The sequence below is a fragment of the Telluria sp. AZSoR62 genome (genome assembly GCF_058111565.1).
Map to the genome: position 1 here is coordinate 284,638 of NZ_JBYTST010000001.1, position 57,162 is coordinate 341,799.

At 66.7% G+C, this 57,162-nt stretch carries 48 protein-coding genes (2 of these 48 cut by a window edge); 28 read left to right on the plus strand and 20 right to left on the minus strand.

Going from position 1 to position 57,162, the window contains the following annotated elements; genetic code table 11:
* Positions 1-29 carry the final stretch of a glycosyltransferase family 2 protein gene (locus AC3XQU_RS01235; protein WP_489872305.1) on the plus strand. The gene continues 844 nt to the left of window position 1, outside the view, so 29 of the gene's 873 nt are visible here — the last part of the coding sequence; its start codon lies beyond the left edge, outside the window; the stop codon is at positions 27-29.
* On the opposite strand, the gene AC3XQU_RS01240 is transcribed toward AC3XQU_RS01235, so the two are convergent.
* Positions 26-598 (minus strand): DUF7010 family protein, encoded by a 573-nt coding sequence (locus tag AC3XQU_RS01240; protein WP_489872306.1) that lies wholly within the window; start codon positions 596-598, stop codon positions 26-28. The two genes, AC3XQU_RS01235 and AC3XQU_RS01240, sit on opposite strands and share 4 nt — an antisense overlap.
* 70 nt (positions 599-668) lie before the next feature.
* On the opposite strand from AC3XQU_RS01240, the gene AC3XQU_RS01245 reads away from it, so the two are divergent.
* Positions 669-1,412 (plus strand): PepSY domain-containing protein, encoded by a 744-nt coding sequence (locus AC3XQU_RS01245; RefSeq protein ID WP_489872307.1) that lies wholly within the window; start codon positions 669-671, stop codon positions 1,410-1,412.
* On the plus strand, positions 1,373-2,098 hold the full coding sequence (locus tag AC3XQU_RS01250) for a PepSY domain-containing protein (protein WP_489872308.1): 726 nt from the start codon (positions 1,373-1,375) through the stop codon (positions 2,096-2,098). Before AC3XQU_RS01245 ends, AC3XQU_RS01250 begins: the two co-directional genes overlap by 40 nt.
* A gap of 140 nt (positions 2,099-2,238) precedes the next feature.
* Here AC3XQU_RS01250 and dnaE read toward each other — a convergent pair whose 3' ends face one another.
* On the minus strand, positions 2,239-5,736 hold the full coding sequence (gene dnaE, locus AC3XQU_RS01255; RefSeq protein ID WP_489872309.1) for a DNA polymerase III subunit alpha: 3,498 nt from the start codon (positions 5,734-5,736) through the stop codon (positions 2,239-2,241).
* Between the two features lie 193 nt (positions 5,737-5,929).
* The gene (locus AC3XQU_RS01260; RefSeq protein ID WP_489872310.1) at positions 5,930-7,048 is read right to left on the minus strand and encodes an acyltransferase family protein; all 1,119 of its coding nucleotides are present in this window, start codon (positions 7,046-7,048) and stop codon (positions 5,930-5,932) included.
* Between the two features lie 138 nt (positions 7,049-7,186).
* Here AC3XQU_RS01260 and AC3XQU_RS01265 point away from each other — a divergent pair, with 138 nt between their 5' ends.
* Positions 7,187-8,077 (plus strand): sulfurtransferase, encoded by an 891-nt coding sequence (locus AC3XQU_RS01265; RefSeq protein WP_489872311.1) that lies wholly within the window; start codon positions 7,187-7,189, stop codon positions 8,075-8,077.
* A gap of 73 nt (positions 8,078-8,150) precedes the next feature.
* Here the strand turns inward: AC3XQU_RS01265 and AC3XQU_RS01270 are convergent, their stop codons facing one another.
* The 6 genes from AC3XQU_RS01270 to AC3XQU_RS01295 form a co-directional block, all read right to left on the minus strand.
* Positions 8,151-8,729 carry a DUF4214 domain-containing protein gene (locus AC3XQU_RS01270; protein WP_489872312.1) on the minus strand — a complete coding sequence of 193 codons (579 nt, stop codon included), beginning with the start codon at positions 8,727-8,729 and terminating at the stop codon, positions 8,151-8,153.
* Between the two features lie 171 nt (positions 8,730-8,900).
* Positions 8,901-10,256, minus strand: coding sequence for a TolC family outer membrane protein (locus AC3XQU_RS01275; protein WP_489872313.1), 1,356 nt, complete (start codon positions 10,254-10,256; stop codon positions 8,901-8,903).
* Between the two features lies 1 nt (position 10,257).
* Positions 10,258-11,619 carry an HlyD family type I secretion periplasmic adaptor subunit gene (locus AC3XQU_RS01280; protein WP_489872314.1) on the minus strand — a complete coding sequence of 454 codons (1,362 nt, stop codon included), beginning with the start codon at positions 11,617-11,619 and terminating at the stop codon, positions 10,258-10,260.
* The gene (locus AC3XQU_RS01285; protein WP_489872315.1) at positions 11,619-13,433 is read right to left on the minus strand and encodes a type I secretion system permease/ATPase; all 1,815 of its coding nucleotides are present in this window, start codon (positions 13,431-13,433) and stop codon (positions 11,619-11,621) included. The genes AC3XQU_RS01280 and AC3XQU_RS01285 overlap by 1 nt, the downstream gene beginning before the upstream one ends.
* A gap of 246 nt (positions 13,434-13,679) precedes the next feature.
* Complete coding sequence (locus AC3XQU_RS01290) at positions 13,680-15,641, minus strand: DUF4214 domain-containing protein (protein WP_489872316.1); 1,962 nt, start codon at positions 15,639-15,641, stop codon at positions 13,680-13,682.
* 384 nt (positions 15,642-16,025) lie between these two features.
* Entirely contained in the window at positions 16,026-17,372 is a 1,347-nt protein-coding gene (locus AC3XQU_RS01295; RefSeq protein WP_489872317.1) for a FecR family protein, read from the minus strand.
* A 341-nt stretch (positions 17,373-17,713) separates the two neighbouring features.
* On the opposite strand from AC3XQU_RS01295, the gene AC3XQU_RS01300 reads away from it, so the two are divergent.
* From AC3XQU_RS01300 to AC3XQU_RS01315, 4 genes are all read left to right on the plus strand, one after another.
* Positions 17,714-19,519, plus strand: coding sequence for a CHASE2 domain-containing protein (locus AC3XQU_RS01300; RefSeq protein ID WP_489872318.1), 1,806 nt, complete (start codon positions 17,714-17,716; stop codon positions 19,517-19,519).
* The gene (locus AC3XQU_RS01305) at positions 19,516-20,781 is read left to right on the plus strand and encodes a tetratricopeptide repeat protein (RefSeq protein WP_489872319.1); all 1,266 of its coding nucleotides are present in this window, start codon (positions 19,516-19,518) and stop codon (positions 20,779-20,781) included. Before AC3XQU_RS01300 ends, AC3XQU_RS01305 begins: the two co-directional genes overlap by 4 nt.
* Before the next feature lie 64 nt (positions 20,782-20,845).
* The gene (locus AC3XQU_RS01310; RefSeq protein ID WP_489872320.1) at positions 20,846-21,154 is read left to right on the plus strand and encodes a VanZ family protein; all 309 of its coding nucleotides are present in this window, start codon (positions 20,846-20,848) and stop codon (positions 21,152-21,154) included.
* A gap of 17 nt (positions 21,155-21,171) precedes the next feature.
* Entirely contained in the window at positions 21,172-21,924 is a 753-nt protein-coding gene (locus AC3XQU_RS01315; RefSeq protein WP_489872321.1) for a Crp/Fnr family transcriptional regulator, read from the plus strand.
* Here AC3XQU_RS01315 and AC3XQU_RS01320 read toward each other — a convergent pair.
* Positions 21,878-23,128, minus strand: coding sequence for an MFS transporter (locus AC3XQU_RS01320; RefSeq protein WP_489872322.1), 1,251 nt, complete (start codon positions 23,126-23,128; stop codon positions 21,878-21,880). The genes AC3XQU_RS01315 and AC3XQU_RS01320 overlap by 47 nt on opposite strands.
* A gap of 107 nt (positions 23,129-23,235) precedes the next feature.
* On the opposite strand from AC3XQU_RS01320, the gene AC3XQU_RS01325 reads away from it, so the two are divergent.
* The gene (locus tag AC3XQU_RS01325) at positions 23,236-24,144 is read left to right on the plus strand and encodes a LysR family transcriptional regulator (protein WP_489872323.1); all 909 of its coding nucleotides are present in this window, start codon (positions 23,236-23,238) and stop codon (positions 24,142-24,144) included.
* Positions 24,145-24,234: 90 nt separating this feature from the next.
* Here the strand turns inward: AC3XQU_RS01325 and AC3XQU_RS01330 are convergent, their stop codons facing one another.
* The gene (locus tag AC3XQU_RS01330; protein ID WP_489872324.1) at positions 24,235-24,780 is read right to left on the minus strand and encodes a PEP-CTERM sorting domain-containing protein; all 546 of its coding nucleotides are present in this window, start codon (positions 24,778-24,780) and stop codon (positions 24,235-24,237) included.
* A 224-nt stretch (positions 24,781-25,004) separates the two neighbouring features.
* Here AC3XQU_RS01330 and AC3XQU_RS01335 point away from each other — a divergent pair, with 224 nt between their 5' ends.
* The 13 genes from AC3XQU_RS01335 to AC3XQU_RS01395 all read left to right on the plus strand — a co-directional run bounded on the left by AC3XQU_RS01335 (position 25,005) and on the right by AC3XQU_RS01395 (position 41,771).
* Entirely contained in the window at positions 25,005-25,322 is a 318-nt protein-coding gene (locus AC3XQU_RS01335; protein WP_489872325.1) for a hypothetical protein, read from the plus strand.
* A gap of 274 nt (positions 25,323-25,596) precedes the next feature.
* Positions 25,597-26,397, plus strand: a complete 801-nt coding sequence (locus tag AC3XQU_RS01340) for an ABC transporter permease (protein WP_489872326.1) — start codon at positions 25,597-25,599, stop codon at positions 26,395-26,397.
* Positions 26,397-27,620 carry an ABC transporter ATP-binding protein gene (locus AC3XQU_RS01345; protein WP_489872327.1) on the plus strand — a complete coding sequence of 408 codons (1,224 nt, stop codon included), beginning with the start codon at positions 26,397-26,399 and terminating at the stop codon, positions 27,618-27,620. The genes AC3XQU_RS01340 and AC3XQU_RS01345 overlap by 1 nt, the downstream gene beginning before the upstream one ends.
* Positions 27,617-28,909, plus strand: coding sequence for an FkbM family methyltransferase (locus AC3XQU_RS01350; RefSeq protein ID WP_489872328.1), 1,293 nt, complete (start codon positions 27,617-27,619; stop codon positions 28,907-28,909). The genes AC3XQU_RS01345 and AC3XQU_RS01350 overlap by 4 nt, the downstream gene beginning before the upstream one ends.
* Positions 28,910-28,914: 5 nt before the next feature.
* Positions 28,915-31,836 (plus strand): glycosyltransferase, encoded by a 2,922-nt coding sequence (locus AC3XQU_RS01355; protein WP_489872329.1) that lies wholly within the window; start codon positions 28,915-28,917, stop codon positions 31,834-31,836.
* Positions 31,829-33,262 carry a UbiA family prenyltransferase gene (locus tag AC3XQU_RS01360; protein ID WP_489872330.1) on the plus strand — a complete coding sequence of 478 codons (1,434 nt, stop codon included), beginning with the start codon at positions 31,829-31,831 and terminating at the stop codon, positions 33,260-33,262. Before AC3XQU_RS01355 ends, AC3XQU_RS01360 begins: the two co-directional genes overlap by 8 nt.
* A gap of 8 nt (positions 33,263-33,270) precedes the next feature.
* On the plus strand, positions 33,271-34,821 hold the full coding sequence (locus tag AC3XQU_RS01365) for a hypothetical protein (RefSeq protein WP_489872331.1): 1,551 nt from the start codon (positions 33,271-33,273) through the stop codon (positions 34,819-34,821).
* The gene (locus AC3XQU_RS01370; RefSeq protein ID WP_489872332.1) at positions 34,818-35,843 is read left to right on the plus strand and encodes a glycosyltransferase family 2 protein; all 1,026 of its coding nucleotides are present in this window, start codon (positions 34,818-34,820) and stop codon (positions 35,841-35,843) included. Before AC3XQU_RS01365 ends, AC3XQU_RS01370 begins: the two co-directional genes overlap by 4 nt.
* A 2-nt stretch (positions 35,844-35,845) precedes the next feature.
* Complete coding sequence (locus AC3XQU_RS01375) at positions 35,846-36,229, plus strand: GtrA family protein (RefSeq protein ID WP_489872333.1); 384 nt, start codon at positions 35,846-35,848, stop codon at positions 36,227-36,229.
* Entirely contained in the window at positions 36,229-37,089 is an 861-nt protein-coding gene (locus AC3XQU_RS01380) for a GNAT family N-acetyltransferase (protein ID WP_489872334.1), read from the plus strand. The genes AC3XQU_RS01375 and AC3XQU_RS01380 overlap by 1 nt, the downstream gene beginning before the upstream one ends.
* A complete protein-coding gene (locus AC3XQU_RS01385; protein ID WP_489872335.1) occupies positions 37,079-37,867 on the plus strand; it encodes a PIG-L deacetylase family protein in 789 nt (262 codons plus the stop codon). The genes AC3XQU_RS01380 and AC3XQU_RS01385 overlap by 11 nt, the downstream gene beginning before the upstream one ends.
* Positions 37,868-37,869: 2 nt before the next feature.
* Positions 37,870-39,966 carry a DUF7024 domain-containing protein gene (locus AC3XQU_RS01390; RefSeq protein ID WP_489872336.1) on the plus strand — a complete coding sequence of 699 codons (2,097 nt, stop codon included), beginning with the start codon at positions 37,870-37,872 and terminating at the stop codon, positions 39,964-39,966.
* A 137-nt stretch (positions 39,967-40,103) separates the two neighbouring features.
* Positions 40,104-41,771, plus strand: a complete 1,668-nt coding sequence (locus tag AC3XQU_RS01395) for a response regulator (RefSeq protein WP_489872337.1) — start codon at positions 40,104-40,106, stop codon at positions 41,769-41,771.
* Between the two features lie 156 nt (positions 41,772-41,927).
* On the opposite strand, the gene AC3XQU_RS01400 is transcribed toward AC3XQU_RS01395, so the two are convergent.
* The 4 genes from AC3XQU_RS01400 to AC3XQU_RS01415 all read right to left on the minus strand — a co-directional run bounded on the left by AC3XQU_RS01400 (position 41,928) and on the right by AC3XQU_RS01415 (position 46,043).
* Entirely contained in the window at positions 41,928-43,616 is a 1,689-nt protein-coding gene (locus AC3XQU_RS01400; protein ID WP_489872338.1) for a DEAD/DEAH box helicase, read from the minus strand.
* A gap of 243 nt (positions 43,617-43,859) precedes the next feature.
* Complete coding sequence (locus AC3XQU_RS01405) at positions 43,860-44,627, minus strand: anti-sigma factor family protein (RefSeq protein WP_489872339.1); 768 nt, start codon at positions 44,625-44,627, stop codon at positions 43,860-43,862.
* Between the two features lie 21 nt (positions 44,628-44,648).
* Positions 44,649-45,269 (minus strand): LON peptidase substrate-binding domain-containing protein, encoded by a 621-nt coding sequence (locus AC3XQU_RS01410; RefSeq protein ID WP_489872340.1) that lies wholly within the window; start codon positions 45,267-45,269, stop codon positions 44,649-44,651.
* Positions 45,270-45,611: 342 nt separating this feature from the next.
* Positions 45,612-46,043 carry a hypothetical protein gene (locus AC3XQU_RS01415; protein ID WP_489872341.1) on the minus strand — a complete coding sequence of 144 codons (432 nt, stop codon included), beginning with the start codon at positions 46,041-46,043 and terminating at the stop codon, positions 45,612-45,614.
* A 197-nt stretch (positions 46,044-46,240) separates the two neighbouring features.
* Between AC3XQU_RS01415 and AC3XQU_RS01420 the strand changes: the two genes are divergently transcribed.
* Positions 46,241-48,517, plus strand: a complete 2,277-nt coding sequence (locus AC3XQU_RS01420) for a CHASE domain-containing protein (protein WP_489872342.1) — start codon at positions 46,241-46,243, stop codon at positions 48,515-48,517.
* 134 nt (positions 48,518-48,651) lie between these two features.
* Positions 48,652-49,941 (plus strand): cytochrome P450, encoded by a 1,290-nt coding sequence (locus AC3XQU_RS01425; protein WP_489872343.1) that lies wholly within the window; start codon positions 48,652-48,654, stop codon positions 49,939-49,941.
* 13 nt (positions 49,942-49,954) lie between these two features.
* On the opposite strand, the gene AC3XQU_RS01430 is transcribed toward AC3XQU_RS01425, so the two are convergent.
* Positions 49,955-51,859, minus strand: a complete 1,905-nt coding sequence (locus AC3XQU_RS01430; protein WP_489872344.1) for a bifunctional diguanylate cyclase/phosphodiesterase — start codon at positions 51,857-51,859, stop codon at positions 49,955-49,957.
* Positions 51,860-52,126: 267 nt separating this feature from the next.
* Between AC3XQU_RS01430 and AC3XQU_RS01435 the strand changes: the two genes are divergently transcribed.
* On the plus strand, positions 52,127-52,585 hold the full coding sequence (locus AC3XQU_RS01435; protein ID WP_489872345.1) for a YbaN family protein: 459 nt from the start codon (positions 52,127-52,129) through the stop codon (positions 52,583-52,585).
* Here the strand turns inward: AC3XQU_RS01435 and AC3XQU_RS01440 are convergent.
* Positions 52,582-52,980, minus strand: a complete 399-nt coding sequence (locus AC3XQU_RS01440) for a hypothetical protein (RefSeq protein WP_489872346.1) — start codon at positions 52,978-52,980, stop codon at positions 52,582-52,584. The two genes, AC3XQU_RS01435 and AC3XQU_RS01440, sit on opposite strands and share 4 nt — an antisense overlap.
* Positions 52,981-53,199: 219 nt before the next feature.
* On the opposite strand from AC3XQU_RS01440, the gene AC3XQU_RS01445 reads away from it, so the two are divergent.
* On the plus strand, positions 53,200-54,162 hold the full coding sequence (locus AC3XQU_RS01445; protein WP_489872347.1) for a ribonuclease Z: 963 nt from the start codon (positions 53,200-53,202) through the stop codon (positions 54,160-54,162).
* Between the two features lie 20 nt (positions 54,163-54,182).
* Complete coding sequence (locus tag AC3XQU_RS01450; protein WP_489872348.1) at positions 54,183-54,530, plus strand: hypothetical protein; 348 nt, start codon at positions 54,183-54,185, stop codon at positions 54,528-54,530.
* Here the strand turns inward: AC3XQU_RS01450 and AC3XQU_RS01455 are convergent.
* Positions 54,527-55,531: a glycoside hydrolase family 43 protein gene (locus tag AC3XQU_RS01455; RefSeq protein ID WP_489872349.1), complete on the minus strand. Its 1,005-nt coding sequence runs from the start codon at positions 55,529-55,531 to the stop codon at positions 54,527-54,529. The two genes, AC3XQU_RS01450 and AC3XQU_RS01455, sit on opposite strands and share 4 nt — an antisense overlap.
* Positions 55,532-55,663: a hypothetical protein gene (locus AC3XQU_RS01460; RefSeq protein ID WP_489872350.1), complete on the minus strand. Its 132-nt coding sequence runs from the start codon at positions 55,661-55,663 to the stop codon at positions 55,532-55,534.
* Positions 55,664-55,994: 331 nt separating this feature from the next.
* Between AC3XQU_RS01460 and AC3XQU_RS01465 the strand changes: the two genes are divergently transcribed.
* Positions 55,995-57,053, plus strand: a complete 1,059-nt coding sequence (locus AC3XQU_RS01465) for a UDP-glucose--hexose-1-phosphate uridylyltransferase (RefSeq protein ID WP_489872351.1) — start codon at positions 55,995-55,997, stop codon at positions 57,051-57,053.
* A 59-nt stretch (positions 57,054-57,112) separates the two neighbouring features.
* Here the strand turns inward: AC3XQU_RS01465 and AC3XQU_RS01470 are convergent, their stop codons facing one another.
* Positions 57,113-57,162, minus strand: the 3' end of a protein-coding gene (locus tag AC3XQU_RS01470; RefSeq protein ID WP_489872352.1) for an SDR family NAD(P)-dependent oxidoreductase. It continues 772 nt past the right edge of the window; the window shows 50 of its 822 coding nt (coding positions 773-822); the start codon falls outside the window, past its right edge; the stop codon is at positions 57,113-57,115.

A 57,162-nucleotide genomic window follows, 5' to 3' on the forward strand; every position in this document is an offset into this window, starting at 1 on the left:
TCGCGCAGCCAGCGACCCCGAACGGCTAGCCGCCGGCGCTGCCGGATCGGACGGCGCCCAGCGCCATGCGACCGAGGCGGCCGCGCATTTCCAGCAGCGTGAACGCGTAGGCGAGTACCACCACGAGCGCCGATGCGGTCACGAGATGGCCCGGGAAAACAAACCAGACGGCGGCCAGGCCGGCGGTGCGCAGGATTGCATGGCGCACGCCCAGTGGATGCGCGATGATCCAGGAATACACGATCCAATGCAGTCCCAGCGCGACGCCCAGGCTCAGCGGTACGAACTGAGGCGCCGACATGAGCAGCGGAATGTGAAGTGCCCATAGCAGGTTGACCATCAGGACGCTGGCGCCCATGAGCTTGGCGAGCGCATTATCATTCTCCAGCAATTGCTCGCCGCGCAGCCTGGCGATGGCCAGCGCCAGCGGGAAGATGGCGCCGGTGCCGAAGGCAAGCGCCAGGGTAGCGCTCTTCGAAGGCAGCAGCATGCCTAGCACGCCGATCACTGCCCACACAGCAAGTCCGGCCAGCGGCATCGACAAGGCGCATTTGGAGCGCTCGTCGAAATCTGCCCGCAGTTGAGAAAGCGTGGTCATCTACATCCCCTTTATTGTGTTGTAATTACAAAAAATGTACCACGGCATCAATGCCGAATAAAGAAAAACGATGCTCACTTCGCTGCCTCACTCAGGCGCCACTACTGCGCACGCAACTGGCGCCGCACGCTTGCGCCGCGGGGTGCGCAGCACCCACAAGTGGATCTCGCTGGCGGTCGGCCTGCAGGCGCTGCTGTGGATGGTAGGCGGCCTGTACATGGTGGCGGTGCCGATTGGCGTGGTCCATGGAGACCAGCTGGCGCGCACCGAGCGCCTTCCGCTACGGGCCGCCAGCCCGCGCCTGGCGCCGGACACGCTGCTGGCACAGAATCCCGGAGCGGCCGGGTTCAGGCTCAAGCGCCTGGGCGAGCGCGAAGTCTATGAGATCGCACAGGGCAAGACGCCGGTCCTATTTGATGCGGCAAGCGGCGCGCGCCTGAGTCCCCTGCCGCGCGATGCGGTGGGCGCACTTGCGGCGCAGGCCTACCTGGGCACAGGCAGCATCGCGACCATCGACTTGCTCGACAGCGCGCCGCGGGAAGCGGGCAATCGCCCTGCCCCGCTCTGGGCCGTGCGCTTCGATGACCTGGCAAGCACCACGCTCTACTACTCCCCCCACAGCGGCGAGCTGCTGGCGCGCCGGCACGCGCTGTGGCGCTGGTTCGACCTGTTCTGGATGCTGCACATCATGGATTACACGGCGCGCGAGGACGTCAACAATCCGCTGCTGCGCGGCGCCTCGATCGCCGGCATGGGCGCGGCGCTCAGCGGTGTATGGCTGCTGGTGTACTGGCTGCGCAGGCGCATCCGATGACGCGCTGGATGCGGCGGCTGCACGTGTGGATCGGCCTGGTCGCGGGGCTGCAGTTCCTGCTGTGGATGGGCAGCGGACTGCTCATGTCGCTGCTCGATGCGGAAGCGGTGCACGGGGCGGCGACGCGTGCGGCGGCCGCCCCGGCGCGGCCATGGACGGCCGCTGTGCTGGCGCCCGGGCTGGTGCTGGCAGCGCAGCGCGGCGCGGTCGATACCCTGGCCACGGGCTGGCTGGATGGGCGTCCGGTGTATCGGCTGGCGCAGGGCAAGACCGTGTGGCTGGTGGACGCGCGCGATGGGCGGCCCGTGTCGGTCGATGCGGGGCTGGCGGCGCGGCTGGCGCAGGCCTCATACCGCGGCGACTGGCGGGCCGGGCCTGCGCGCCTGCTGGAACGCAGCGACGAAGTGCGCGACCACGCGGGGCCGGTGTGGCGGGTGGACGTGGAGGATGCGCAGGACACGACGGTGTATGTGTCGGCGGCCACGGGCGATATCCTGGCGCACCGCAACCGCAGCTGGCGGGTGTTCGACGTGGCGTGGATGCTGCACATCATGGATTACAGCGGGCGGAAGGATTTCAATCATCCGCTGGTGATCGTGAGCGCTATTTTAGGCGTGCTGCTGGTGCTGGGTGGGGTGTGGCTGCTGGCCGTCGGCCTGCTGCCCCGGCGCCGTGTTGGCCCGTAGGGGGGTAATCCGTAATTCAGGGCATTGCCCTGAATTACCTTGCCCACGCGTTCAACCTGCTGCAGAGTATTCGAACGGCGTGCTTTAGTTGAACGCGTGGGCAGAATCTGCCCACCCTACGAATCGCGGCTGGGCCAGCGTCAGTATTCGACCGCCACGTCCTTCGCCCCCACCACCAGCTCCAGCTGCTGCTTGAGCGTATCCGACGGCGCCACGCGCCACTCGTCGCCCAGCTGCAGGATCGCCTCGATCCCCTGCGGCTTGATGCGCAGGCTCACCGGCATGCCGTCCTGCTGGCGGTGCGGCTGCAGGACCTCCGCCAGCTTGGCCGGGTTCAGGTTGGTATCGACTTCCATCTCCAGCTTGAAGCCATACTGGATGCGGGCCGCGGCGATGTCGTAGGCCTTTTCGGCGGTGATGCGCAGGCCGCCGTTGAAGCGGTCTTCGGACACCTTGCCCACCACCAGCAGGAACTCGTCTTCCTTGAAGATGTTCTTGTTCTGCTCCAGCAGCTCGCTGTAGACGGTGACTTCGACCACGCCGGTCTTGTCGTCGAGCGAGACGATCAGCAGCTTGCCGCGCTGGGTCATCTGGGTGCGCACGCCGGTGATCACGCCGCACAGCATGCGCGGGTCGCGCGAAGGCTCCAGGTCTTTCAGCTTGGTCTTGGCGAAGCGCCGCACCTCCGCCGCGTACGAATCGAACATGTGGCCCGACAGGTAGTAGCCGAGCGCGGTCTTTTCCTCGGCCAGCTTCTGGCGGTCGGTCCAGGGGGTGGCTTTCACGTATTCGGGTGGGGCGACCAGGTCGGAGTCAATGCCGCCGAACAGGCTGACCTGGTTGGCGGCGGCTGCGGCCTGGCCGGCCGCTTCCATGGCAAAGCCCACGGAGGCCAGCAGGATGGCGCGGTCGACGCCGAAGCAGTCCATGGCGCCGGCGCGAATCAAGGACTCGATGGTGCGGCGGTTGATCTGCTTGCGGTCCACGCGCAGGCAGAAGTCGAACAGGTCCTTGAATTTGCCGCCCTCGGTGCGCGCGGCGATGATTGCCTCGATCGCGCCCTGCCCCGCGCCCTTCACGCCGCCCAGGCCGTAGCGGATATTCGAAACCTGCTTGCCGGTGACGGATTTCGGCTGGCCTTCCGGCGTGAAGCGGAACTGCGATTCGTTGACGTCCGGCGGCAGCAGCGTAAGCTTGCACACGTCCAGCGCGTCCTCGACCAGGATCTTGATCTTGTCCGTGTCTTCCATGGCCAGCGACATGTTGGCTGCCATGAAGGCGGCGGTGTGGTGCACCTTCAGGTAGGCCGTGTGATAGGACAGCAGCGCATACGCGGCCGCGTGCGACTTGTTGAAGCCGTAGCCCGCGAACTTCTCCATCAGGTCGAAGATCTCGTCGGCCTTGGCGGTGCTCAAGCCATCCTTGGCGGCGCCGGCGCGGAAGATCTCGCGGTGCTCGGCCATCTCTTCGGCCTTCTTCTTGCCCATCGCGCGGCGCAGCATGTCGGCGCCGCCCAGCGAATAGCCGCCGACGATCTGCGCCATCTGCATGACCTGCTCCTGGTAGACCATGATGCCGTAGGTCTCGGACAGGATGGACTCGGTGCGCGGATCGGGATAGTCGAACTTCTCGCCATGCTTGCGCTTGCAGAAGTCAGGAATCAGGTCCATCGGGCCCGGGCGGTACAGCGCGACCAGCGCAATGATGTCCTCGAAGCGGTCGGGACGCGCGTCTTTCAGCATGCCCTGCATGCCGCGCGACTCCAGCTGGAAGATCGCGACGGTCTTTGCATCCGACAGCAGCTTGTACGAGGGCCGGTCGTTCAGCGGCAGGGTCTCGAGGTTGAAGCCGGCGTCGGCGGGATCGAGCGCGCGGATGTAGTTCACCGCGCGGTCCAGGATGGTAAGCGTGGTGAGACCCAAAAAGTCGAACTTGACCAGGCCCACGGCCTCCACGTCGTCCTTGTCGTACTGCGAGACCACGCCGGTGTCGCCGCTTTGCGAATACAGCGGGCAGAAATCGGTGAGCTTGCCCGGCGCGATCAGCACGCCGCCGGCGTGCATGCCGATGTTGCGGGTGATGCCTTCGACCTGCTGCGCCAGGTCCAGCAGCTGCTTGACCTCTTCTTCGTTTTCCAGGCGTTCTTTCAGCAGCGGTTCTTCTTCGATCGCCTCGGCGATCGAGACCTGCTTGCCTGGCTTGAACGGAATGAGCTTGGAGATGCCGTCGCAGAAGTTGTAGCCGAAGTCCAGGACGCGGCCGACGTCGCGGATCGCGCCTTTCGCGGCCATGGTGCCGAAGGTGGCGATCTGCGAGACCGCGTCGCGGCCATACAAATCCTTGACGTGCTGGATGACCAGTTCGCGCTTTTCCTGGCAAAAGTCGATGTCGAAGTCGGGCATCGAGACGCGCTCGGGATTCAGGAAGCGCTCGAACAGCAGGTTGTATTTCAGCGGATCGAGGTCGGTGATCTTGAGCGCATACGCCACCAGCGAGCCCGCACCCGAGCCGCGGCCCGGGCCGATCGGCACGCCGTTGTTCTTGCCCCACTGGATGAACTCCGCCACGATCAGGAAGTAGCCCGGGAACTTCATGTTGATGATGGTGTTGTTCTCGAACTCCAGGCGCGCCTCGTAGCGCGCGCGCTCGGCCTCGCGCTTGGCCGGATCCGGATACAGCTGCACCAGGCGCTCTTCCAGGCCTTTTTTCGTTTCGGCGATGAGGAAGTCGCCGATGCTCATGCCGTCGGGCGTCGGGAAGTCCGGCAGCTGGGGCTTGCCCAGCGTGAGGGTGACGTTGCAGCGCTTGGCGATTTCCACCGAGTTGGCCAGCGCCCCGGGCAGGTCGGCGAACAGCTGCGCCATCTCCTCCTGCGACTTGAAGCACATCTCTTCGTTGAAGCGGCGCACGCGCTTGGCGTTGGCCAGCATCTCGCCTTCGGCGATACAGGTGCGCGCCTCGTGGGCGATGAATTCGTCCTTGCTGATGAACTGCACCGGATGGGTGGCGACGACCGGCAGGCCCAGGCGGGACGCCAGCGCCACCGAATGGCGCACCTGCTGTTCCTGGTTGGGCTGGCCGGCGCGCTGGATCTCGATGTAGAAGTGGCCCGGGAACATCGCGGCCCAGCGCTCGGCGGCGCGTTCGGCGCGATTGACGTCGCCCTGGTCGATGGCCTGGCCAATGTCGCCGAAACCCGCGCCCGACAGCACGATCAGGGCATTGTCCTGGGGTGCGTCCGGTTCCAGGGTCGAGGTGCTGGTAGCCAGGGCGGCGAGCCACTCGGTGCGGATCTCGGCGCGGCCCTTCCACTGGTTGGTGAGCCAGGCTTTCGAGAGCAGGTCGCACAGTTGCAGGTAGCCGGTGTGGTTCTTGGCCAGGATGAGCAGGCGCGACGGCTTGTCGCGGTTGTCGTCGTTGGTGATCCAGGCATCGACGCCGACGATCGGCTTGATCCCCTTCCCGCGCGCCGCCTTGTAGAAGCGCACCAGGCAGAACATGTTGGCCAGGTCGGTCACGGCCAGCGCCGGCTGCTTGTCCTTGGCGGCCGCCCCGACCAGGTCGTCAATACGGACCAGGCCGTCGACGATGGAGTATTCGGAGTGGATGCGCAGGTGGGTGAAAGTCGGGGAAGTCATGCCGACATTTTACCTCGGCCGGGCGGTCGGCTGGAGTTGCAGGATTGCCTATTCGTTGCACTTAAGCACTGGACAAAACGAGCATAGGCTGGGCAATGGAAACCCGGGGTCAGGTCTGACATTCGGACACGGCCTCAACTGTGGCAAGGCTGTGCTCGTGTCCGAATGTCAGACCTGACCCCGAAGTTGGTTGTTATGAAACGCGGGACTTGGCGGGTGCGGTGGCGTCGTGCCCTAGCCCATAGCTGCGCCGCATGCGCAGGAAAGGCTCCTCGACGATGTGGTAGCACAGCGTCGACAGCATCCAGGTCGCGCCATATGCCACCGCCAGCATGATGGCGGCGTCGAGCCAGGGCGTGCCGGTCGGGCTGACGAGGCCGATGCGCTGGGCCAGGATGTGCAGCAGCGCCATGTGCAGCAGGTAAAACGAGAAGCTGACCTTGCCGCCCTGGCTGAGCGCGCGCTCGACAATGCCCGGCAGGCGCGGCCCGAACGAGATCCAGGCCAGGATCAGCGCGGCCCAGCCGGCGCTCTCGAGCATCGACCAGAATACCCAGAATCCGGATTTCGGGGTGGCGCCGAAAGGGGCGACGCGGTGCATCCAGGCGGTGTCCCACATCACCAGGGCGATGGCGCCCACCAGCAGCAGCGGCGCAAAGCGCGCGAGCGGCGCGCGCCAGCGTGCGTATAGCATGGCCGCCGCCATGCCGATCAGGAACTGGTCGAAGCGGCCGACCCAGGTGGAGAAATACATCAGCGTGCTGTTGGGATTGACCGTGTAGGCGGCGACCTTGAAGAAGGCCAGCAGCACCAGCCAGCCGCCGAGATACACGATGCCGCGCTCCATGGTGAAGCGCGCCAAAAACGGAAATACCATATAGAACAGGAATTCCAGCGAGATGGTCCATGCCGCGCCGGTGATCACGGTGCCGGAGGTGGGCGCCAGGCCCAGGTTCGAGGCGAACAGGTAGAGCAGGTCTTGCGGCGCGAACTTGTCGCGGCCGATCGAGGTCGCCAGCAGGAAGATCACGAGGTAGAGCGGGACGATGCGCAGCAGGCGGTTGCGCAGGAAATCGCGGTAGACGATTTGCCCCTGGTGCAGTGCGATCTGCATGAACAGGAAACCCGACAGGGTGAAGAACAGGCCGACGCCGGTATGCCCTTCCGTGATGAGCGCCCACCATCCACCGGTGAGCCCGGGCGCGCCCAGGCCGCGGTATTCGAGGTGGAAATGGAACAGGAAAACCAGGGTCGCGGCAAGCCAGCGCAGCTGGTCGATGCGCGGGTTGTACTGGATGTTCAGCGAATGCATGGGGTGCCTGGCCGGGCGTGGACGCCCTGTTGTACAAAACCACGTATTGTAATGCCACCCAGCGCCTTCCCCGGGGGAATTGCCGTGAAAGGCCGCGGCTGGCTTATAATATCGGCCTGTCTTGTCTAGCCTCATGCCATGTCTTCCGCAGCCCAATTCGTCAATATCGCCGCCTACAAGTTCATCACCCTTGAAGACCTCGAGGACCTGCGCCCGCAATACCAGGCGCTGTGCAACGAGCTGGCTCTCAAGGGTACTGTCCTGCTGACGCCGGAAGGCATCAACATGTTCCTGTCGGGCACGCGCGAGCATATCGACCAGTACCTGGCCTGGGTGCGCCGCGATGCGCGCCTGGCGGACCTGGAAGTGAAGGAAAGCCTGTCGAGCGAGCAGTCGCACAAGCGCATGCTGGTGAAGATCAAGAAGGAGATCATCACGATGCGCATGCCGCTCATCAAGCCGGAACTCGGCCGCGCGCCAAGCGTCGAGCCCAAGACGCTCAAGCGCTGGCTAGACCAAGGCTACGACGACGACGGCGTGCCGGTGGTGATGATGGAAACCCGCAATGCCTTCGAGGTCGATGTCGGCACCTTCAACAACACGCTCGACTACCGCATCGACAAGTTCACGGAATTCCCGGAAGTCGCGGCCAAGCACAAGGACGAGCTGGCCGGGAAAACGGTCGTGACCTTCTGCACCGGCGGCATCCGCTGCGAAAAGGCGGCGATCCACATGAAGGAAATCGGCTACGAGCGCGTGTTCCAGCTCGATGGCGGCATCCTGAAGTATTTCGAGGAAGTCGGCGGCGAGCACTATACCGGCGACTGTTTCGTCTTCGACTACCGCACTGCCCTCAACCCGAAGCTCGAGCCGACCGAAACGGTGCAGTGCTTTGCTTGCCGCGCGGTGGTTACACCGCGCCAGCAATTGTCGCCAGACTATGTCTACGGCGAATCGTGCCCGCACTGCGCCCCGGCGCTTCGTTCCGCGAACGACGCCGGCAACGCAGGCTCGGCACAGCCAACCTGAAATTTTCTTTCAACGCGACGCTGCGTTTGAAATAATATTTCAGTGCGCGCGGACGCCAGGTCCGCGCATGTTCTCAGACAAAGAAACCTGCGTCGTCCACGCCCGACGGCCCACTTCCCACGATCTTTGCGATCACGCCATCGACGACAAACACGTCCTGGGCCATGGCGCCGCTCTGCAAGTCCTTGATGGTGGCGATCCAGTCCGCCGCAATCTTGTTCGCCGCGGCACCCGAGTACGCTGTCCGCTCAGCCGGCAGGTCCAGACGCGCGGTGAATACGTCGGCCGCCGCCACCTTGCCATTGAACGCCACCCGGTCGTTGCCCTGGGCCCCGGCCGAGATCTGGGTCACCATGTTGTCGATGGTGATCTGGTTGGTGTTGAGCAGGTTAGCCCAGTAATCGACGCCGGCCGTTTCCGCCGCCCGGCTGAACAGGTTGTCGTAGACCTCGGCGACCTTGGCACGGTTGTCCAGGTTGGCATAAGTCGTCCGGTATTCCTGCGAAATCGAGAACTGGCGCGACATTTCCTGCACGGCATTCGGATTGGTGGCCAGGGCCCCTGTCCAGTAGGCGAGGCCCGCGGCGTCAGCCGGCCGGCTAAAATAGGAAATGTAGAGTTTTTGTACCGCGGTGGTGTTAGCGTCTGCCATGTCGACCTCCATGTGGTTGGAAAGTCAATCCTACAACAGGCGAAAAAAATGTGACGCGAATGGCTGAACAGTGCGCAGTTACTTGCTTTTAGGAGATATTTCCCGAAAGATAAAGCACGTTAACCGACGATGACGATCAGCAAGTATCGACAGGGCGATACTTGCTGATGTTTAACGGAAGTAGGCCGCGATTTCGCGAATCGAGTCCGACTGCAGCGTGCCGGCGGCGGCGCGCAGGCGCATCAATCCCACGAGGTAGGAGTAGCGAGCCTGGGCCAGGTCGCGCTGGCTGGTGAACAGCTGTTGCTGGGCATTGAGCAGGTCGAGGTTGATGCGGACACCGCCCTTGATAGATTGCTCTGTGGCTTTCATCAGGAGCTTGCCCGAGTCCACCGCTTTGATCAGTGCATCTATCTTGCGGGAACTACTCGCCACTAGGCTGTGGGCTTTTCGCAACTCGACCATAACCTGATTGGTGCGCGCATCGAGCTCGGCCTGGGCACGCCCGTAGCCTGCAGCGGCCTGGCGCGTGGACGCGTTCACCGCCCCGCCCTGGTAGATCGGGACGTTGAGCTGGAGGCCAAGCTGGCGGTTGGTGTTTTGCTGGTTCAGGTTGGTCAGCGATTCGCTGTCGCTTTTGCTATAGGCGCCCACGAAATCCACCCGCGGATAATGCCCGGCCCGGTTGCGGCTGATGTCCAGGCGCGCGTTCTCGGCTGCCAGGCGGGCTGCGGCCAGCGTGTTATTGCGCGCGAGCGCCAGCTGGCGCCAGTCCTCGAACGAGGCCGGATTGAGCTCGGGCGGACGGAAATTGTCGCCCAAGCTGTCCAGCTCGCCCGGATCCATGCCGATCACCCCTTCCAGGGTGTTGCGGGCGGCCAGCAGGTTGTCCTGCGACTCGATCAATACTGCCTCAGCAAGGTCGAGCCTGGCCTGGGTTTCCAGCATGTCGGTCTTGGTGCCCTCGCCTTTTTCGAACAGGCGCTGGTTGACCTTCTGGCTCTCGATGTTGGCGTCGCGCTGGACCCGTGCCAGCGCCAGCTGGTCCTGGGCGAACAGCACGTCCAGGTAGGCGCTGACCACGCGCACCGACACCTCGTCGATACCCGCCTCGTAGGCTTCTTCAGCCTGCGCCGTCTGCGCCTTGCCCTGGCGGTAGCGGGCGATGGCTTCCATGTTGAACAGCGGCTGGCGCAGCTGGACGACGGCGGAACGGCTGGTGTAGCGCGGATGCTGGGTGCTCAGCTGCCCGAACAGGTTTGGCGCCGTCTGGTCGGCCACGTTCTGGCCGTACGAGTAGCTGCCCGACACCTGCGGCAGCAGCAGCGAGCGGCCCAGGATACGGTTTTCCTTGCCGGATTCGTTCTCGTAGAAGCGCATGCGGAAGGTCGGGTCGTTCCGGATCGCCGCGTCATAGGCCTGCTGCAGGCTGACCGCACCGGCGCCGCCGGCACTGGCCAGCAGCACGCCCATGACGGCCGCGCGCAGGATCGTTCCGCTCTTGCGGGCATTCATGGCTAAGCGCATATCAATCCTCGCTCATCGACGACTGGGCACGGTCCACCAGCGGCTTGAGCAGGTAGTTCATCATCGTGCGCTCGCCGGTCTTGACGAACAGGTCCACCGGCATGCCAGGACGGATGTCCATCTTGTTCTCGGCAATCTTCTTGGCGCCAGCCTGGGTCACTTTCACGTGCGTGACGTAGTACGGCATGCCCGTGCGCTCATCGACGCTTCGGTCGGCCGCCACGCTTACCACTTCGCCTTCGATATGCGGCGTCTTGTTGGCGTTGAATGCCGAGAACATCAGCTCGACCTTCAGGCCGGCATGCACCTTGTCGACCAGGTTGGTCGGCAGGTGGCCTTCGACCACCAGCGGGTCGTCGGTCGGCACGATGTCCATCATCTTGAAGCCCGGGGCAACGACGCCGCCATTGGTGAAGACCGCCAGGTTCAGCACGGTACCGGCGGCCGGCGCCTTGACTTCGACATTCGACAGCTCGAACTTCAGGGCCTGCAGGCGCGCGCCCTGCCCTTGCGCCTCACGCTGCACTTCCGACAGCTGGGTGCGCACTTCCTTCTGGTATTCCTGCATGCGCTGCGACTTGCGCAGGGTCAGTTCGGTCACCTGGCGCTGGGCGCGGCCGATATTGCCGATGTCTTCCGAGATCGCCCCGCCCAGCTGGGCATAGGTGCGCTCCAGGTCGAGCAGGCGGTTGCGGGCGACATAGCCTTCCTTGGCCAGGTCGCGCATGCCGCCCAGCTGCTCCTTCAGGAAGTTGATCTGTTCTTTCTTGCTGTTTCGCGACTCTTCGAGCCCGCGGATCTGCAGCTTCAGGCCGGCGATATTCTCGTCCAGCGCGCCCATCTCGCTTTGCAGCGAAGCCTGGCGCGACAGCAACAGCGAGTTCTGCAGGTTGATCAGGTCGGCCACGAGCGGCTCGTTGCGGCGCTGTTCCATCTCGGCCGGGAAGGCAATCTTCTTGAGGCCATCGCGCTCGGCGGCAAGGCGCGCTTCGCTGGCGATGGCCGACAGGTACTGGCTCTCGGTCGCCTGCACACCCGACTGGGCAATCACCGAGTTCATGCGCACCAGCACCTGGCCTTCCTTGACCACGTCGCCATTGCGCACCAGCAGCGCTTGCACGGTGCCGCCGGTCTGGTGCTGCACCGCCTGGCGGTTCGATTCCTTGGCCACGGTGCCGCTCAGCGGCACGCCCTTGTCCAGTGGGGCCAGCAGCGCCCACAGCAGGAAGCCGCCGAAGCCGACCAGCACGATCAGCCAGCCGATCCGGCTGTAGGCGCGCGCATCGGTATTGACTTCGAGCGGCGTCGCATCGTGGGCCACGACTTCGGCCGGGCCCTGGGTAGCATCTTTGAGCAGCTTCATTATTTTCCTTCTTCAGTCGTGGTCGCGGCCGGCGCGTCGGCGCCAGGGGCGCGCGCGGCGCCGCCCTGGGCAGCCTGCGCGGCCTGCAGCGCCTGCTGCTGCGCAGCCTGGGCAGCCTCCACCGCTTTCTTGTTGGCTTCCTGCAGTGCGGCGAGCACCTGAGGGGTCGGACCGAACATGTGGACGGCGCCGTCGCGCATCAAGAGCAGCTTGGTGGTGACACTGATGGCGGCCGGACGGTGCGTGATCAGGATGATGGTCTTGCCGCGCTGGCGTAGGTCGGTGATCGCACCGACCAGAGCCGCTTCGCCCATGTCGTCCAGATTCGAGTTCGGCTCGTCCAGCACGATCAGCGCCGGGTCGCCGTACATGGCGCGGGCCAGCGCAATGCGCTGCTTCTGGCCGCCGGACAGGCCAGCGCCGCCGTCGCCCAGCTGGGTGTCATAGCCTTCCGGGAAATGCAGGATCATGTCGTGCACACCGGCGCGTTTGGCGGCCAGCACCACTTTCTCCGCATCGATCTCCCCGAAGCGGGCAATGTTCTCGCTGACCGTACCGCCGAACAGCTCGATGTCCTGCGGCAGGTAGCCGATATGCGGGCCGAGCTCGGCCTTGTTCCACTGGTAGATGTCGGCGCCGTCGAGGCGCACGTTGCCCATCATGGTCGGCCACACGCCGACCAGCAGGCGCGCCAGCGTCGACTTGCCCGAGCCGCTCGGCCCCAGCACGCCCAGCACGTCGCCCGGGACGATGCCGAACGAGACATTGCGCACGATCGGGGTCTTCACGCCCGGAGGCGCGGCGGAGACCCCTTCCAGAGCCAGGGCGCCTTGCGGCTTGGGCAGGGCCATGCCGGCCGCGCGCTTCGGATTGACTTCCAGCAGCGCGCTCAGGCGCTCGTACGAGCTGCGGGTGCTGCTCCAGCTCTTCCACACCGAGATCACCTGCTGCACCGGGGCCAGGGTACGGCCGACCAGGATCGAGGCGGCGATCATCATGCCTGGGGTGATCTTGTTTTCCAGGACCAGCAGCGCACCGAAACCCAGCACCAGCGACTGCAGCGCCGTCTGCACGAACTTGGTGACCGCGCCGATGGTGCCGGCTTTCTGGCTGGCGTCCGCCTGCAGGCTCAGGAACTTGCCATGGCGCTTGAACCAGCGGCCCATCAGATGCGGCAGCATGCCCATCGATTCGATGACTTCGGCATTGCGCAGGTTGTTGGTGGCCAGGGTGCTGGCCGAGATGGCCATGGTGTTGGCTTCGGCCAGCGGGGCCTTGGTGACGCGCTCGTTCACATAGGCGAGCACCATCAGGATGATGGTGCCGACCAGGGCGAACACGCCCAGCGAAGGCTCGAAGAAGAAAATGACGATCAGGTAGACCGGGAACCACGGCGCATCGAAGAAGGCGAACAAGGCGTTACCGGTCAGGAACTGGCGCAGCGTGGTCAGGTCGTTCAGCGCCTGGCCGGCATTGCCGCCGGCCTGCTTCAGGTTCTGCTCGAAGGCGGCGGTGTAGATGCGCTTGTTCATCATCATGTCGAAGCGGGCGCCAACGCGCACCAGCACGAAGGACCGGATCACTTCCAGTCCCGACATGAACATATAGGCGCCCAGCATCAGCACGGTCAGCATCACCAGCGTGATCTCGTTGCGGCTGGCCAGCACGCGGTCGTAGACCTGCAGCATGTAGATTGACGGCACCAGCATGAGCAGGTTGATGATCGCGCTGAACACGCCCACCGTGTAGAACGTGCTCTTGAAGGTCAGCAGGGCCTGTTCGATCTCGTTCTTTTTATCCAAAAGTTTTTTCATATGCGCTTTGCTTGACTAGGAGGCCAACGAGGATTCGTAGCACCGCGTCCCGACTCATCTGTTAAAAGAAAATTGATCCGCAAACACATTATCTAACAAAATGCTCGAAATATGTGATGCACGTCACATTTTTTGAGCAAGTGTGCGACAAATAGTAGCAACAAACAATTCTGACAATGAAAAAAACCCCGCCACCTTGCGGTGGCGGGGTTTCTAGAGCTGAACTACTTGCTCAGTTACCGCTGATTAGCCGGTGACGATGCCGTTCGACAGAGCGACGTCGGTGACGGTCACGCCGGTCAGGGTGATGGTCACGACTTCTGGAGTCGTGGCGCTCGAACCGAAGGCCGACTTCTCGAGGATGACCACGGTGTCAGCGCCGTCCTGGAAGATGAACGCTTCCAGCACTGCGTCGTTACCGCCGGTGACCTTGTTGGTCGCTGCAGCGTAGGTTGCGGTCGTGTTCAGGGTGTACTGGGTACCGATGAACAGCGAGTCGTTGCCTTGCAGACCGAACAGAGCGATCGAGGTGTCGGTGGTGCCAGCGACATAGATGTCCGAACCGGCGCTAGCGATCGGGGTACCACCTGCCAGGGTCAGCGGCAGCGACAGGTTGTTGTCGATGAACGCTTGGCCGGCTGCGGTGATCGCGCCGTTGACTGCTGCCAGCTGGGCTGCCTGGGCATTAGCTGCGTCCAGAGCGGCGGTTGCCTTGGTCAGGTCGGTGATGGCCTTCGAAGCGGCGGTCACTTTAGCCTGGTCGGCGGTCAGCTCGGCAACCAGCAGGTTCTCGGCGTAGACGTCGGTGTAAGCCTTGACGGTAGCCTTGAAGTTGGCAGCAGCGGTAGCCAGGGCTGGGTCAGCGCCAGGAGCGGCAGCCTTAGCGTCCAGGATAGCCTGTTCGGTCGAGATCTGCTCCAGGGTTGGCATGGCGCCAGCAGCAACGGTGACGTTGGTCATCGCGGCCTTGACAGCTGCCAGGTTGGTGGCTTCGGTGCTGCCAGCCTTGACGTCCAGGTAGTTGACCGATGCGGTTGCCGAAGCTTCTACAGTGGTAGCCGAAGCCAGGGTCTTTTCAGCAGCTTCGTTGGCGATCGATGCAGCCAGCAGGGCGGTGATGCCTGGGTTGGCGGTTTCGGTCACGGCCGAGCTGTCCAGAACCAACTTGCCCGAAGCGTCCAGCTTGATCAGGCCAGCGACGGTGCCGTCAGCCAGCACGGTGATGGCGGCGCCGCCATTCAGCGACTCATATGCAGCTTCACGTGCAGCCAGCTCAGCCTTGGTGGTGGTGAAGGCGGTGTTGGCAGCGGTGGTAGCGGCTTTAGCCGAGGTCTGGGCAGCGACAGCAGCCGACAGGCCAGCGACTTCCGAGATAGCGACCTGGTCAGCAGCGACTTCGATCTGTGCGTTAGCCAGGGTGGTGGCGTTGGCAGCGACCTTGTCAGCGACCAGAGCAGCGCGCACGCCTGCCGAGGTGGTAGCCGAGAAGGTTGGGATGAAGGCGTCGATGGCGACAGCAGCGTCGCTCACCTTGGTGCCGATCGAAGCTTCGGTCACCAGGACCTTGTCGACCTTGCCGTCAGCTGCGTCCAGGAACGCGGTCTTGGCAGCTTGTGCCGACTGCAGCGAGTTCAGGCCCGATTGCAGGGTGAACGGGGTGCCGGCGATGACGACTTTCGACACGGTGGCGTTCAGGGTTGCTGGTGCGGTAGCGACGGTCAGCGAAGCATCGGTGGTGATGCTGGTGATGAAGGTCTTGGCCAGTGCGTTAGCAGCGGCGCCGCGGTAGCCGTTTTGCTCAGCGACGGTGTCCAGTGCGTTGGTGAAGGCGGTTGCGCCGGTCACTTTGTTGGCGTAGGCGGTTGCATCGGTGGTCAGTGCTGCTTTAGCGATCTCAGCGACGACTTTGTCGATGGTGATAGCTTTCTTGTCCAGCAGGTCAGCCCAGTAAGCTTGACCAGCGGCTTCTGCAGGACGGCCGAACAGGTTCAGGTAGACCTTGTTGACGACCTGGGCATTGGTCATGCCGGTGTATTCGGTCTTGTATTCGGCTTCGGCAGCGAAGGCAGCCGACACCAGAGCGGTCGAGCCCTTTTGTGCTGCAACAACGTTGGTCCAGTAGTCGAGACCAGCGGTGTCAGCAGGACGGTTGAAGTAAGCGACGTACAGTTGTTGAACAGCTGCGACGTGTGCGGTGACGATTGCCATGTAGTGCTCCAAAAAAAGAAGATCGTTAGATCGAAAGTTGAATCAGTTATTGCAAGAGTGCTGATGCACACCTGTAAGCCCAACGAGCCGCATCATGACAGATGCCCGAGGATGGCAGATGTGATGGCCATCACAAAATCTATAAAGTTTTCCGGAAATCGACAAAATTTATACAAATCTGGCGAGGATTACGTGGGATGAATAGATTTTGTTAAAACCTTTACAAAACTTATCGTGTGCAGATGCTGCCTACCAGATTACATTTTGTTACAGCGTATGTATTAAAAGCTAATTGCATATTAGATCTGGTTCTAAAGAAAATTGATCCGCAATTAAAAAACCCCGGGCGGGCCGGGGTTAATCTTCATGTGGATCAAAGCGCAATCACCGCCAGCCAGTGCCGCCGTTCACCGTTCGCTTGTCGTCCAGCCTGCCATCGAAGATGTAGGCAGCGGCACCGCCGCGCTCATTGGTAAGCAGGCCCTGCACGTTGATCACGCCATGGCGACCATCGGCCGCGTTGCCGAGCAGGCGCCCGGCGTCCGTAACCGCGCCTTCGCCGCCAATCCGCACGACATCGGTCGAGGTCGTCAAATCCATACCGGTCTTGAATGTCCGGTCGCCGAAATTGACGGTCAGGCTGCCATTCGATAATGCGGCAGGTGCGACCACGGTATAACCATAGCCATATTCCGTTGTCACCAATGCTTCACTTTCGCGCAATGCAAAGCCGACCGTGCCGTTATTCGGCGCGACATAATCTTTTCCTGGCGAGCGGAACAGCGAGAAATAACCGGACAGGGCCAGCAATTCATTCTTTTCGCGCTCGGCGGCCAGGTCGATGCTGGCATAGCGGTCCAACACCGGCTGCCAGCGTCCCCAGACCGCCACCCGCTCGGGCAGGGCTGGTACGTCGATCACTGGGGGCGGCATGGTCACCACCGGCGGAGGCGTCTCGGGCAGCGGCGGCGCCGGGACCGGGGGCGCCGTCACCAGCCTTTCGATGACCTGATTCAGCCCAGCATTTTTCTTCGCCTCCACGCCGACATTGGCCTGGGTCGAACCCGCCCCACCACTCTTGGCCAGCGGCTCATCGCCACGCGGCGGCGACACCTGGTCCGGCGACAGCGGGCTGCTCTGCAAGAGCTGGGCAGCCTGGCCGCGCTGGACCTGCACCAGCTGGCCGCGCTGGGCGGCACTCAGCTCGCGGCTGGCCTCGCCTTCGCAGGGGCCGGCGCCGTCCGGACGGCAGCCGCCCGAGAAGCCGCTGACCACCACGCCGCCGGAAATCACGGCCACGCGCGACGTGTCGTCATTGGTGAAGACGGTAAAATCGGTGCCGCGCACGCCGATCGCCGCCACCGGGGTATTGAAACGGAAGTTCTGGCGCGCCAGCTTCACCGCCTCGCCCGACTTGCTGCGCGCGACACCGCTGAGCAGCTCGAGCTTGATGCGGGTATTGGCCGGGTTCTTCTGGTCGATGTGATAGGTGACGATCCGCGCCTTCGTGTTCGGGCGCAGGATGAACAGGCCGTTGTCGACCGTCTTCACATAGATGAAGCCGTCGGCGCCGGTGCTGAGCATCTGGCCTTCGGCCACCGCCGCGCCTTCGCGCGCCGCGGCTTCGCCTGCCTTGGCATTGCCGGCAACGAAGATGATCTTGCCCGCATCGGCTGCCTGGGCAGCATGCGCCGCGCAGACCAGCAGCGCAGTAAGTAATAGTTTTTGCAAGATGATTCCCCTTTTCCTTCCAATGTACCGTGTGGGCGGCAGGCGGTTCTGTGATGACTGTCACATTTTATCGGAAAGGCTGGGCTTGTCTCCAAGTATTACATTTCGTAGTATTTCAATTAAAACAATGCGCAGCAGCAACTACGCGCGTTATACTGCCCTATTCGTTTAACTGAAAGTACGCCTGTACACTGCTGCGCGTGGCTGAACCGAGATCACAAGCCCGACCCCGTGGACGCTGGGTCATTGCTACGCTGGCCTTCCTGGTGACCCTGTGGTCGCAATACGGAAACCTGGCGCAACTGTCGTTGCGTGGCAACGGGACGCCCGGCGCCGGGCGCATGCACGCCGATCTGTTGTTTCTGCCCAACGAGCGCCTGCGCGACGCCTTCGTGCGCCTGCAGGCCAGCAGCGCGCCCGATCCGCGCATCCTCGTGGTGGACATCGACGAAGCCTCGCTGACCGAACTCGGTCCCTGGCCGTGGCCGCGCGAACGCCTGGCCCACCTGGCGGAAATCCTGCTCACCGAATACAGCGCGCGCGGCGTGGCCCTCGACATCGTGCTGCCCTCGCCCAGCGGCACGCCGGGGGACATGCGCCTGGCCCTGCTGGCCCGGCATGGCCCGGTGGTGCCGGCCCAGGCCTTCGACTTCGACATGGCGGGCAACCGGCCGCAGCAACTGCGCGACGGCCACCTGGGCGGCGCCACCACACTATATAAAGGCGGCGTGCCGGCCACCGGCTATGTCGGCAACTACCCTGCCCTGGCGGAAGCGCCGCAGATCGGCGCCATCGGCTTCATCCCCGACCCGGACGGCGCCCTGCGCCGCGTGCCGCTCGTTACCCGCTTCGAAGGCCGCCACTATCCGGCGCTGGCGTTGGCGCTGGTGAACTGCTGCGCCGGCAAGGGGCCCTTGTTGCTTGACGACGCCGGCCAGATGCGCGTGCCTTACCGGCGCGACTGGTCGGCCTATACCGTGGTGAGCGCGGCGGACATCCTGGCCCAGCGCATCGTCCCGTCCAGCGCGGCCAAGCGCCTGGCGATCGTCGGCTCGTCCTCGCTGGGCATGGCCGACCGGGTCGAAACGCCGTTCGCGGCCAGCCGCCCGGGCCTGGGCGTGCAGGCGACGATTCTCTCCGCCCTGCTCGACCGCCAGGAAGGCAAGCTGCCTGCGCCCTGGCCCGGGCGCCTGATCGCCTGCCTGTTTGCGCTGGTGTCGGTGGTGGCCTGCATGCTGATGTTCCCGCGCCTGTCGGCAGCCGCCAGCGTCGGGCTGCTCGCGGCCGGGTCAGGCGTATGGCTGGCGCTGGCCTATGTGGTGAGCCGCCACGACCCGGATTTTGCCCCGGTGGGGCCGCTGGCCACCAATCTGTTCCTGCTGGCGGTGGCGGTGCCCTACCAGTGGCAGGTGTCCCAGGGCCGCTCGCGCCACCTGCTGCAGACCTTGCGCCAGTACGTGGCCCCGGCCGTGGTCGAGGAATTGCTGCGCAGCGAAGAAGAAGACCCGCTGCGCCCGCGCTCGCGCGACGTGACCACCCTGGTGGCCGACATGGAAGGCTATACCGGCCAGGTCGAGACGCTGCCGGTGGCCGAGGCGGCGCAGCTCACGCGCGACTTCCTCGATTGCCTGACCGGGCCCGTGATCGACCACCAGGGCACGCTCGACAAGTACACCGGCGACGGCATGATGGCCTTCTGGGGCGCGCCGCTGCCGATGGAGCAGCATGCCGACCTGGCGCTGGACGCCGCCCAAGCCATCACGCGCCGGGTGGCGAGCCTGAGCCGGCGGCGCGAGCGGGCCGGTTTCAAGCCGCTGCGTGTGCGGATCGGCATCGAAAGCGGGGTCGCGATGGCCGGCGACTTTGGCACCAGCTTCAGAAGCATCTATACTGCGGTTGGCGACAGCGTCAACACGGCGGCCCGGCTCGAGCAGGTCGCCCGCGATTTCCCCCATAACGTCATCATCGGCCCCGGCGCCGTCGAACGTGCGCGCCGGCACCGTTTCCTCGCCCTGGGCGAGCGCCTGCTGCGCGGTAAAGAAAAACCAACGCCTTTGTATACCTTCGACTCCAGCATGAACCATCCGGCCACGCATAGTGCGGCCACGCAGGCGGCGGCCGCCGCCGAACCGGGGCCGCTCGCATGATGGCGCGGCTCGCCCTTCATTTCCTTGCCGGCCTGCTGGCCTGGGCGCCGGCCTGTGCGCCGGCCCAGGACATCGCCGCCGACACGCCTCCCGGGAACGCCATCGACGCCCGGCAGGACGCGCTGTACCAGAATGCGCTGCAGTCGCTGGCCGAAGGCCGCAAGACCGATGCCTCGGAAGCCCTGGCGCGCCTGATCGAGCAGGCGCCCCAGCACGCCGGCGCCCTGATCGACCTGGCGCTGATCCAGTGCAGCCTGGGCAACGCGGAAGCGGCCGAGCGCCTGTTCGCCACCATCGAGACGCGTTTTTCGCCGACCCGCGAGATCCTCGAACTGATCGGCGAGGCGCGCGACAGCGGCTGCAAGCCGGCCGCCCCTGCCAGTTCGTCCGGCATCACGTTCGGGCGCGGCATCGACGACAACGTCAACCAGGGCGCCAGCAATTCGACCCTCATCGTCACCGGCCCCGACGGCGACATCGAACTGCCGCTGCTGGAAGACTTCCTGCCCAAGCGCGACGGCTATACCTCGCTGGGCGCCGACTACGTGCGCTCGCTCGGCAGCAACGGCAGCCTCGGTTTCCTGCAATTCCAGCAGCGCCGCTACGACAGCATGCGCGCCTACGACACCGGCGCGCTGTATGGCGGCATCGAATCGCCCTGGCGCTTCGGCGCCTGGACCCTGCGCACCACCGGTTCGCTGGGCGTGACGACCATGGGCGGCCGGCTCTACCAGAAGCAGGCCCAGGCGCAGATACGGGTGGCCCCGCCGCTGCCGCTGCCCTCGCATACCCAGCTCTACCTGACCGGCAGCGCCACCCATACCGAATACCAGACCCTGCGCAGCTTCGACTCCGACGTGCTGGAAGCGCGCGCGCTGCTGGCCTACCAGGCCGGCACGCTTGCCACCAGCGCGACCTTCGGCGTGCTGAGCGACCGCGCGCGCAGCGACCGCCCGGGCGGCAACCGTCACGGCAACTACCTGACGCTGTCGGCGCGCCGGCCGCTCGGCTGGGACACCAGTGGCGAGCTGTCCTGGACGCGCCAGCAATGGGACAGCGCCTCGCCCTACTCGCCCGAGCTGCTGATCGACCAGGTGCGCGCCCAGCGTACCCAGGTGCTGCGCGCGGCCCTGACCTACCAGCTCGCCAAGAACCAGACTGTTGCGCTGGAGGGACGGATCGTCCGCAACCGGGAAAACATCAGCATCTTTCAGTACAATAACCGGCAGCTACAGCTGAGCTGGCAATGGCAATATCCTTGATTCCAGCCTTGTCCTCGCTGGTTTCCATGAAAGGGAAGCGTTGCCGATAGCGCCGGATGTGATCGTGTTTGCCTGCGCCGCGGCCGGGCTCGGGGCCGGCTGCCTGGTCCCCAACCGCTGGCTGCCGCCGCTGCCCAACGACAAGCTGCTGCATTTCGCCGCCTTTGCCCTGCTCACCGTGCTGGCCCTGCGGATCGCCCAGGGACGCGTCGAGACCGCCTGGTGGCTGGCCGGCCTGCTGCTGGGGGGCTGGCTGGTCGAATGCCTGCAAGGCCTGGTGCCCGACCGGCGCTTTTGCTGGCGCGACCTGGCCGCCAACGCAGCCGGCATCGCCTGTGTCGCTCTCCCCGCCTTCGCCACCGGGCATTTTTGACGAAACCTGAGCCATCGATGAGTTCCTCCGCCAAACTTCCCCAGCAACGAGACCAGCCCGAGCCGCTTGCACCGCAAGAGGTGCAGGAACGCCAGGTCCAGATCCACCTGCGCAAGATCCCGCTGCTGGCCGACCTCACGGATGAGGAAATCCTCCAGGTCCGCGGCGAATTGCGCTTCCGCCATTACCCGAAACGCTCGGTGGTGCTGCACAAGGGCGGCAGCGGCGACGGCCTGCTGTTCCTGCTGTCGGGCCACCTGCAGGTGGTCGACGTCACCGAAGACGGCCGCTCGGTCGGCCTGCGCATGCTGTCGGCCGGCGACTTCTTTGGCGAGATCGCGCTGATCAACGATTCGACCCGTTCGGCCTCGGTGGTGGCGACCACCGAAGTGCTGGTGGCCTTCCTGCCGGCCACGGTCGCGCTGCACCTGTTCTCGCACTCGCCTTCGGTGGCGCGCAAGATGCTGGGCCACCTGGCCCAGAAGATCCAGCGCGATTCCGAATTCCGCGCCCTGCTCAGCATTAACAACACGACGCGCCGCATCTTCACCTATATCGCGCTGATGCAGCAGACCCCGGGGCCGGACGGCACCCGCGTGGTCGAGAATTTGCCGACCCACCAGGACATCGCGAACATGATCAATACCAGCCGCGAGACGGTGACGCGCGCGTTGCTCACGCTGGTGCAGCAGGGGGTGGTGCAGAAGGATGCGCACCGCCTGATCATTCTCGATCCGGATGCGTTGCAGAGGCTGGTGCAAGGCGGCTAGCGCCCGCCCGCGGACACCGGCGCAGCTCACCGAACCAGTACAGCAACGCCATCGCCGGCAAGGCCATTCCGGCAACAAATGCCGCCTGCCAGCCCAGGCGCGCATACACCCAGGTCCCCGCGGCCGACCCAACTGCCCCACCGGCAAAGAACAGCGCAAAGTACAGCCCATTGAGGCGGCTGCGGATCTCCGCGCCCAGGGTAAAGATGGCGCGCTGGCCCAGCACCAGGTTGGCCGCCACGCTCATGTCCAGCACAATCGACGCGATCACCAGCAGCGCCAGCGCCACATCGCGCTGCGCCGGCGCGAACAAGGGCAAGGCGAAGCCGGCAACTCCCAGCAATAACGAGGCGCCGGTGGCCGCCAGGGTGTGGCCGCGGTCGGCCAGGCGCCCCGCCACCGGTGAAGCCACCGCGCCGGCCATGCCCACCAGGGCGAAAATCGCAATCCCGGTCTGCGACATCCCGAACAGGGGGCTGGCAAGCATCAGGGGTACGACGGTCCAGAACAGGCTGAAGGCGCCGAACAACCCGGCGTGGTAGGCAGCGCGCCGGCGCAACAGCGGCGTACTGGCGAACAGGGTCCACAGGGAGCCGATGAGCTGGCGGTAAGGCAGGCTGGACGCTGGACGACGTTGCGGCAGCTTGCTGCGCAAGATGAAGGCCAGGGCGGCGATCGCTACGGAGGCGGCGCCGAAGACGACCTGCCAGCTCGCGTGGTCGGCAACCAGGCTGGCTGCCGGGCGCGCCAGCATGATACCGAGCAGCAGGCCGCTGACGACCTTGCCGACTGTTTGTCCGCGCGTTTCCTCGCGTGAGAGGTGGGCGGCAAAGGGCACCAGCACCTGGGCCGCGACCGAACCCAGCCCGATGCCGACCGAGGCGGCCAGGAACATCCAGGCAGTCGATCCCAGCGCGGCGGCAGCCAGCGCCAACGCCGTGCACAGCAGGGCGACGAAGACGAGCTTGCGGTTTTCCAGCAGGTCTCCCAAGGGCACGATGAACAGCAGGCCCAGGGCGTAGCCCATCTGCGTCAGCGTCACGACCAGGCCCGCCGCCCCGGTCGACAAGCCGGTCGCCGCACTGATCGGGCCGAGCAGGGTTTGGGCGTAGTACAGGTTGGCGACGATCAGGCCGGCGGACACCGCCAGCAGGCGCACCATGCCGGGTGAAATATCGCTGTGTGTCGTGGAAACTGGATGCATGGCGTTCTCCTTGAATGATGGCCTTCATTCTAGGAAATCCCGGCCAGGAGATCAGGAGCCCGGCAGGCGCTATACAATTCATAAAATATGAACAATCGGAAGGCGCCATGGACCGCATGAAAGCCATGCTGACATTCGTCCGCATCGTCGAAGCGAAAAGCTTTTCTCGCGCGGCCGAAACCCTCGACCTGCCACGCGCCTCCTTGACGGCCACGATCCAGAACCTGGAAGCCTACCTGGGCCGCAAGCTGCTGCAGAGGACGACACGCAGCGTGTCGCTTACCTCTGACGGTGCGCAATACTACGCGCGCTGCGTCGCCATCCTCGCGGCCGTCGACGAAGCCGAAGCGGCGCTGCGCGGCGACCAGGAAGCGCCCACGGGCCGGCTGCGGGTTGCACTGCCGGCCACCCTGGGGCGCAACCTGGTGATTCCCCAGCTGGCGCGGTTCCATGCGCTGTACCCCGGGATCGAACTGGTGATCGGCATGAGCGACCGCCTGGTCGACCTGGCGGGCGAAGGCATCGACTGCGCCCTGCGCGTGGGCAGCCTGCCGGACTCCAGCATGGTGGCGCGCAGGATCGGCAACATGCGCTTCGTGACCTGTGCGGCGCCGGCTTACCTGGAGCGGCATGGCAGGCCGGAGACGCTGGAGGACCTGGCGCAGCACCGGGTCATCCTGCATTTCTCGGGGCGCACCGGGCGCCCCTTCGACTGGGAGTTCCTGATCGATGGCAAGCTGGTGCGGGTCGATGTCGGCGGGCCGGTATCGGTCAACGATGCCGACGCCAACCTGGACCTGGGTGTGCAGGGACTGGGCATCATGCAGGCCGCGACCTACCAGGTGGCAGGGTACGTACAGGAAGGGCGGCTGGTCGAGCTGCTGCCCGACTACCCGCTGCCCTCGATGCCGGTTTCGCTGGTGTACGCGCAAGGGCACAGCGCCTCTCCGAAGGTCAGGGCATTCGCGCAGTGGCTGGCGTCGCTGTTGGAAGGGCACCCGGAGCTGCGGCCCTAGCGGTGAGGAAGCAGCAGGAGAAAAACGAACGGCGGGCAGTCCCGCCGACAAGCCACCCCGGCAGTGCCGGGATGGCTCGGCCTTTGGCTATCAGGCCTTCTTGCGGCGGCTGGCGCCGATTGCCGCGACGCCCAGCAGGGTCAGGGCGATCGTGGCTGGCTCCGGAACGTCCGCCTGGCGGGTGAAGACGTAGTTGTTCGAGGTAGCGGCATTGCCGACGTGGTCGCGGATGTAGGCGGACCAGTCGCCCTGTCCTTCGCCAGCATAGTTGTAGCCGTTGCCGCCGATGTCTTCGTTGATGTCCTCGGCCAGGCCGACGTTGCCGCCGCCATTGTTCAGGTGGTTGACCTGGCCATAGCCGTCGTACCACGCCAGGTGGTTGACGAAATTGTCGACGGTGCTCAGGGCATAGGCGCTGCCTGGAGCAACCGCGCCGAACACCAGCGTTGCCGCTTCGATGCCGTTATAGGTCACGCCATTGGTTTGCCAGTTCGGGCCGGCAGCGACATTGAACATGCCGATGTATTTCCACGACTGGTTCTTCGCGTCGAGGTAGGTGTTGCCGACGACTGGTGCAGCGGTAGCGCCGGCGCTGACGGTGAGGGCCAGGACTGCGGTAGCAAGAAAACGTTTCATTTTATCCCTTTTAGTTGTTTATACCAGTGCTGTAAGCACACACCATGCCAGCGACATAAGTTGCTGATTTTAAACAATGTTCAAATTCAACTTATTTTTCCTGTAAAGAATATCGACAGGGATACTTACCTACTGCCGCAGTAGCGGCGCCCGGCAACGCGTGATACATTTGTGGCATGCCCGGCACCCGCTGGATTCCTCGCCTTCCACCCTCGGAGACCACCATGAGCACCCTGACCGGCAACAGCCTCGACACGAAGCGCAGCCTCGGCAAAAGCATTTCCCATGTCGCCATGGCGACGGCTGCCGTGCTGGCGATTCCGCTGGTGGCGATGCAGTTCACGCAGGAAGTGAACTGGACGGCGTCGGATTTTCTCGTCATGGGCGTGCTGTTGATGGTGACGGGCCTGGCTTTCGTGTTCGCCTCGCGCAAGGTCAAGACCACGAAGCAGCGCATCGTCGTCGGTGGCCTGATCGCGCTGGCCTTCGTGTATGTGTGGGCAGAGCTGGCGGTGGGCATCTTTACCAACTTGGGAAGCTGAGACGCTTGTCGCGTTTCGATGACGCGACGGTGCGTTGACCGCGTGGGCAAGGAGCTTGCCCACCCTACCTATAGACAAGCGCTGCCGGCGCGTAAGCTTGCTACCGCACTACACCTCCGTGACAATTCCTTGTTGACTTAAGACAAGGTGTTACATCTGTAACAACGGAGCGGCTGTTGGATGAAGTATAATTTCGGGCTCATCCGGCTCAGCCATTCCACATGACCACAACCCTGACGCACCCGACCGGGGCGCTGCCAGCACGGGCCGCCTCATGATCTCGCCCCTGATGCTGCGAGGCCTGTGGGCCTACCGCGGTTTCGTGCTGGGCAGCGTCAAACGCGAATTCCAGTCGAAATACGTGAACGCAATGCTCGGCGCCGTCTGGTCGGTGCTGAGTCCGCTCGCAATGATCCTCGTCTACACCGTGATCTTTTCCGAGGTCATGCGCGCCAAGCTGCCCGGCAACGATTCCGGCGCGGCCTACTCGATCTACCTGTGCGCCGGCATCCTGACTTGGGGCCTGTTCGCCGAGATCGTCGCCCGTGGCCAGAACATGTTTCTCGAGCAGGCCAACCTGATCAAGAAGATCAGCTTCCCGCGCATCTGCCTGCCCTTGATCGTGGTGCTCAACGCCCTGGTCAATTTCGGCATTATCTTCGGGCTGTTCGTCGTCTTCCTGCTTGCCACCGGCAACTTCCCGGGCCTGGTGTTCTTCGCCATCGTCCCGGTGCTGCTGCTGCAGGTGCTGCTGGCCATCGGCTTAGGGATGGTCAGCGGCATCCTGAACGTGTTCTTCCGCGACGTCGGCCAGTTCGTGACGATCGCCATGCAATTCTGGTTCTGGCTCACGCCCATCGTCTACCCGGCCAGCATCCTGCCGCAAGAGGTGCGGCCGGTGCTGGTCTACAACCCGATGGCCGCCGTCGTGCAGGCGCACCAGCAGATCCTGGTCGAAGGCCGGCTGCCCGACTGGAATTCGCTGATTCCGGCCGCCCTGATGGCGCTGCTGCTGTGCATCCTCGGCATGCGTTTGTTCCGCAAGCGCTCGGGCGAGATGGTGGACGAACTCTGATGGGCACGATCGTCGTCTCCAACCTGGGCAAGGCCTACAAGCAGTACCCGACGCGCTGGTCGCGCCTGGGCGAATGGCTGCTGCCGCTGCGCGGCCCGCGCCACAAGCTCAAATGGGTGCTGACCGACGTCAGCTTCCAGGTCGCGCCGGGCGAAGCCGTGGGCCTGATCGGCATCAACGGCGCGGGCAAGAGCACGCTGCTCAAACTCATCACCGGCACCACCCAGCCGACCACCGGCGCGGTCCACATGCAGGGCCGCGTGGCGGCGCTGCTGGAATTGGGCATGGGCTTCCACCCCGACTTCACCGGCCGCCAGAACGTGTACATGGCCGGCCAGCTGCTGGGCATGACGGTGCCCGAGATCGCGCAGCTCATGCCGCAGATCGAAGACTTCGCCGGCATCGGCGAGTACATGGACCAGCCGGTGCGCGTGTATTCGAGCGGCATGCAGATGCGGGTGGCCTTCTCGGTGGCCACCGCGCGCCGCCCGGACATCCTGATCGTGGACGAAGCGCTGTCGGTGGGCGACGCCTATTTCCAGCACAAGAGTTTCGACCGCATCCGCCAGTTCCGCAAGGAAGGCACCACCCTGCTGCTGGTCTCGCACGACAAGCAGGCGATCCAGTCGGTGTGCGACCGCGCCATCCTGCTCGACGGCGGGCGCCTGGCCAAGGAAGGCAAGCCGGAAGAAATCATGGACTACTACAACGCCATGATCGCCGAGCGCGAAAACGAGACCGTGCGCCTGAACGGCACCGTCGGCGGCAAGGTGCAGACCATTTCCGGCACCGGCGAAGCCACCGTTTCGGACATCGCCCTGATCGACGAGAGCGGCGCGCGGGTCGAAGTGGTCGACGTCGGCGCGGCCGTGACGCTGGAAGTGCGGGTGCAGGCAAAAGCCGCGATCCCGCGCATGGTGCTCGGCTACATGATCAAGGACCGCCTCGGCCAACCGATGTACGGCACCAATACCCACCTCAAGGGCCTGCCGCTGGACGGCATCAACGCGGGCGAGGAAGTGGTCTACCGCTTCGCCTTCCCGATGAACCTCGGCCCCGGCACCTATTCGGTCGCCACCGCGATCGTCAGTACCGAGACTCACCTGGTGAACAACTACGAGTGGCGCGACCTGGCCCTGGTATTCACCGTGATGAACATGCGCCGCCCGCACTTCGAGGGTTCGGCCTGGCTCGACCCGGCCATCGACATCCAACGCACATGACATTCATTTCCTACGCCCAGAACCTCGAGGACGTGCTGCTGTGGCGCGTGCTCGGGCACGTGAACAACGGCTTCTACATCGACGTCGGCGCCAACGACCCCGAAGAGCATTCGGTAACCAAGGCCTTCTACGACGCCGGCTGGCGCGGCATCAGCATCGAGCCGCTGCCCAGCTTCCACCAGGCCTTCCTCGACCAGCGCCCGCGCGACGTCAACCTGGCGGTGGCCGCCGGCAGCGCGGACGGTGAATTGACCCTGTACGACGTGCCGGCCGTGCGCGGCTGGGCCTCGCCCGAAGCGTCGGTAGCCGAACTGCACCGCGCCGAGGGCCATGAAGTCGCCGAGCTGACCGTGCCGGTGCGCACCCTGGCCTCGGTCTGCGCAGAGCACGTCGAGGGCGAGATCCACTTCCTGAAGGTCGACGTCGAAGGCTTCGAGGGCGACGTGCTGCGCGGGATGGACTTCGCGCGCTGGCGCCCGTGGGTGCTGGTGATCGAAGCGACCCTGCCGAACAGCCGCGCCACCAACCACGCCAGCTGGGAACACCTGGTGCTTGCCCAGCGCTACCGCTTTGCCTGGTTCGATGGCCTGAACCGCTATTACGTGGCCGAGGAACACGCGGACCTGATGGCGCATTTCGGCATCCAGCCGAACGTCTTCGACGACTATATCTCGCACCACCTCGACAAGGCCTGGACCTCGGCCAAGGAACTGACGCGCGCCCTGCGCGACTCCGAGCGCCACGCCGCCGAGACCGGCCAGCGGGTCGCCGAACTGCACGAGCAGCTCGACGCGGCCTGGTCGCGCGCCGAACGCCTGGCGCAGGAAAAGATGCATGCCGACGCCAGCATCATCGCGCTGCAGCAGTCGGTCGCCGCGGAACAGGCCAACGCCGAAAAACTGCTGGCCTGGGCCAAGAGCCTGGAAGCGACCGTCATCGCCACCCACAACAGCACCTCCTGGAAGATCACCCGGCCGGTGCGCGCCGTCGGCTACCTGGTCCATGCGCTGCGCCGGCCGGAACTGGTGCGCCGCATCCTTACCCGCCTGACCCGCAACGAAGCGCTGCGCCGCCTCATCATCCCGGTGCTGCTGCGCTTTCCGCCGCTGGGCCGGCGCGTGCAGGCCTCGCTGTCCGCCCTCAAGCAGCTGCCGCCCGAGCCGCTGCCCGAAGGCGTCGCCCCGGTGCCGGACGAGCTGCGCGGCGTGCCGGCCTCGGTGCGCCTGGTGCTGTCCGACCTGGAACGCGCGCGCAGCCGCCACACCGGCAGCTCCAAGACCAAGGCTTAAGAATCATGCGTATCGTTATCGATCTTCTGGAACACCCGGGCCGCGTCGACGCGGCCGCGCTGGCGCTGGTACAGGAACTGCTGCGCCAGGCCGGGCCGCGCGAGGTGCTGGTCGCCGCGCCGCTGCACGACCCGCTGACCCTGGAAACCCTGCGCAGCTGCGGCCTGCTGCCGCGCGAGCGCGTGCGGGCCTTCGACCTGCCGGCCGGCGGCCGGATCCGCGCGCTGCTGCGCCAGCATGCCCTGTGCAGCCTGGCGCCCCGCGTGGTCCTGGCGCCGCTGCGCGCAGGGCGCGGCCAGCGCGCCGGCGCGGCAGGTGCGCCCTATCCGCTGGTGGAAACCGAATGCCGCGGCGTGAACGTCCCTGCCCTGCTCACGGCGCTGGACGCCACCGCGGCCGAACCGCTGCCGCCGGCAGCGGGCGCGCGGACGCGCCTGGCCTATGTCTCGCCGCTGCCGCCGGAAAAATCGGGCATCGCCGACTATAGCGCCGAACTGGTGCCGGAACTGGCCCGCTACTACGACATCGAACTGGTGGTGGACCAGGACCCGGAACTGGTGCGCGATCCGCGCCTGGCCGGCTTGCCGCTGCGCAGCGCCGACTGGCTGCGCGAGCACGCCCATGCACTCGACCGCGTGGTGTACCACTTCGGCAATTCGCACGCCCACAAGCACATGTTCGAGCTGGTGCGCGAGGTGCCCGGCATCGTGGTGCTGCACGACTTCTACCTGTCCGGCGTGCTGGACAACCTCGAGCGCGAGGAATACCTCGACAAGGGCTTCCTGCAGGCGCTGTACGCGTCGCATGGCTATACCGGCCTGCTCTGGCACCGCAAGCAGGGCCGCAACCCGGCCATCTGGACCTACCCGCTCAACAAGGGCGTGCTCGACAACGCGACCGGCGTCATCGTCCATTCCGACTTTTCACGCGAGCTCGCGCAGCAGTGGTACGGCAAGGGCGCGGACGAGGGCTGGCGCACCATTGCGCTGCTGCGCGGCCGCCCGGAGCACGGCGCGTCGCAGGATGCGCGCAACGCGGCGCGCGCCGCGCTCGGGCTGGATGCCGACGCCTTCGTGGTCGCCAGCTTCGGCATGCTGGGCCGCCCCAAGCTCAATGCCGAGCTGCTGGAAGCCTTCCTCGCCTCGCCGCTGGCGCTCGATCCCGACTGCCACCTGGTGTTCGTGGGCGAAAACGATCCCGGCACGTATGGCGACGAGCTGCGCGAACAGATCCTGGCCAGCCCCGCGGCCGGGCGCATCCGCATCACCGGCTTCGTCGACGCCGCGGTCTACGCCGGCTACCTGGCCGCCGCCGACATGGCGGTGCAACTGCGTTCGTCCACCCGCGGCGAGACCTCGGCGGCGGTGCTCGACTGCCTGCTGTACGGCCTGCCGACCATCGTCAACGCCCACGGCTCGACGGCCGCGCTGCCCGATGCGCTGCTGGTCAAGCTGCCGGACGAATTCGCGGTAGGCCAGCTGGTCGCGGCGCTGGCCAGCCTGCGCGGCGACGCTGCGCTGCGCGAGCGTTTGTCGGCGCGCGCGATCGGGCACATGGCCGAACACCACGCGCCGGCCCACGTCGGCGCCCTTTACCGCGACGCCATCGAAGGCTTTGCCCGCCATGGCGAGCATGCCGCCTACCAGGCCCTGGTGCGCGCGGTCGCCCCGCTGTGCCCGGCCCAGGAATTGCAGCAGCTGGCCGCGGCGATCGCCTTCAACCGCTCGCCCAGCCAGCCGCGCCAGCTGCTGGTGGACGTCTCGGCCGTGGTGCAGTCCGACCTGAAGACCGGCATCCAGCGCGTGGTGCGCAGCATCCTCCTGGCGATGATCGCCGACCCGCCTCCGGGCTTCCGGATCGAACCGGTGTATTCGACAGGCGGCAACCGCAATTACCACTACGCGCGCCGCTTCGGCCTGAACATGGCCGGCGAAACCGAGCTGGCGCTGGAAGACGCGCCGGTCGACCTGCGCCCCGGCGACATCTTCCTGGGCCTGGACCTGTTCACCACCGGCACCTCGCAGAACGAAGCGCTCTTGCAGTCGATGCGCGAGCGCGGCGTCGGCGTCTACTTCGTCGTGTACGACATCCTGCCCATGCTGCGCCCGGATGTCTTCCCTTTCGGGACCGAGCAGTACTTCGGCGAGTTCCTGCGCACCGTGCACAAGGTGTCCGACGGCGTGCTGTGCATCTCGCGCGCGGTGGCCGACGAACTGGCCGCCTGGATCGAACGCGAAGGTCTCAAGCGCCGCACCCCGCTACAGCTGGGCCACTTCCACCTGGGCGCCGACATCAATGCCAGCGCGCCGAGCTTCGGTTTGCCGCCGGATGCCGACCAGGTATTGGCGGCCCTGGGCGAGCGCCCGAGCTTCCTGATGGTGGGCACCGTGGAGCCGCGCAAGGGCCACACCCAGGCCTTGAGCGCCTTCGAGCTGCTATGGGAACGCGGCGAGGACGTCAACCTGGTCGTGGTCGGCAAGCAGGGCTGGATGATGGAAAAGCTGTGCGAACGCATGGCCGCGCATCCGGAAAAATCGAAGCGCCTGTTCTGGCTGCCGGGGATCTCGGACGAGATGCTGCTCAAGCTCTATGCCGGCTCGGCCGCCCTGCTGGCGCCGTCCGAAGGCGAAGGCTTCGGCCTGCCGCTGATCGAGGCGGCGCAAAAGGGCATCCCGATCCTGGCCCGCAGCCTGCCGGTGTTCCGCGAAGTGGCGGGCGAACACGCCTATTATTTCGACGGCCTGGCCCCGCAGGACCTGGCCTTCGCGGTGCAGTCCTGGCTGGCCCTGCAGCGCGAAGGCAAGGCCCCGCAATCGACCGGCATGCCCTGGCTGACCTGGGACGGCGCCGCCCAGCAGGTGCTGGACGCGCTGGTGCGCGGCCAGTGGTACCGCACCCTGCCCGGGACCGACGAGCGCCATGCTTGAACGCGACGTCGCAGCCAGCCGGCAGCGCCCCCTGGTCGTCGACCTGGACGGCACGCTGATCCATTCCGACCTGCTGTGGGAATCGATCGTGCTGTTCCTGAAGACGAACCTGCTGCGCGCCTGGCTGCTGCCGTTCTGGCTTTTGGCGGGCAAGGCCGCGTTCAAGGAACGCCTGGCCAATGCCGTCGAACTCGACCCCGCCGCCCTGCCCTACGACCGCACGGTGCTGGCCATGGTTGCCGCCGAACGCGCGCGCGGGCGCACGGTGGTGCTGGCCACCGGCGCCCAGCGCCGCTTCGCCGAGCAGGTGGCCAGCCACCTCGGGCTGTTCGACCTGGTGCTGGCCACCGATGGGGGCGTCAACCTGACCTCGCACAACAAGGCGCGCCGACTGGCCGAACTCTATGGCGCGCAAGGCTACGACTACATCGGCAATTCGCGCGCCGACCTGCCGGTGTGGCTTGGCTGCGCCCACCCATGGTCGGTCACCTGCAAGCCCTTCCGTCTGAAGGATGGCCGCTCGACCAGTCATTCCGGCAGCGTGCGCGCCGGACTCCTGCCCGCCCTGCTGCGCGCCCTGCGCCCGCACCAGTGGCTGAAGAACCTGCTGGTGTTCGTGCCGATGCTGGCCGGCCACGCGCTCGACCTGCCGACCTTCACCGCGTCGCTGGTGGCCTTCGTTGCGTTCTCGCTGTGCGCGTCTAGCGCCTACCTGCTCAACGATGCGCTCGACGCCCAGGACGACCGCCTGCACCCGACCAAGCACCGCCGCCCGATCGCGTCCGGCGCCCTGCCGCTGCCGCTGGCGCTCGTTGCCAGCCCGCTGCTGGCGCTGGGCGCCATTGCGCTGTGCGCCACGTACAACGTGCTGCTGCTGGCGGCCGTCGCCGTGTATTTCGCCGCCACCGTCGCCTACTCGGCGTGGCTCAAGCGCCTCCTGATGATCGACATCGTCACGCTGGCGGTGCTGTACAGCCTGCGCCTGCTGGGCGGCGCCGCCGCGACCGGCATCCCGCCTTCGTTCTGGCTGCTGGCGTTCTCGTTCTTCATCTTCCTCAGCCTGGCGCTGCTCAAGCGCCACAGTGAATTGATCAACCTGCACAAAGAGGGCAAGGACAAGACCCGCGGGCGCGGCTACACCACCGCCGACAGGACGCCGGTGGGCATCATGGGCATCAACAGCGCCTTCGTGGCGGTGCTGATCTTCATGCTCTACTTTAATTCGGATAATGTGCTGGACCTCTACCGCACGCCGGCGTGGCTGGCCGGGATCCTGCCGCTGCTGGTGTTCTGGATCGGCCGCCTGTGGGTGCAGTCCTTCCGCGGCCAGGTCAACGAAGACCCGGTGCTGTACGTCTGCAAGGACAAGACCAGCCTGGTGGTCGTGGCCTGCTGCATGGCCCTGGCCACCCTCGCCTCTTACTGACCATGACCATGAAAACACGCCGCCGGGCCGCTTCTCCATCGCGCTGGATCTTCCCCGTGCTGCTGGCGCTCGCCCTGCTGGCCCTGTTCCTGGCGCGCCCGGTGTCGATCAGCGGCGACGCCCTCGAGTACACGGTCGACGCGGTGGCCGTCGCCAGCCACGGCACGCCGGATATCCGGGCCAGCGACATCGACCGTACCATGGCGCTGCTGCCGGGCCGCTTCGACGGCCTGTTCCGCATGCTGAAGGACGAGATCCGGCGCGGCGTGCAGGACGTGTATCCGGCCTTTGCACGCGGGCGCGACGGCGGCGTGTATCCGGTCCACTTCTTCGGCTATCCCCTGCTGGCCGCCCCCTTCCTGCTGCTGTTCGAGGCCCTTGGCCAGCCGCCCTTCAAGGCCTTCCAGGCCGTGAACCTGGTCTTCGTCTTCGTGCTGGGCCTGGCCCTGCGCCGCTTCTTCGCTTCCAGCACGCGCGCGGCCGTCGGCCTGCTGCTGTTCATGCTGTGCTGCGGGGTGCTGTACTGGGACTGGACCAGCCCCGAATGCATGAGCGCCGCGGCCCTGCTGTCGGCGCTGCTGCTGTTCACCAGCGGCATGCCGGTGGCCGGCGCCCTGCTCGCCGGCCTGGCGGCCCAGCAGAACCCGACCATCGTGTTCTTCTTCGTCTTCGCGCCCCTGATCCGCATGAGCCTGGGCTGGGAGCGCAAGACCGTCGTTCCGGCGAAGGCCGGCACCCAGGCCTGGCAACGCACGCTCCTGCCCCTCGGGCTGGGCCTCGCAGTCGCGTCCCTGCCCATCCTGTTCAACCTCTACCAGTACGGCGTACCGAACCTGATCGCCGCCCGCTTCTCCGACCCCGGCCTGATCGGCAGCACCCGCCTGCTCTCCTTCTTCGCCGACCTGAACCAGGGCATGATCATCGCCATCCCCGGCGTACTGGCGGCCCTGCTGCTGGTGCGCGGGCGCGGCCTGCGGCTGCTGGCCCTGTGCCTGCTGTTCACGCTGGCGCTGGCCGTACCGGCCCTGGCCGTGATCAACTGGAATTCCGGCGCCGCCGGCCCGATGCGCTACGTGGCCTGGTCCGCGATGCCGCTGCTGTTCGCGCTGCTGGCCATGCTGCGCGAGCTGCCGGCCTGGCGCCTGCCGGCGCTGGGCGCCGTGCTGGCGCTGCAGGCGGCGGCGATGGTGCACGCCACGCGCTACGAATACATCGAGTTCAGCCCGCTCGCCGCCCTGGTGCTGGAGCACGCGCCACATTGGTACCACCCGGAGCCGGAGATTTTTGCCGAGCGCATGGGCCGCCACGACAACTGGGTCGAGCCGGAAAAAATCTATACTTACCAGGTCGGCGGCATGCGCATCAAGACGCTGGTGCACGCCTCCAATGCCGGAGCCGATGCCGCCCTGTGCGGGCCGGGCGCCAGGCTGGCGGCGGGCAATGCGGTCACGGACAGCGCCCGCGGCTGGCGCTATCTCGACGGCCCGCTGGCCTGCACCGCGGCCCCACGCTCGCCGACCAACACCTTGCCTGACGTACCGACTGGAAGCACGCCATGAACGCACCCACCACCACCAGCCTGACTGTCCCGGCCGGCACCACCCTGGGCCTGGCCAACGCGATTGCAGTCGTGATCCCGAGCTACAAGGTCACCCGCCACATCCTTGGGGTGATCGAGGGCATCGGCCCGGAAGTCTCGCGCATCTACGTGGTCGACGACAAATGCCCGGACGGCAGCGGCGCCTTCGTGCGCGAGCATTGCCGCGATCCGCGCGTGGTCGTGCTCGAGCATGCCGAGAACCAGGGCGTGGGCGGCGCCGTCATGACCGGCTACCGCCAGGCCATCCTGGACGGCGCCAAGGTCATGGTGAAAATCGACGGCGACGGCCAGATGGACGGCAGCCTGCTGCCGAACTTCGTTGCGCCGATCCTGGCCGGCGAAGCCGACTATACCAAGGGCAACCGCTTCTTCAACCTCGAGCGCATCGGGGCCATGCCGCCGATGCGCCTGTTCGGCAATGCGGTGCTGTCGCTCATGGCCAAGCTGTCCTCGGGCTACTGGGACCTGTTCGACCCGACCAACGGCTATACCGCGATCCATGCCGACGCGGCGCGCTTCCTGCCTTTCGAGAAGATCAGCAAGCGCTATTTCTTCGAGTCGGACATGCTGTTCCGCCTGAATATCCTGGGCGCGGTGGTGGTCGACGTGCCGATGGACGCCGTCTACGGCGACGAGGTGAGCAACCTGAAGATTTCGAAGATCGTCACCGAATTCTTCTCCAAGCACGTGCGTAATTTCGGCAAGCGCCTGTTCTACAACTACTACCTGCGCAACATGTCGGTGGCCTCGATCGAGCTGCCGCTGGGGATCTTCCTGACCTGCTTCGGCGCCGGCTACGGCATCTCGCACTGGATCGCCTCGGCGCGCTCGGGCATCTCGACGCCGGCCGGCACCGTCATGCTGGCGGCGCTGCCGGTGATCATGGGTGTGCAGCTGATCCTGGCCTTCGTGGCGCACGACGTCGCCTCGGTGCCGCGCCGGCCGCTGCACAAGAAAACCCTGTACCGCAGCAGCAAATGACGGTGTCGCAACTCGCTGCCCTCGTATTGTCGCGCCAGTTCGCCGTGTTCGTGACCGGCGGCCTGATCTGCGCGCTGGCCGACGTCGGCCTGATGCAGCTGCTGCTGGCCAACGGCGTAGCCAGCACCGCCGCGGCCAGCGCGGGCTTCGGCGCCGGGCTGCTGGTCAACTACGCCTTCCACAGCCGTGTTACCTTCGATACCGCCGCCAGCCCGGCGAACTTCACGCGCTACCTGTGCGTCGTCGGGGTGAACTACCTCTTGACCATCGGCTGCGTGGCGCTGGCCGAGGCCAACTTCGACAACCCGCTGCTGGGTAAGCTGCTGTCGCTGCCGCTGGTGGCGGTCAATGGCTACCTGCTCAGCAAATACTGGATCTTCAAGTGATGCAGCCGATGCGATTTGCGCCCGTCCGGAACGACCCTGCCACCCTCGCCCAGTACGGCGCGCTGTTCGCCGCCTGCTTCCCCGGCGCCAACAAGTTCACGCCCGCCTACCTCGACTGGCTGTACGTGGCCAATCCGGACGGCGCTGCGGTCGGCTTCGATGCCTGGGACGGCGAACGCCTGGCCGCGCACTATGTGTGCGTGCCGGCACGCGCCTGGGTCGAGGGCAATGAGGTGCTGGTGCTGCTGTCGCTGAACACGGCCACCCATCCCGACTACCAGGGCAAGGGGCTGTTCACGAAACTGGCGGCCATGACCTACGAGGCCGGCGCGCAGGCCGGCTTCGACGGCGTGTACGGCGTGGCCAATGCCAACAGCACGCCCGGCTTCGTGCGCAAGCTCGGCTTCCAGCTGGTGCGCCCGCTGGAAGCGCGCATCGGCCTGGGACGGCTGCAGCATGCGCCCAAGCCGGATGCCGCCACGCTCTCGTTCGAGCGCAGCTGGACCCCGGCGGCGCTGGCCTGGCGCTGCGCCAACCCGCACAACCCCGTGCACGCGGTGGCGAGCGCCGGCAAGCGCCTGCAATTGCATGCCGCGGCGATGGGCGCCCACCTGCCGGCCTATGCCGAGCTGGATGCGCAGGCGAGCCTGGCGCCGCCAAGCGGCGCGGCCCCGTCGCTGCTGCGCCTGTTCATCGGCCTGGCGCCCGACGCGACCAGCCGCTACTGGAACTACGCCGGCATCCCGATGCGGCTGCGGCCTTCGCCGCTGAACCTGATCTGGCGCCCGTTCACGGCGCGCGTGCCGCTGCTGGACGCGTCCCGCATCCAGTTCACTTTCCTCGACTTCGATGCCTACTGAGACTGGTCCTGCCGCGCTGTTCCTGTTCGCCCACCAGGACGACGAGTTCGGCGTGTTCCAGCGCATCCTCGCCTGCCGCGCGCGCGGGCTGCGCGTGGCCTGCGCCTACCTCACCGATGGCCGCACGGCCAGCGCCAGCGCCGAGCAGCGAAATTGCGAATCGCTGGCGGTGCTGGCCAGGCTGGGCGTGGCGCCGCAGGACGTGTCGTTTGCCGGCCTGGAGCTGGGCATCGGCGACGCCCAGCTGCCGCTGCACCTGCACGCCGCCGCCGGGTGGATCGCGCGCTGGCTGGACCGCCATCAGGTCGAGGCCCTGCACGTGACGGCCTGGGAAGGCGGGCATCACGACCACGATGCCCTGCACGCGCTGGCCGTGACCCTGGCCGCCGAGCGCGGCCTGCTCGGGCGCACCTGGCAGTTCTCGCTCTACCAGGCCAAAGGCTTGCCCGGCCCGCTGTTCCGCGTGCTGGCGCCGATCCCTGAAAACGGCCCGGCACAGGCCCTGGCCATCCCCTGGCGCGCCCGCCTGCGGCACCTGCAGGCCTGTCTGTCCTATCCTTCGCAGCGCGGCACCTGGATCGGACTGTTCCCCTTCGTCGCCCTGCACTACCTGCTGCGCGGCGTCGAGCAGCTGCAGCCGGTGGCGCCGGCGCGCCTGGCCGAGCGCCCGCATGCCGGCCCCCTCTACTACGAAAAGCGCCGGTTCTTCACCTGGGACCAAATGGCCCGGGCGATCGCCGCATGGCGCGCCGCATCCCCTTCCTACGACCATCCTTGAACATGAATACGATCCATCCCGCCGATACCGGACGCCAGCGCCTGGTCCTGTGCGCGGCGCTCGCCGCCGTGCTGGCCTGGCTGCTGTACCGTAACCTGGGCCTGTACCCGGCGATCTTTGCCGACGAGTGGTACTACAGCAAGATGGCGCGCCTGATGCCGCTGGGCGAAGCCATCGTGCCTTCCTACCTCTACCTGTGGCTGTTCCGCGGCTCGCTGGCCTGCGGCGACGGTTTCCTCGATTGCGTGCGCATCGCCAACGGCCTGCTGTTCGTGGGCGCCGGCGCCTTGTTCTATGCCGTCGCGCGCGTCTACCTGCGCCCGCTGCTGGCGGTCGCCGTCGTGGTACTGGCCCTGCTGGCGCCGACAAATATCTACACGGCCTATTTCATGCCGGAGGCGAGCTATTACTTCGGCTTCGCGGCCCTGAGCTGGGTGGCGCTCACGCCGCGGGCCTGGCCGCTGCCGCGCCGCGCACTCGCGGTCGGCATCGTGCTTGGTTTGATGAGCCTGGTGAAAGTGCATGCCCTGTTCCTGATCCCGGCGGCCAGCCTGTTCCTGGCCGCCAGCGCCTGGCTGGACCGGCACGAGCGGCCCCTGCGCACGGCGCTGCTGGCCGCCGCCATCGTCCCGCCGGTCGCCCTTGGCATCAAGTTCGGCCTGGGCTACCTGATCGCCGGCGAACCGGCGCTGAGCCTGTTCGGCAGCTTCTATGCGAACGCCGCCGCCGGCACCCGCCCGCGCTCGTTGCTGGAGCTGCTGGCGCCCGCCTTCATCAACGGGCGCGGCCACCTGATGGCGCTGACCGTCCTGATGAGTTTGCCACTGGCGCTCTTGCTGCACGCCGTCGTCAGCCGCAGCGCACGCCAGCAGGCCGGCAGTGCACTGAACCGCCTGCAGCTGTTCGCCTTCCTGATGCTGGGCTCGGCCGCGGGCATGACGATCGCCTATACCGCCTCGATCGCCCCGCTCGGTCCGCTCGAAGTGGTGCGCCTGCACCTGCGCTACTACACCTTCGTCTTCCCGCTGCTCTTGATCCTGGTGGCCAGCGCAATCGAACGGCCCGCCGCGACCCGTCCGCCGCTGGGCTGGCTGGTCGCCCTTGGCCTGGGGACGGTGCTGCTGTTCGCCCTGGTGCGGCTGCCGAATTTCTCGCTCAATCCTGTCGATGGCCCGGAAGTTTCCGGCATCAATTTGCGCCTGTGGACCGGCTGGCTGGTGGTGGGGCTCGATGTGCTGGCCCTCGGCCTGTGGGCCTGGGGCAGCCGCTTCGGGGCGCCGCTGTTCCTGTTCGGCGCGGTGCCGGTGATGCTGGCGCTGGGCACCGTGGAAACCAATGCCTACCTGGCCCAGCTGGTGCCGGGCTGGGGCCCCGACCATGGCGGCAAGTTCGCCCATGCCCACGTGCCGAAGCACGAGCACAACCAGATCACGGTGGCTTCGACCGGCGCCCAGGAAATCATGCGCGCGCAATTTCACATCGATGCGCCGGACACCGCCATGCTCGACCTGCCGCCGAATGCGCCGATCGCCGAATACCAGCTCCCGGTGCGCAGGAAGTGGCTGCTGGTGGTCGGCAACCACCCGCTGCCGCCCGGCTTGACCCCGGTGAAAAAGACGAATGAGTATGCGCTGGTGCAGCTGCCGCTGGACGAAAGCCGCACCGTCGGCACGGCCGAGCTGTCCAAGCCGTATGGCAGCGGGCTGCTGCGCGCCGCCGAAGGCCTGTCGTATGCCGAACAATGGGGCCGCTGGTCGGACAGCAAGCAGGTCGTGTTCCACTTCAACGAACCCTTGCCGAAGAATGTGCAGGTGATCCTGAACGCGCGGGCCTTCGACGTGAATGCCACCCTGCCCTTCACCATGCGCATTGGCGACCAGAGCACCCAATTCCAGCTCTCGCCTTCGCTGCAGGAACTGGGCCTGCGCTTCCTTACCGACGGCAAGCAGCGCAGCCTGAGCATCGAGGTGCCGCGCCCGATTTCGCCTGCCGACCTGGGCAACCCGGCCGATCCGCGCAAGCTGGGCATCGGGATTGCCGACATCACCATCGCCGATACCAGCCGGCGCGTCAGCACCCAGGCCCGGGCCGCTCCTTGACCTGGCGCAAGCCACCAGGGCGCTGTGTGAAGTCGCGAACGGAGCAGCCCGGCCCGCCCGGGTAGAGTGATTCCATGCCGGGCCGCCTCATGCGGCCCAGGCAGGCCGCGCCGCGGTGGCGCAACCAGGAACATGCGATGGCAACGGGATCAGACAAGGAGGACTACGCCGGCAAGCCGCTCGATATCCAGGGCGGCGGCCAGAGCGCGGGGGTGCCCGCGGGCGGCGAGGTCGAAGGCAATGCCGTGTCCACCCTCGGCAATCCCGGCATCAAGCACTGGCAGGCCGGCTATATCGGGCGCCCCGGGCTGAACGACCGCGCCAACGTCTTCTTCGCCGCCGTCGAAATGACGCGCATGCCGATGGTCGTGACCGACCCCAACCAGGCCGACAATCCCATCGTCTTCGCCAATGGCGCTTTCCTCGATCTGACCGGCTACGCCGAGAGCGATGTGCTTGGCCGCAATTGCCGCTTTCTGCAAGGCCCGGACACGGACCGCGCCACGGTGGCGGAAGTGCGCAAGGCCTTGTCCGAGCAGCGCGCGGTCGCCGTCGACCTGCTCAACTACAAGGCCGATGGCGAGCCTTTCTGGAACGCCCTGTTCATCGGGCCGATCTTCGACCAGAAAGGCAAGCTGCTGTACTTCTTCGCCTCGCAGATGGATGTCACCGAGCGCCGCGGCATGCAGGAAGCGAACCTGCAGGCGCAGAAGATGGAAGCGATCGGCCAGCTCTCGGCCGGCATGGCCCACGATTTCAACAACCTGCTGCAGGTCATCAACGGCAACCTCGAGCTGGCGCTGCTCACCAGCGGCGCCAGCCCCAAGTCGATCGAGCCGATCCGGCGCGCCCAGCGCGCAACCATGCAGGCAGGCAAGCTAACCCAGCAATTGCTGAGCTTTGCACGCAAGCAGCGGCTCGAGCAGAAAGACATCAGCCTCAACAGCCTGGTGGTCGAGTTTTCCGACATGCTGGTGCGCACCCTGGGCGACAAGGTCGAGCTGCGGCTCGACCTGAAACCCGGTCTGCCGCCCTGCACGCTCGACACCACCTACCTGGAAATGGCCCTGCTCAACGTGGTGATCAACGCGCGCGACGCCATGCCCGAGGGCGGCGTGGTCACGGTCGCCACCACGCTCACCAGCAACCAGCGCCGCAGCGCCAACAAGCTGCCGCCGGGCGACTACGTGTCGATCTGCGTGCACGACGAAGGCGTGGGCATGCCCCCCGACGTGGTGCGGCGCGCCACCGAGCCCTTCTTCACCACCAAGGGACTGGGCACGGGCCTGGGCCTGGCGATGGTGCATGGCTTCGTGCAGCAGTCGCATGGGCGCCTGGAGATCGACAGCGAACCGGGGCGCGGCACCCGGGTGCGCATGATCTTCCCGGTGGCCCAGGCGAAACCGGACGAGCCGGCCGGCAGCGTGGCGGACGAGGGCCGCAAATGCCGCATCCTGGTGGTGGAAGACAACGACGACGTGCGCGAGCTGGCCGAAGCCATGCTGGCGGCGGCCGATTATGACGTGCTGTCCGCGCCCAGCGGCGAGCAGGCGCTGGCGGTGCTCGAGAGCGAGCCGGTGGACCTGCTGTTCACCGACGTGATCATGCCGGGCGGGATGAACGGGCTGCAGCTGATCGAGCAGGTGCATGCCAGGCGGCCGGAGATGCCGGTGCTGGTGACGACGGGGTATATGGATGAATTGCCCTCGCGGGGGCAGGCGCTGGATGTGCTGGCCAAGCCCTACCACCACCAGACGCTGCTGGAGCGGGTGCAGGCGGCGCTGCATGCGAAGCGTGCGGCGTGATGAGTCGAGAACCGTAGGGTGGGCAAATTCTTTGCCCACGCGGTGATCGTTACCGGCCCGGAAATCGGGGACGGGCCGGCGGACGGCGCTTGACCGCGTGGGCAGAAAATCTGCCCACCCTACGGGTTTCGACAGATCTGCCGACGCAGGCGCTGCTTACGGCCGCGGGCCGCCGCCCAGCAGATACGCCAGCTTCTGCTTGCCCGACTTGACGCTGGCGGACACCGGCGTCACGGTTTCCTTGCGCGCCGCGCTCGACGGCTCGTAAGGCTTCAGGAACCACGGATCGACCTTCTCGCGGCGCGGGGTGCTGCCATAGCTCGGGCGCGGCGGGCGTTCGCTGCGCTCGGCGCTGCGCGGGGCGGCGCCGGATTCGTCCGGGGTGCGGCGGCTGCGGCGCTCGCCTTCGCGGGCGAAATCGCGCGTCCCTTCGCGGCCGCCTTCGCGCCCGGTCTCGCGGGCACGGTTGGAGGGCGCCACGAAGCCGGCCAGGGTGCCGCGCGTGATGGTCTGCTTGATCAGCTTTTCGATGTCCGTCAGCAGCCGCTCGTCCTTGTCCGAGAACACCGACAGCGCGTCACCCGAGGCGCCGGCACGGCCGGTGCGGCCGATGCGGTGCACGTAGTCTTCGGCGTTGTAGGGCAAGTCGTAGTTGATCACGCACGGCAGGTCGGTGATGTCCAGGCCGCGCGCGGCGACGTCGGTCGCCACCAACACTTCGATCTCGCCGCCCTTGAAGGCGTCGAGCGCGGCCATGCGTTCCTGCTGGGTCTTGTCGCCGTGGATGGCCGAGGCCTTGATGCCCTTCTTCTCGAGATGGGTCGACAGGCGCGAGGCGCCGATCTTGGTGTTCGAGAAGATGATCACCTGTTTCAGGTTGCGCTCGCGGATCAGGTGCTCGACCACGTCGCGCTTGAGTTCCTCGTCGACCTTGTAGACGATCTGCGTGACCTTGTCGGCGGTGGCGTTGCTGCGCGCCACTTCGATCAGGACCGGCTTGTCCAGGAAGCTGTTGGCCAGCTTCTTGATCTCTTGCGAGAAGGTGGCCGAGAACATCAGGTTCTGGCGCTTCTTCGGCAGCAGGTTGATGATGCGCTGCAGGTCGGGCAGGAAGCCCATGTCGAGCATGCGGTCGGCTTCGTCCATCACCAGCATCTGCACCTGCGACAGGCTCACGTTCTTCTGCTCGATGTGGTCGAGCAGGCGGCCCGGGGTGGCGATCACGATCTCGACGCCGCCCTTGAGGATGACGGTCTGGCCCTTCATGTCCATGCCGCCGAACACGACGGTGGAGCGCAGCGGGGTGTGCTTGGCGTAGGCCTTGACGTTCTCGGCCACCTGCACCGCCAGTTCGCGGGTCGGGGTCAGGATCAGCGCGCGCACCGGGTGGCGCGCCGGCGACATGCTGCTGCTGGCATGCGCCATCAGGAGCTGGATGATCGGCAGCGAGAAGCCAGCGGTCTTGCCGGTACCGGTCTGGGCGGCGCCCATGACGTCGCGGCCCTGCAGCACCAGCGGGATCGCCTTGGCCTGGATCGGGGTCGGGTGCACATAGCCCTGGTCGTTCAGCGCGCGCAGGATTTCCGGCGCCAGGCCGAGGTCGGCGAAGCGCACGGTCGGCTGCTCGTCGGCGGCGACCTGCACCACCGGCGCATCGAGATCCGCGGCAACCCCGGCGTCAGGCGATGCGTCCGGCAAGCCGGCCGGCGCCGTGTCGACGACGGCTGCTGCCGGTGCGCCGGCTTCGGCCACCGGGGCGGTCGCGGCCAGCACCAGGTCGGATGCGGTCATGGAAGCGGTATCGAGCGGTTCGGCGCTGGCTGGAGTGTTCTGGGTATCAGACATATTCTTGTTGGACAGTATTTCGTTAGCTCTACGGCTGCGCCTGCGGCACAACATGGCCTGCGCGGGAAGCTTCCAGATGGGACGGCAGGGCGAGGGCCGGTGCCGCGGAGGGCGCCGTGACACGGGCGCGCGGACGTAGACGCACTTTAGCGGCCTACACGATACCTGAAATCGCCCCCCCTGTATATAAGGTCCTGTTTCGGGGGAAGTTTTTTGCGGACATGGTGGGGCGCGGACCGGGCGTCAAGGCTGCCAGCCGCGCTGCTGGGCCGCGCGTTCGGCCACCGGATCGAGCGTGGCGCCGACGATGCGCGCGTCGATCGCGGCCTGCACCGCCGGCGGCAGCACGCTGCCGTCGACCCATGCCGCGCCCGCCCCGGCCTGGGCCACCACGGGGATGGTCCAGCGCCCGCCGGCGCGGCAGGCCAGGCCGGCCGTGGTGTCGACCACGAAGCTGCGGCAATAGCTGCCATCTTTCGACACGAAGGTGACGCCGATGCGCACCCCGTTCTCGGACGGTCCGGGGCTGGCCAGCTGGTCGGCCAGGGCCTCGGTGAGCTTGCCGCGCGCCACCAGGGCGCCGTCGCTGGCCATGAGCGTGACGAGGTCCGGGCTGGGCCGCAGCGCCTGCCAGCCGAGCGCACCGGCCGCGGCGCCGAATACCAGCGCCGCGCCGACGGCCGCCCAGTGGCGCGTGCTCCAGGCAGGCGGCGCCGGGGGAACCGGCGGCGCAATGGCGCGCCCGGGCCGGAGGGTGTCGAGGTGGACGATCTTGGCGCCGCGCGCCGGCGGCGAACGCTGGGACGGCTTGTTGTTGCCGTTGCCGTCATGGCCGTTGGCCGAGACGCTGAAGATGTGCGAGCGCCCCAGGCTGGAGTGCTCCTTGCGGTGCTGGGCCAGGCGCGCCGCCAGCACCGGGTCGGCGCGCACTGCCCGCTCGACCGCCGCGCGCGCCGGCTCGGCCAACTCACCGTTGATGTAGGCAATCAGGAGGTCGTCCGAAAATTTCATGCCAGCACGCCAGTAGGTAAGCTAGGAGGTGATCAGCCCATGTTCATCGAGGACATCGTGCAGCACTTCGAGCCGGATCACGGGATTGTCGAGCATGAGCATCTGGTGCTTCTGCTGGTTGGGCAGCGGCAGCAGTTCGCACCAGCGGTTCGCCACCCAACCGCAATCGTCGAGGCGGAACGGCGGCTGCACCGGCCAGCGGTGCTGGGGGACATCGTGCAGCGACGACAGCACCCGGTCGAGCGCGTCGGACGCGCCCTGCAGTTCGGACGGCACCCGCACCGTATGGTCGTCTTCGGCCAGTTCGACCTCGGCCATCCACAGCCCGTTCAGGCGCTGTTCGGCGGTGACCACCGTGAAGCGCGAGCCGCCGCGGCACAGCACCTGCAGCAGGCCGGGCGAGGTAGTGGTGGTTTCGGTAACGGAAGCAATGGTGCCCGATGCAACAAAGCGTTCGGGGTCGCCCTCGGGCTGGCGCACTTCGTGCCCCTGCGTGAGCAATACCACGCCGAACGGCGTGTCCTCGGTGAGGCAGCGGCTGATCATGTCGAGGTAGCGCACCTCGAACACCTGCAGCGGCAATACCCCGTCCGGGAACAGTACCGTACTGAGCGGGAACAGCGGCATGGAAATCGTCGACATGATCCCATCATGACAGAATCACAGCGGGGACCGGAGCACGATTGAGGGCCCGATCCGGCCGTCTGCAGGTGTTCAGGAATCCGGCCCCCGCAGGGGCATCGTGCGGATCGCATTGCCCAGATTGGATAGCCGCGAACGTAGACCTGCACACACCGCCAAACCGGGGTCAGGTCTGACATTTAGACACAAGCTCAACTATGGCAAGGCTGAGCTCGTGTCCGAATGTCAGACCTGACCCCGAAGTTCGAAGTCGCAAGCTCAACTATGGCAAGGCTGAGCTCGTGTCCGAATGTCAGACCTGACCCCGAAGTGCGGAGTCGCGAATTGGCTGTGTCCGGCCGCTCAGGAATCCGGCGCCTGCAAGGGCATCGTGCGGATCGCATTGCCGAGATTGGCTAGCCGCCAGCGCAGGCGCGCCAGGCCCGGATCGGGCATCGGCACGGTCTGCACATGCAGCACCCCGCCGGGAAGCGCCGGGCAGGGAATCGTCTGTTCGCCCGCTTCCTCGACCGGCAGCCGGAATTCGCCGCCGGGCGCGAGTTGCACCGGGCCGAAGACCAGGGGCGCGCCGCTGCGGTTGCGCAGCAGCAGCACGTCCTGCACGCCCAGGGTCAGGCGCACGCGCGATTGCCGGCTCGACGGTCCAATCTCCAGCAGCAGTTCATGGCTGGCGCCACGCAGCGGCGCCAGCGTGCCCCAGAACAAGGCCAGCAGGAGGCTTCCTGCCAGCGCGGTGAGCGGCCAGTGGCGGCGCCAGGTGGGCAAGGACGTCATGCGCAGCAGGGCGCAGGCGCGCGTGGCAAGGAGTTCGGCATGCGGTCGGCTTAGTGAGTGAGTAATTTCTTATCGTTAATATACTTGCCAAATGCTAGCACTTGCGTGCGCCCCAGCCCAGCAAGGATGCGTATCCTACTGCTTTTCGCGCGATTCCGATCAACCTGCCCCACGGCTCCCGCCGCGCGTACGCTCCCATGCCGCAGTCCTCTTCCGCCGATACCAGCCGCATTCCCCTGCCCGGTTCCGGACAGTTGCCGCTACTGCTGGCGATGCTGGTGCTGCTGGTCACGCTATTGGTTAGCTTCAGCGCCTGGAGCGGCGCCCAGCGCACCGCCCAGGCCCAGCTGGTCGAAACCTTCGACTACCGCACCCGCGAGATGGCCTTCAGCATCAGCCGCCGCATGGCGGTGTACGAGCAGGTGCTGCGCGGCGCGCGCGGCTACCTGCGCGGCTCGGTCGAGGTCTCGCGGCGTGAATGGGAGGAATATTATCGGGTGTTGCGGCTGGACCAGTCCTTTCCCGGTCTGGAAGCACTCGGCATTTCCGTGATCGTGCCGCCGGCCGCGCTGGCCGCGCACGAAGCAGCCATGCGGCGCGACGGATTTCCCCAGTATGCGGTGCATCCGAAGGTCGAGACGGCCGGGCCGCGCCCCCTGTATACCGCCATCGCCCGCATCGAGCCCTTCGGCGGCGGCAACCTGCGCGCCTTCGGCTACGACATGTTCAGCGAGCCGGTGCGCCGCGCCGCCATGGCGCGCGCGCGCGACAGCGGGCTGGCGGCCCTGAGCGGCAAGGTGGCGCTGGTGCAGGACCGCAAGGGGGCATCGCAGCCCGGCATCGTGATGTACCTGCCGGTCTACCGCGCCGGCCAACCGGCGGGCACCGTCGAGCAGCGCCGCGCCGCCATTGTCGGCTGGGTATACGCGCCCTTTCGTATGAGCGACCTGATGCGCGAGCTGGGCGGCGCCCATTCGACCGACCTCGACATCGAGATCCACGACGGCGAGCCGCTCGACGGCGCCACCCTGCTCTACCGCTCCCCCCGCGCGGGCGCGCGCGTGGCGCGGCTCAAGGCCAGCGCCCAGATCGTGCCGGGCGGGCGCACCTGGACCATCTCGATGCGCTCCAGCGCCGCCCTGGAAAACAGCCTGGACACCATGCGCCCGCGCCTGGTCGCGCTCACCGGCATCAGCCTGAGCGTGCTGCTGAGCATCGTGGTCTGGCTGCTGGCCCGGCAGCGGCGCGGCGCGCTGCAGCTGGCGCAGGGCATGACGCTGGAGCTGCGCGAGTCGCACGACCAGGTGGCCGCCGAGCAAAAGCGCATGCAGGTCATCCTCGAAAACGCGCCGGACGCCTTCGTGGCGCTCGACCGCCAAGGCCGCATCACCGACTGGAACGCCCAGGCCACCCGGCTGTTCGGCTGGAGCGTGCAGGAAGCCATCGGGCGCGAGGCCGACCAGCTGCTGCCCGAAGAAGGCCGCGCCGCCTTCCGCGCCGGCTTCGCGGCCTTTGCCGCCAGCGGTCGCTGCCCGATGCTGGGCAAGGTGACCGAGCTGACCGTGCTCGACCGCAATGGCCGCCCCATCCCGGCCGAGCTGAGCGTGGCGACGCTGGCGCTGGGCAGCGGCTTCGGCGCCACCGCCTTCGTGCGCGACATCACCCAGCGCAAGGAAACCGAGGCGCGCGAGCAGCAGCGCCAGCAGCGGCTGGACGAAGCGCGCCAGGCTCTGGGCCGCTCGCAGAAGCTGGAAGCGGTGGGCAAGCTGACCGGCGGCGTGGCCCACGACTTCAACAACATCCTGCACATCATCAGCGCCAACGTGCAATTGATGCTGCGCGCGGACGGCGCCAACCGCAAGCGCCTGCTGAGCATCCTCGATGCGGTCGAGCGCGGCGCCAAGCTGGCGGGGCAATTGCTCGCTTTCGCGCGGCGCCAGCCGCTGCACCCGAGCACGGTCGATATCGGCGAGCTGCTCGAGCGCATGGATAGCCTGGTGCTGCGTGCGGCAGGCGACAGCATCACGCTGGAGAAGATCGTTCCGCCGGGACTGTGGCCGACCCTGGTCGACCCGAACCAGCTGGAAAACGTGCTGCTCAACCTGGTGATCAATGCGCGCGACGCGATGGACGGCCAGGGCCGCATCACCCTCGAACTGAGCAATGTCACGATCGACCAGGACCCGGAACTGGCGCCCGGCGACTACGTCTCGGTGGCGGTGGCCGACTCGGGCCACGGCATGCCGCAGGAGGTGATGGAGCGCGCCTTCGAGCCCTTCTTCACGACCAAGCCCGAGGGCAAGGGCACCGGGCTGGGCCTGTCGATGGCGCATGGCTTTGCGCGCCAGAGCGGCGGCGACATCCGCCTCGCAAGCGAGCCGGGCAAGGGCACGACGGTGACGATCTACCTGCCGCGCCATGCGGGGGCGGCGGTGCGCCTGGGCGCCGATGCGGGCGTGGCCGCACCCTACTGAGGCAGCTGCGTCATTGCCGCTGTCGCGGCCGGCAAGAATGCGGACATGGTGTAGATCTGCCTCCAATCGGCACAATCGTGCGGGCGCGGGCCGGGTGCTACAGTGGTTTCGCCCTTCCCGCCCAGGAGCCCCGAGTGACCTTCTTCCAGCGCCAGCCCCTCCTCGTCCCGGTGCAGCACGGCGTGCCGCGTACCCGGGCCGTCGACAGCACCCTGGGGCTGCTGTTCGAAGGCTATCCCTTCATCCAGCGCCGCTGCGCCGAACTCGGATCGGACATCTTCCAGACCCGCCTGATGGGGCGGCCGGTTGTCTGCGTCAGCGGCCTCGACGCGGCGCGCATGTTCTGGCAGCCGGGGCGCTTCACGCGGCGCGGCGCCGCCCTGCCCGGGGGGGTGCGGCTGCTCGAGCACGGCGGCGCCAGCCCGGCGCTCGAGGGCGAAGACCACCGCCACCGCAAGGCCATGCTGATGTCGCTGCAGACCGGCGCCGACCGCGCGCGCATGGTCGCGCTGGCCGAAGAAGCATGGCGCGGGCGCGCCGCGCGCTGGCCGGGCCGGCGCCGCCTGACCCTGTGCGGCGAAGCCGAATACGTGCTGTGCGCGGCGGCCTGCCGCTGGGCCGGCGTGCCCGTCCAGGCGGCCGGCATCGCGCGCCTGGCCGCGGAACTCTCCGCTTCCCTGTGCGGCGCCGGCAATGGCCTGGGGCCGGGCCTGCGCACACGGCTGGCGCGCCGGCGCAGCGCGCGCTGGGCCAGGGACCTGGTCGAGGCGGTACGCGCCGGCGGGCTTGTCCCGCCGCCGGAAAGCCCGCTGGCCGTCATCGCGCGCCACCGCGACCGCGACGAACACCCGCTGCCTGCGCAAGACGCCGCCGCCGAGCTCATCAACCTGCTGCGACCGGCAGTGGCGGTGGCGCGCTACATCGTGTTCGGCGCACTGGCGATGCACGAGTATCCCGAATGGCGCGCCCGCATCGCCGGCGGCGACGACGCCACGCTCACGATGTTCGTGCAGGAAGTGCGGCGCTATTACCCCTTCGTTCCCGCGGTAGGCGGGCGCGTGCTGGAGGCCTTCGACTGGCGCGGCCTGCAGTTCGACGCCGGCACCTGGGTGTTGTTCGACCTGTACGGCAGCAACCACGACCCGGCGCTGTGGCCCCAGCCGGGACGCTTCCGCCCGGAGCGCTTCGCCGGCTGGCAGGGCACCGGTCTCGACCTGGCCGCGCAGGGCGCCGGCGATGTCCTGGGCGGGCACCGCTGCCCGGGCGAGGCGATGACGATGGAGCTGGTGAAGTCGGCGCTGCACCTGCTGGCGTCCGAAGTGGTGTACGCGGTGCCGCGCCAGGACCTGTCGGTGGACCTGTCGCGCGTGCCGGCGCTGCCGGCGAGCGGCTTCCTGATCGATGTGGCGCCGCCCGTGCGCTGACGGAGCGGCGGTGTCAGGCCACCTCGCTCCGGTAGCGGCGCGACACCCGGTTGCGCCCGTGCGCCTTGGCGTCGTACATCGCCAGGTCGGCGCTGCGCAGCAGGGCATCCGCGTCGAGGCCGTTGTCCGGGAACAGGGCAAAGCCCAGGCTGCCCGAGATGCGGTGCACCAGCTCGCCGTCCTCGAAGGGTTCGTTCAGCTGCACCAGGATATTCTCGGCCACGCGGGCGGCGTCGTCGTGGCTGTCGCAGCGCGGCAGCAGCACGACGAATTCGTCGCCGCCGATGCGGGCCAGGGTGTCGGCGTCGCGCAGGCCGGCGCGCAGGCGGCGCGCCACCAGCTGCAGCAGGCGGTCGCCGGCGGCGTGGCCGTGGGTGTCGTTGACCGGCTTGAACTTGTCCAGGTCAAAATAAATCACGGCGACCTTGTGGCCGTCGCGGCTGGCCGCGCGGATCGCCTGGCGCAGGCGGTCGCCCAGCAGCACGCGGTTGGGCAGGCCGGTGAGCGCGTCTTCATGGGCCATGCGGCGCATGCGCGCTTCCTCGTGCTTGCGGGCGTCGATGTTCGAGAAGGTGCCGACCATGCGCAGCGGCTGGCCGAGCTCGTCGCGCTCGCCGACGGTGCCGTGCGCGTCGATCCAGCTCCACTCGCCATTGCGCAGGCGCACCCGGAACTCGGCGGCGAAGTGCGGCCCGCGCCCGGCCAGGTGGCTGCGCAGCTGGGTGCGCAGGCGCGGCAGGTCTTCCGGATGGACCATGGCGTCGAGCGCGCTGCCGTACCACGAGATCACCGCGCGGTCGGTATCCAGGATCGTCTGGGCGCGCGCCGACAGCGTGGCCAGGCCCGTGAGCACGTCGCAGTCCCAGACGCCGTCGCCGGCCGCATTCAGGGCCAGCTTCCAGCGCGCTTCGGCGGCGGCCAGCGACTTGAGCGCGCGGCGGCGGCGGTCGGCGGCGGCCAGCGCGGTCCAGCCCAGCAGCGCCAGCACCACCGAGACCGCAGCGCCGAGTCCGGCCAGCACTGCGCGCTGCTGCGCGAAGCGGGCATTGGCGTCGCGCACGGCCTGGCCCACCGTCACCACCATGCCGTAGTCGGGCAGCTTGTGCCAGGCGTAGAAGCGCTCGACGCCATCGATCTGGCCGACACGGCGAAAGCCCCCGGTGACCGGGCTGTGATCGGTATGCGGGTTATCCTTCAACACAGTGCCGATGCCGTGGTGGCGGTCGGCATGGGTGCTGCGCGCCATGATGGCGCCGTCGGAAGCGCGGATCAGCGACACCGAGCCGCTCGGACCGAGATCGACGTCCTCGTGGAAACGCACGAAATAATCGGGCGACACCGCGGCGATGATCACGCCCTGCAACCGGCCGCCGGCATCGCGGATCGGGCGGCTGAACTGCACCACCCACGACTTGGTCAGCGGCGAGATGACAGGCCGGTTCACATGGAAGCGGTCGTCGTTGGTCTGCAGGTGGATGCCGTGGGCGGTCGAGCCGCGCATGTCCAGGCCTTCGCGCGAAGGCCCCAGGTTGGTGTAGACCAGCTTGCCGTCGGCGTCGAGCACATTGATCAGCATCGGCACCCGGTAGCGCAGGTGGCGTGCATGCTCGCCCACGGTCCGGGCAAAGCCGGCGCGGTCGCGCTGCCAGGTGGCGCGCAGCTGCAGCAGCGACAGGTCGACGATGCCGACCGTGGCGCGCACTTCCTCGGTGAAGGCGCGCGCGGTGTTGCGCAGGTCGCGGTTGCTACCGGCTTCGGCCAGCGAGGTAAATCGCGATTGCTCCACCGCCACCAGGCCCCAGACGATGGGCAGCATGAAGGCGAGATAGATGGCCAGGTCGCGCAGCACGCGCGGCTTGAAGAAGTGTCCGATGCGCGTGCCCGAGGCGGGCGGTGACGATAAAGTAGTCGAAGGCATGGACGGCGCGGCGGCAGGCAAATAGGCAGATCGAGGCGGAGCCGGGCGCCCAGCTCGCCAACAAATCAATCCTGGGTAGCGCCCGTTGTTATGCGTATCGATTATACCCACTGTTTTCCTACGGGAAATTACCCTGCGGTTAAAATTTGCCGAATTTGCGCGCGAGCAACGAATGTGAAATATTATTTCATATCCGATTCTTCTGCGAAATTTTATTTCACCGGCGCGAGGGCAGCCAAGGGTAATCGCCCATGCTAGAGTGGCGGCATGAAACCGTTCTATAACGTGATGGGCGGGCTGTGCGTGCTGCTGGGGATTATCGGCATCTTCCTGCCGCTGCTGCCTACCACGCCCTTCCTGCTGCTGGCGTCCTGGTGCTTCGCCCGCGGCTCCCGGCGCCTGCACGGCTGGCTGCTGTCGCACCGCGTGTTCGGGGATTACCTGCGCAATTTCGAAGCCGGCCGCGGCATCCCGCTGCGCGCGAAGATCGTCGCCACCGTCTTGTTGTGGAGTTCGCTGCTGATGGCAATGGGCCGCTTCGAAGGCCTGGGCGTGCCTGCCCTGCTGGCCCTGACCGGGACTTGCGTGAGCATCTACCTGTGGCGCTTCCTGCCGACGCTGCGTCTCGAGCCGACGCCTCCCGTCCCCGCGCCTGAGCCGGGAAATCCATTCCTGCACCGCCGTCACGGCGGGCCGCGCCGCCGCCCGCCCTGTGCAAGGCCCTAGCAGCTGCGCTTGAGCTCTCCCCTGCCGTTGGCCGGGTAGCTCAGGTAGATGCGGTCGGTACGGGTATCGGGCACCCAGGTCATCTGGATGTCGCCTTCGCGCGAGGCGAAGCGGTGGGTGCCGACTTCTTCGAGGCGCACGCGCTGCCAGCGCTCGAAGTCGGCGTAGACGGCCTGGTCGAGATAGACCAGATCGAGCCGGCGCCCGTTGGACAAGGCATAGGCGCCCTCGACTTCGGTGGCGAGCTGGGTGCCGGTGACCGTATAGGCGCTGCCGGTGCCGGGACCGCCACGCTGGGCCGTGACGTTGACCGTGCCTTGGGCGCACTGGGCAGCCGAGGCAAGGGGTGCGGCCAGCAGGCAAGCTGCCGCAAGGAGCGGATAAAGTGTGCGCATGACGCCTCCTGAGGAATGATGAAGTCGGCAGCCGCTCCATGGCGGCCGTCGTGCAGGATCAGACACCGGGGCCGGCGTCAAAGTGCGAAAGCGGCCTCACACTGCGCCGGGCACTTTGAGCACGATCAAACGAGCCTGTTTTTCTTCCGGCCTTCAGCCCGGCGGCGCGCGCCGGCCAATCCCGGATAATGGCGTGTCAACATTGCACGTGGAACGCTAATGGAAATCCAGTTTCTCGGAACATCGGCCGGCACGCCGACCCGGACCCGCAACATGACGGCCTGCGCCATCCGCAGCAGCGGCGCGAAGCACTGGGCCCTGGTCGATTGCGCGGAAGGCACGCAATACCGCCTGCAGCGCACGAATCTGTCGCCGATGAGCCTGCGCGCCATCTTCATCACCCACCTGCACGGCGACCATTGCTACGGCTTGCCCGGCCTGCTGGCCACGGCCGGCATGCAGGGCCGCACCGCCCCCCTGGCCATCGTCGGCGCGCCGCCGCTGCGCCCGATGATCGAGGCCATCATGGACGCGACCCAGCTCACCCTGCCCTATGCCATCGACTGGATCGCGATCGAAGACCTGCCCCACACCGATATCCTGCCCGACCTGAAGGTGACGGCGACCGCGCTCTCGCACCGCATCGCCACCCATGCCTATGGCTTCACCGAGGCGCGCGTCGAGCGCAAGCTCGACCTCGACAAGCTGGCCGCCGGCGACATCGCTTCCGGCCCCGCATGGGGCGAGATCCAGCAGGGCCGCGACGTGGTCCTGCCCGACGGACGGCAGGCAAGGGCCGAGGATTTCCTGCTGCCGCCGCGCAGGTCGCGCAAGATCGTCATCGCCGGCGACAACGACCGTCCCGAGCTGCTGGCGCACGAAGTGTCCGGCGCCGACCTGCTGGTGCACGAAGCCACCTACACGGAGGAAATCCTGCACAAGGTTGGCCCCGGCCCCCAGCACAGCTCGGCGGCCATGGTGGCGCGCTTCGCCCAGCAGGCCGGCCTGCCCAACCTGGTCCTGACCCATTTCAGCCCGCGCTACCAGGACCGCGGCGCGGCGCTGAGCCTGGACGACATCGAGCGCGAAGCGCGCGCGCACTACAGCGGCAACCTGGCCCTGGCGCGCGACCTCGCCATCTACACGCTCGGGAAGGACGGCAGCGTGCAAGCCTGCGGCTAGGCTCCAGCTACAATTGCCGCATGCCGAAAAAAACCCCCATCTTCCCCGGCCCGCTGACCGCCCGCGGCGCCGTGCTGGCCGTGCTGCTGTCGAACGAAGACCAGACCGGCGCCGAGCCGATGCGCGGCCGCATCACCCTGGCCGCCATCGTGCGCGCCCTCAAGCGCAAATACCACTGGCCGATCGAGACTGAGAGTTTTCCCTCCAACGATGTCGACGGCCGCGCCACCTGGGCCACCGTCTACAGCCTGCCGCCGGAAGTCATCGCCAGGGCGCTCAAGGCCGGAGGGCGCGACTGGCTGGCGAGCCGGCGCGCCAGCAAGGGCCAGGCAGCACCTGGCCGGGATGACAACGAAAGCGACGATTAATCGGCCACCGGCTCGCCGAAGTCCGGCGTGCCGTCGCGCTTCCAGCGGATGACCTGCGCGCGCGTATGGCGGTTCGGGTCCTTGAGCGAATCGCCCGCGATGTCGCGGTACTGGCGCGCGTGGTACAGCAGGATGTCGGTCTTGCCATCCGGCGTGGTGGTGAAGGCGTTATGCCCCGGCCCCCATTGGCGATTGCGCGCGCTGCTTCTAAAGACCGGCAGCGGCGACTTGACCCAGGACGCCGGATCAAGCAGGTCGGCATCGGCTCTTGCCGTGAGCATGCCCATCGCGTAGTTGGCGTCGGTTGCACTGGCCGAATAGGTGAGGAAGACCTTGCCGTTCCTGACGAGCACCGCCGGCGCCTCGTTCACCGCGAACTTCTTCTTTTCCCACTCGTATTCGGGCGTGGTCAGCATGGCCGCCTTGCCCGCGATCGTCAGCGGCGAATCCATCTTCGCGATATAGATCTTGGTCCCGGGCGGCTCCTTGCCGGGGCCCGCCTGGGTCCAGACGAAATAGCGCTGCCCCTTGTGCGCGAAGCTGGTCGCATCGAGCGAGAAGCTGTCCCACCCGGTCTTGACCTGGCCGCGCTCGACCCATGTGCCCTCGAGCGGATTGGGCGAACTGTTCTCCAGCGCGTACAGGCGGATCGCCCAGTGGTCGTCGGCACGGCCCGCGGTGACGTAGATGTACCACTTGCCGTCGATATGGTGCAGCTCGGGCGCCCAGATATGCCAGCTCATCGGGCCCGTCGCATGCTTGCGCCACACCACCTTCGTCTCGGCCCTGGCCAGCTCGTTCAATGAACGGGTACGGCGCAATTCGATGCGGTCGTATTCCGGCGCGGTGGCCGTGAAATAGTAGTAGCCATCCGTATGCAGCAGCGCATGCGGGTCGGCCCGCTGGCGCACCAGCGGATTGGCGAACCTGGGCTCGAGCGCCTGTGCGACAGGGGCCGCGGCGCACAGGCACAGCACCGCCGCGAATGGACGGCGCCTCATTTACATCCCCCAGTGCAGCGACAGCCCGACCGCGCGGTCGTAGCGCCGCACGTCGCGCGGATTGCTCGGGATGCCGTGGTAGTCGTGGCAGGTGCGATCAAGGATGTTCTCCACGTGCAGGGGCATGCTCATGTTCTCGTTGACGCGGTGGACAGCGAGGGCTTGTTGCGGGCAATGCGGCGGCTTCCCGAACCTGGGTGGGGCATGGCGTCTGTCTCCTTGTTGTATTGATATGGTCCACTGCTGGGCGTGGCTTGGGGCCATACTATTCGCGGAGCCAAACTGAAATCCAATTCAATTTTCCGGCGCTCCGATACCGTTATGGGTATCCCGCCGCCCGCGCCTGCCGACCCGTGCGCGTTTGCCTCCAGCAAAGTGGCAAAATCAAGCGCCAGTCATCACGCCAGGCCCGGGACCGCAGGCTGCCGCCCGCCCTGCCCCCTGGCAGCACACAAGGAATCCCATGTTCAATCCCTCCGACCACCCTCACCGCCGCTACAACCCGCTCATGGACGAATGGGTGCTGGTGTCGCCCCACCGCGCCAAGCGCCCGTGGCAGGGCCAGCAGGAAGCGGTGGACCGCGCCGCCAAGCCGGCCCACGATCCCGACTGCTACCTGTGCGCAGGCAACACCCGCGTCAACGGCGAACATAATCCGCCCTACCAGGGGACCTATGTGTTCACCAACGATTTCGCCGCCCTCACGTCCGACACGCCGGAAGCCGCACCGGGCGGGGACCCGCTGTTCCAGACCATGAGCGCGCGCGGCACCAGCCGCGTCATCTGCTTCTCGCCCGACCACAGCAAGTCGCTGCCGCTGCTGGAGCTGCCGGCCATCAAAGGCGTGATCGATACCTGGTGCGAACAAGCGGCCGAACTCGGCGCGAAGTACCGCTGGGTGCAGGTCTTCGAGAACAAGGGCGCCGTGATGGGCTGCTCGAACCCGCACCCGCACGGACAGATCTGGGCCAGCAGCTTCCTGCCGGTGCTGCCGGCCACGGAAGACACCCAGCAGCGCGCCTATCATGCGAAACAGGGCAAGCCGCTCCTGCTCGATTACGTCGAGCGCGAAGCGGCCGATGGCGAACGGGTCGTGGTCAGTACCGAGTATTGGCTGGCGGTCGTACCCTATTGGGCCAGCTGGCCGTTCGAGACCATCCTGCTGCCGCGTTTCCCGGTGCAGCGCCTGGAACAGCTCGACGACGCCCAGCGCGCCGACCTGGCGCTGGCCTTGAAGCAGCTGACTATCCGCTACGACAATTTATTCCAGTCGTCCTTCCCGTATTCGATGGGCTGGCACGGCGCGCCGTATGGCGCCGAGGCCGATGGCGCGTGGCAGCTGCATGCGCACTTCTACCCGCCCCTGCTGCGCTCGGCCTCGGTGCGCAAGTTCATGGTGGGCTTCGAGATGCTGGCCGAAACCCAGCGCGACCTGACGCCGGAGCAGGCGGCGGCGCAGCTGCGGGCGGTACCAAGCGTGCACTACCTCGACAGCCCGGGATCGGACAAGCAGGACGCCTGAGCGAGCCCGGCAGGAAGATGGCCGCCCATCCCGCGCGGCCAGCTCGCCGTGCCCGGTCGTCAGAAGCCCGTGAGGCCGCCGCTGCACAGCAGCGTCTGGCCGCTGATGT

Coding starts and splice junctions, on each gene's coding strand:
- AC3XQU_RS01240 (WP_489872306.1), bottom strand. CDS start 598: ATGACCACGCTTTCTCAACTGCGGGCAGATTTCGACGAGCGCTCCAAA.
- AC3XQU_RS01245 (WP_489872307.1), top strand. CDS start 669: ATGCTCACTTCGCTGCCTCACTCAGGCGCCACTACTGCGCACGCAACT.
- AC3XQU_RS01250 (WP_489872308.1), top strand. CDS start 1,373: ATGGCTGCTGGTGTACTGGCTGCGCAGGCGCATCCGATGACGCGCTGG.
- dnaE (WP_489872309.1), bottom strand. CDS start 5,736: ATGACTTCCCCGACTTTCACCCACCTGCGCATCCACTCCGAATACTCC.
- AC3XQU_RS01260 (WP_489872310.1), bottom strand. CDS start 7,048: ATGCATTCGCTGAACATCCAGTACAACCCGCGCATCGACCAGCTGCGC.
- AC3XQU_RS01265 (WP_489872311.1), top strand. CDS start 7,187: ATGTCTTCCGCAGCCCAATTCGTCAATATCGCCGCCTACAAGTTCATC.
- AC3XQU_RS01270 (WP_489872312.1), bottom strand. CDS start 8,729: ATGGCAGACGCTAACACCACCGCGGTACAAAAACTCTACATTTCCTAT.
- AC3XQU_RS01275 (WP_489872313.1), bottom strand. CDS start 10,256: ATGCGCTTAGCCATGAATGCCCGCAAGAGCGGAACGATCCTGCGCGCG.
- AC3XQU_RS01280 (WP_489872314.1), bottom strand. CDS start 11,619: ATGAAGCTGCTCAAAGATGCTACCCAGGGCCCGGCCGAAGTCGTGGCC.
- AC3XQU_RS01285 (WP_489872315.1), bottom strand. CDS start 13,433: ATGAAAAAACTTTTGGATAAAAAGAACGAGATCGAACAGGCCCTGCTG.
- AC3XQU_RS01290 (WP_489872316.1), bottom strand. CDS start 15,641: ATGGCAATCGTCACCGCACACGTCGCAGCTGTTCAACAACTGTACGTC.
- AC3XQU_RS01300 (WP_489872318.1), top strand. CDS start 17,714: ATGCACGCCGATCTGTTGTTTCTGCCCAACGAGCGCCTGCGCGACGCC.
- AC3XQU_RS01305 (WP_489872319.1), top strand. CDS start 19,516: ATGATGGCGCGGCTCGCCCTTCATTTCCTTGCCGGCCTGCTGGCCTGG.
- AC3XQU_RS01315 (WP_489872321.1), top strand. CDS start 21,172: ATGAGTTCCTCCGCCAAACTTCCCCAGCAACGAGACCAGCCCGAGCCG.
- AC3XQU_RS01320 (WP_489872322.1), bottom strand. CDS start 23,128: ATGCATCCAGTTTCCACGACACACAGCGATATTTCACCCGGCATGGTG.
- AC3XQU_RS01325 (WP_489872323.1), top strand. CDS start 23,236: ATGGACCGCATGAAAGCCATGCTGACATTCGTCCGCATCGTCGAAGCG.
- AC3XQU_RS01330 (WP_489872324.1), bottom strand. CDS start 24,780: ATGAAACGTTTTCTTGCTACCGCAGTCCTGGCCCTCACCGTCAGCGCC.
- AC3XQU_RS01335 (WP_489872325.1), top strand. CDS start 25,005: ATGAGCACCCTGACCGGCAACAGCCTCGACACGAAGCGCAGCCTCGGC.
- AC3XQU_RS01340 (WP_489872326.1), top strand. CDS start 25,597: ATGATCTCGCCCCTGATGCTGCGAGGCCTGTGGGCCTACCGCGGTTTC.
- AC3XQU_RS01345 (WP_489872327.1), top strand. CDS start 26,397: ATGGGCACGATCGTCGTCTCCAACCTGGGCAAGGCCTACAAGCAGTAC.
- AC3XQU_RS01350 (WP_489872328.1), top strand. CDS start 27,617: ATGACATTCATTTCCTACGCCCAGAACCTCGAGGACGTGCTGCTGTGG.
- AC3XQU_RS01355 (WP_489872329.1), top strand. CDS start 28,915: ATGCGTATCGTTATCGATCTTCTGGAACACCCGGGCCGCGTCGACGCG.
- AC3XQU_RS01360 (WP_489872330.1), top strand. CDS start 31,829: ATGCTTGAACGCGACGTCGCAGCCAGCCGGCAGCGCCCCCTGGTCGTC.
- AC3XQU_RS01365 (WP_489872331.1), top strand. CDS start 33,271: ATGAAAACACGCCGCCGGGCCGCTTCTCCATCGCGCTGGATCTTCCCC.
- AC3XQU_RS01370 (WP_489872332.1), top strand. CDS start 34,818: ATGAACGCACCCACCACCACCAGCCTGACTGTCCCGGCCGGCACCACC.
- AC3XQU_RS01380 (WP_489872334.1), top strand. CDS start 36,229: ATGCAGCCGATGCGATTTGCGCCCGTCCGGAACGACCCTGCCACCCTC.
- AC3XQU_RS01385 (WP_489872335.1), top strand. CDS start 37,079: ATGCCTACTGAGACTGGTCCTGCCGCGCTGTTCCTGTTCGCCCACCAG.
- AC3XQU_RS01390 (WP_489872336.1), top strand. CDS start 37,870: ATGAATACGATCCATCCCGCCGATACCGGACGCCAGCGCCTGGTCCTG.
- AC3XQU_RS01395 (WP_489872337.1), top strand. CDS start 40,104: ATGGCAACGGGATCAGACAAGGAGGACTACGCCGGCAAGCCGCTCGAT.
- AC3XQU_RS01400 (WP_489872338.1), bottom strand. CDS start 43,616: ATGTCTGATACCCAGAACACTCCAGCCAGCGCCGAACCGCTCGATACC.
- AC3XQU_RS01405 (WP_489872339.1), bottom strand. CDS start 44,627: ATGAAATTTTCGGACGACCTCCTGATTGCCTACATCAACGGTGAGTTG.
- AC3XQU_RS01410 (WP_489872340.1), bottom strand. CDS start 45,269: ATGTCGACGATTTCCATGCCGCTGTTCCCGCTCAGTACGGTACTGTTC.
- AC3XQU_RS01415 (WP_489872341.1), bottom strand. CDS start 46,043: ATGACGTCCTTGCCCACCTGGCGCCGCCACTGGCCGCTCACCGCGCTG.
- AC3XQU_RS01420 (WP_489872342.1), top strand. CDS start 46,241: ATGCCGCAGTCCTCTTCCGCCGATACCAGCCGCATTCCCCTGCCCGGT.
- AC3XQU_RS01430 (WP_489872344.1), bottom strand. CDS start 51,859: ATGCCTTCGACTACTTTATCGTCACCGCCCGCCTCGGGCACGCGCATC.
- AC3XQU_RS01435 (WP_489872345.1), top strand. CDS start 52,127: ATGAAACCGTTCTATAACGTGATGGGCGGGCTGTGCGTGCTGCTGGGG.
- AC3XQU_RS01440 (WP_489872346.1), bottom strand. CDS start 52,980: ATGCGCACACTTTATCCGCTCCTTGCGGCAGCTTGCCTGCTGGCCGCA.
- AC3XQU_RS01445 (WP_489872347.1), top strand. CDS start 53,200: ATGGAAATCCAGTTTCTCGGAACATCGGCCGGCACGCCGACCCGGACC.
- AC3XQU_RS01450 (WP_489872348.1), top strand. CDS start 54,183: ATGCCGAAAAAAACCCCCATCTTCCCCGGCCCGCTGACCGCCCGCGGC.
- AC3XQU_RS01455 (WP_489872349.1), bottom strand. CDS start 55,531: ATGAGGCGCCGTCCATTCGCGGCGGTGCTGTGCCTGTGCGCCGCGGCC.
- AC3XQU_RS01460 (WP_489872350.1), bottom strand. CDS start 55,663: ATGAGCATGCCCCTGCACGTGGAGAACATCCTTGATCGCACCTGCCAC.
- AC3XQU_RS01465 (WP_489872351.1), top strand. CDS start 55,995: ATGTTCAATCCCTCCGACCACCCTCACCGCCGCTACAACCCGCTCATG.